Genomic DNA, 53940 nt, shown 5'->3' with positions numbered 1-53940 from the left:
CGCGCACAGGGTGCGCTCCTACAGAGGGCATCGCGCAATTGGGGTGTTGCCTGCATTTGTAGGCGCCCACCCAGTGGGCGACCGCGGTGCATCGGTGTCGCCGCTTCGTTGGCTTGTCGCGCACTGGGTGCGCTCCTACAGACGACATCGCGCAATTGGGGCGCTGCCTGCATTTGTAGGCGCCCACCCAGTGGGCGACCGCGGCGCATCAGCGTCACCGCTTCGTTGGCTTGTCGCGCACTGGGTGCGCTCCTACAGAGGGATATCGCCTAGATGGGGCGATGCCTGCATTTGTAGGAGCCCACCCAGTGGGCGACCGCGGCGCATCGGCGTCACCGCTTCGTTGGCTTGTCGCGCACTGGGTGCGCTCCTACAAAGAGACATCGCGCCAATGGGGCGTTGCGTGTATTTGTGCGCCCGGGGCCTCGGGGCCATGAGGCGAGGCGAGGGTGAACAACCCACGCATCCTTCCGTCGTTTATGCTTTCGCCGTCCCATCGCCTGCAGGCCGTGCATGATCTCCAGCCATCTCTCGGTAGTCTCGTTGCGCGACCTGATGCTGGTTCAGGCCGTGCATCGGCACGGCAGTTTCAACAGCGCGGCGCGGGCGATGCACATCAGTCCGTCGGGACTCTCGCATCAGGTGCAGAAGGTGGAGCAGGCGCTGGGAGCGCCGCTGTTCGAGCGCGGTGGCCGTCGCGTGGTGCCGACGGCGGGCGGCCAGCGATTGCTGGAGCAGATCGACGCCGTGCTCGCCGCCGCTGAACACCTGCAGCAGGTAGCGCGTGCCGGCGAAGTCGCCTTCGGCGGCGAACTGCGCCTCGGCGTGCCCGCATCGCTGGGTCCCTATCTGCTGCCGCACCTGATTGGTCCGTTTCCCCAGCATTTTCCGGGTACGCGCCTGAGCCTCTCCGAAGGCAAGCCGCGCGGCCTGCTGCGTCGCCTCAACGAGGGCGAACTCGACGCCGTGCTTGCACCTCGCGTGACGCCGGTGAGCGGCGTGGCGACGCGGCCGCTGTTCTTCGAGCCGTGGGAAGTGATGTTCCGCGCCGACCATGCGCTCGCGGGCAAGCGCAGCGTGTCGCTGGACCAGTTGGAAGCAGGCGACGCCACCTTGATGACCGAAAGCCACTGCGAGGACATCCTCGGCGGCGGCCACGTGCAGGACGTCAGCCTGGAAAGCCTCGCTGCACTGGTGGAACTGCGTGGCGGCTATGCACTGGTCCCCGCGCTCGCACACGACCGTTTGGCGTCGATGCCCAATGTGGTGCTGGCCAAGCTCAAGGGCGAGCAGCCGGGGCGCGAGATCGCCTTGTACTGGCGCGAAGCTTCACCCTGGCATGCGGACCTGCAGAACTTCGCCTTGCTGCTGCGGAAGCTCGCCAGGCAGCGTCCCGGACTCAAGCTGGCTGACGAGGCCGCCTAGCCCGGCTCTTCAGCCCCTCTCGCGCCGGGAGAGGGGTTGGGGAGAGGGTGCGGGGCTCGCGCAAGCTTTCATCATCCGCTCCACCCGAACCCTCACCCCCCGAGGTGCCTGGTCCGATTGCCGCCATCTTCTCCCAAGAGAGATGGGCGCACGATGATGCTTGCGATGGCCTCTTAAAAATCCAGCTCCTGCGACGCACACAGGTAATCGATCATCGGCGCCACCCGCTTGTATGTCTCCACGAGCCACGGCAGCAGTTCCGACGAACACGCCAGCTTCTCGTCGAAGCCTTCGCCGCAGGCGAAATCCTTGCGCTTGATATCGTCGATCAGCTCATGGTTCGCATCGAAGCCGCGCGGCGGCCGGCTCAGCGACTCGCCCCAGAACTCGAAGTGATCCCGGAACGCCTTGCTTCGCGTCGCGCGCTTCCAGGCTTCCGGATTGTCGGCAAGGAAGTCGCGGATGCGCTTGAGCGCATCGGACTGCGGATGCCACATGCCACCGCCGGCGAAGCTGTCGCCCGGTTGCAGGTGCATGTAGAACGACGGCGCGTGCACTTCGTTGCGCCGCTCGTGGAAAAAGCGCGCGCCCTGCCATGGCTTGTAGGGCTGCTTGTCGTTGGAGAAACGCGTATCGCGATAGATGCGGAACAACGAGCCGCCGTTCTTGCGCGGATCGGCGCGGTAATGCGGGCTGATCTTCTTCAGTGGCGCCTGCAGGTCGGTGATGAGCGCAAGGAACGGCTCGCGCACATCGCGCTCGTAGTTGTCCTTGTGGGCCTGGAACCATTCGCGGTTGTTGTTGCGATCGAGCGAGCGCAGGAAGCGGAACGTGGCGGGCGTGAAATAGGCAGTCGGCATGGTGGTGGTCAGGCGGGAAGGATGGCAATGTCGCCGGCGAGCTGCTCTCCCCAAAGCTGCAACTGGTCGAGCAAGGGGAGCTTGGCTTGGCGGGTCGGATCGGCTCGCAAGGCTTCGATGCGCGCGAAGTATTCGTCGAGGGTGAGGTTGGTCAACGGCGTGGGCTTGAGCAGGCGATCGCGACGGAACGCCAGCCAGCGTGCCTGCTCGTCGTCGCTCAGGGTGTCGGGCCAGTTGCGCGCACGGTAGCGGAACAGCAGCTCGGCGTAACGCGGGTCGCGGAAGGGAAACGCGCGCTGCCCCAGTTCCGCAGGCGGGGTGCCGCGCACCTCGGCCAGCAGGCGCTTGTCCGCATCGGGCAGGAAGCCGCCGTACAAGGCGAGCTCCGGATCGCCGGGCGGCGGCAGGTCGGCAGCCCGTTGGAACACGCGGCGCAATTTCGCCGCCAGTCCATCGGCGCTGGCCAGCCTGTCGCGATGGGCCTCAATCTGCGCCAGGTCGAGCTGCAGGCGATCCAGATCCACGCCCTGGAGCACGGATAGCGGCGCCAGCGCGGGTGCGCGATTGGCGCGCACGGTGCGCAGCGGAATGCGCGTGACGCCCTCGGGAAGGTCCGCACGCGCGGTGAACACGCGGTCGGCGATGTCCTCTTCATCCAGCGCAAGCCATTCGGACGGATCACAGGTCAGGTCGTACACGATGATCTCGGCCGGCCGGGTGGGATGCGCCGCCAGCGGCACGACCACCGTCAGGCAGTGCCTGCTCGATGGGTAACGCGAGGACACGTGCACCACGGGCGTCATCGTGGCGAAGTCCAGCAGCTCGAACACGCGCTGCTTGCGGCGCAGCCCGAAATACCAATCCCACAGGCGTGGCTGACGCACGCGGATCAGGCGGGCGAGGTCGATCAAGGCGTGCACGTCCGAGAGCGCGTCGTGGGCGCGCTCCTGCTGCAGATGGTTCGCCGCGGCGAGATGTTCCAGCTTGAAACTGGGCGTGCCGTCCTCGCGCGTCGGCCACACGATGCCTTCGGGGCGCAGCGCCTGGCACATGCGCACCAGGTCGATCAGGTCCCAGCGTGAGTTGCCGTTTTCCCACTCGCGGCCATAGGGCTCGTACATGTTGCGGTACAGCAGCTGGCGGGTGACTTCATCGTCGAAGCGCAGCGAGTTGTAGCCCACGCCGCAGGTGCCGGGCTGGGCCAGCTGCTCGTGCACGCGGGCGGCGAACTCCGCCTCGATCACACCTTCGCGCTCGGCCTGCTGGGGCGTGATGCCCGTGATCAGGCAGGCCTCCGGGTGCGGCGGCATTTCGCGGGGAGGCTTGCCGAAGAACATCACCGGCTCGTCGACGATCTCCAGGTCGAGGTTGGTGCGAATGCCAGCGAACTGCACCGGACGATCGCGCCAGGGATCGGCGCCGAAGGTCTCGTAGTCGTGCCAGAAGAAGGTCTGCATTTGCCGATCATCGCACAGGGCCTCGCGGCGGTTGCCCAAAAAAGGGGCCGGACCGCAGGCCTGCTGCTAGACTTCGCCGCCAGGAGGGCGCATGAGCCAAGCGAACGACGACAATCTGATCTGGATCGATCTGGAAATGACCGGGCTCGATACGGACAACGACTCCATCCTGGAGATCGCCACCATCGTCACCGACAAGGACCTTCGCATACTGGCCGAGGGGCCGGTGTTTGCGATCCATCATCCGCTGGACCGCCTCGAAGGCATGGATGCATGGAACCGCAACCAGCATCGCCGTTCCGGCCTGTGGGAACAGGTGGTCGCGTCCGCCGACGATCATGCCGCGGCCGAACAGGCCACGCTCCAGTTCCTGAAGGACTGGGTGCCGCCCGGCAAGTCACCGATGTGCGGCAACTCCATTTGCCAGGACCGCCGCTTCCTGCATCGCCAGATGCCGCGGCTGGAGCGCTACTTCCATTACCGCAACCTCGACGTGTCCACCCTCAAGGAACTGGCGCGCCGTTGGGCCCCGGCGATCGGCAAGGGCTTCTCCAAGGAATCCGCGCATACGGCGCTATCGGACATCCGCGATTCCATCGACGAATTGCGCTATTACCGCCAGTTCATGGGGCCGCTGGGCGGCGAATCCTGATCCGCTTCACCCACGGGAGTCATCATGTCCCTTGATCTGTTCGCTCCCGTGCTCGATTGCGCCGGTCGCCCGCTCAAGCTCGACCGGCCGCGCGTGGTCGGCATCCTCAACGTCACCCCCGATTCCTTCTCCGACGGCGGCAGCCACGGCAGCGTCGACGAGGCCGTCGCGCATGGCCTGCGCATGGTGGAAGAGGGCGCCGACATGCTGGATATCGGGGGCGAGTCCACCCGCCCCGGCGCTGGCGACGTGTCGGTGGAGGAAGAACTGTCCCGCGTGGTGCCGGTCCTGCAGCAGCTGGCGGCGAAGACCACCGTGCCGCTGGCCATCGATACCTCCAAGCCGGAGGTGATGCGTGCCGCCGTGGCAGCCGGCGCCGGCATGATCAACGACGTCTACGCGTTGCGGCGCGAAGGCGCCCTCGATGCCGTCGCCGAGCTGGGCGTGCCGGTGTGCCTGATGCACATGCTGGGCGAGCCGCGCGGCATGCAGGACGATCCCCAGTACGACGACGTGGTGGGAGACGTCCACCGTTTCTTGACGGATCGTCTGTTTGCCTGCGAGCTGGCGGGCATCGATCGCCGCAAGGTGATGGTCGATCCGGGCTTTGGCTTCGGCAAGACGCTGGAACACAACCTCGCGCTGCTGCGCGCGCTGGAGCGGTTCGCCAATCTCGGCAGCGGTGTGTACGTGGGTCTATCGCGCAAGTCGATGATCGGCGCGATCACCGGACGCCAAGTGCCCGCTGAACGGGCGGCCGGTTCGGTGGCCGCGGCGCTTGTCGCGGTTCAGCGTGGCGCGCGCATGGTTCGCGTTCATGACGTGGCGGCCACCGTCGACGCGCTGGCCGTGTGGCATGCAGTACAGGCTGGGGATACCCCGGCACGCCGGGATACCAAGCCGTCCGCGCCGCGTTGGCCGGACGACGAATGATTCGACTGGATAAAGGCAAGGAACGCGCGGCGACTGCGCGAGCCTTTGGAGTGCAGCCATGACGCAACGCAAGTATTTTGGAACCGACGGTATTCGCGGCCTGGTCGGCGAATGGCCGATCAGCGCGGACTTCATGCTGAAGCTGGGACGTGCCGTCGGCGTGGTGCTTTCACGCCAGGGCCATCCGCGGCCAAAGGTGCTGATCGGCAAGGACACCCGGGTGTCGGGCTACATGTTCGAAGCCGCGTTGGAAGCCGGCCTGGTTGCCGCGGGAACCGACGTGGGCCTGCTCGGCCCGATGCCGACGCCGGCCGTGGCCTTCCTGACGCGTTCGCTGCGCGCGGATGCGGGCATCGTCATCAGCGCCTCGCACAATCCGCACCACGACAACGGCATCAAGTTCTTTTCCGCCGACGGCGAGAAGCTCTCCGACGAGATCGAGCTCGCCATCGAGGCGGAGTTGGAGCTGGAGTTCACCACCGTAGCCTCCGAGCGACTGGGCAAGGCCATCCGCGTGGCCGACGCGGTGACGCGCTATGCCGAGTTCTGCAAGTCCACCGTCGCCGAGGACTTCAGCCTGCGCGGCATGAAGATCGCGCTCGATTGCGCCAACGGAGCGACCTACCAGGTTGCGCCCAAGGTGTTCACCGAACTGGGCGCGCAGGTGGCCACGATCGGCGACAAGCCGGACGGCTTCAACATCAACCGCGACGTTGGCTCCACCCATCCGCAGGCGCTGCAGCTCGCGGTGCTGGAGCAGGGCGCGGATATCGGCATCGCCTTCGATGGCGACGGCGATCGCGTGCAACTGGTGGATCGCAACGGCGAGCTGGCGGACGGCGACGACATCCTCTACGTGCTGGCCAACGCCTGGCATGCCAGCGGCCAGCTCGAAGGCCCGGTGGTCGGCACCCTGATGAGCAACTACGGCCTGCAACTGGCGCTGAGCAAGCTGGACGTACCGCTGATCCGCGCGAACGTGGGCGACCGCTACGTGCTGCAACAGCTCAAGCAGAACAATGGCAACCTCGGCGGCGAGACCTCCGGCCACATCCTGTGCCTGGACCGCGCCACCACGGGCGACGGCATCGTGGCCGCACTGGCCGTGCTGGAAGCGCTGAAGCAGACCGGCCAGAGCCTCACCGAGGCCCGCCAGGGCATGCAGAAGATGCCCCAGACCATGATCAACGTGCGCGCCGACGGCGCCCGCGAAGCACTGGACGGCAACGCCGTGCGCGAGGCGCTGGCCGAGATCGAGCTGGCCCTGGCCGGGCGTGGCCGCGTGGTGCTGCGTGCCTCCGGCACCGAACCGGTGGTGCGCGTTACCGTGGAGGCCGCCGACGAGGGCGAGGTTCGACAGTTGGCCGAAAGGCTGGCCGATGTCGTAAAATCCGCCGCTGAACGCTCGTGAGCCTGTAAGAGCCTGAGCTCTACACCCAGGTCGCCAGGGATTGGCCCGACGTGCCCCGCCCCTGCGGTGGCGGATTAGCGAGTCTGTCGACATCTCCATGCAGCCCGCGCCGGGAAGGTTGGCCCCGGGGGCTACATGGAGATGTCGAGCAGCCTCCAAGTGGACCGCACGCACTCCCTGTGGACAAGCCATGAAGAAAGTTCCAACCCTCGACATCCGTCGATATGACACCGACCGCGCTGCTTTCGTCGCCGAGCTGGGCCATGCCTATCGCGAATTCGGCTTCTGCTGCATCAGTGGCCACGGCATCCCGCGCGAACTGATCGACGGTGCCTACGACGCGTTCCAGCGCTTCTTCGCGCTGCCTACCGAAACCAAGATGAAGTACCACGTGGCCGGCTCCGGCGGCGCGCGCGGCTACACGCCTTACAAGGTGGAGACGGCGAAGGACAGCAAGCACGCCGACCTCAAGGAGTTCTGGCACATCGGTCGCGAGATCCCGCGTGATTCGAAGTTCGCGGAGGTCATGCCGCCCAACATCTGGCCGGAAGAAATCTCCAACTTCAAGCAGAACGGCTACGGCCTGTTCGAGGCGCTGGACCAGCTCGGCTCGCGCGTGCTGCGCGCGCTCGCGCTGCACATCGAGCTGCCCGAGCATTTCTTCGACGACAAGATCGACCAGGGCAACTCCATCCTGCGCCCGATCCATTATCCGCCGATCACCGAGGACAACATTCCCAACGTCCGCGCCGGCGCGCATGAAGACATCAACTTCATCACGCTGCTGGTCGGCGCCAGCGCCGAAGGCCTGGAAGTGCTGACGCGTGAAGGCAAGTGGCTGCCCATCACCACCGAAGGCGACGCCATCGTGGTGAACATCGGCGACATGCTGCAGCGCTTGACCAACCACGTGTATCCCTCCACCTCGCATCGCGTGGTGAACCCGCAGAACGAGAACGCCCGCAAGCCGCGCTACTCGGTACCGTACTTCCTGCATCCGAACCCGGACGTGGTGCTAGACCCGCTGCCGCAGACCGTCACGGCCGACAACCCGAGCCGCTACGACACCAGCATCACCTCGCACGAGTACCTGCTACAGCGCCTGCGCGAGATCAAGCTGATCTGATAGCCGCTTCATTCCTCTCCCCGACCGGGGAGAGGAATGGCGTGCCGTACACTTTTTCTGCTGGCGGATACCGCAGTTTTGGTTGCCGGTAGAAGCGCCGATGCTCCCCTCCTGTAGGAGCGCACCCTGTGCGCGACAGCCTTTCGCCCGAGCCTCCAATTCCCGTCATCCCGGCGCAGGCCGGACAAGCACGCAGCGCGCAGAACGCCCGTAGGGCGGCCCCGAAGGGCGAGCGTAGCGAGTCATCCAGCAGCGTCAGCCTTCACTCGTCGCCATGCCGGCAGCTCGTTTATTCCTCCCGCCATAGAGGAATGGTCTGTTAGGGTCGAATCGCCTCTTGTTCGGCGTCACCGCAGTTTTCGGTTGTTGCAAAAAGCACCGATGCTCTCCCTGTAGGAGCGCACCCTGTGCGCGACAGCCTTTCGCGGTGGGCTACATAGTTCTCTTTCTTGAGAGCGGCTATTGCCTTCGGTTGCCATGTTGCCGTCAGGTTGCCGCTTACGCAGCGGGCGTTTCGACGTCCTGCCGGCGACGCGAAGCTAGTCCCGTGGGACCGCCGAGTCACTTTTCTTTTGCTGGCCCACGCACGCGCAGGAGCGCGTGCGAACGGCGAAGCCGGCCCGTAGGGCGGAGGGCAGGATGCCCGGAGTCAAAGAAAAGTAACCCAAAGAAAATGGCCTTCAAAGCCAAGGCTCTTAGCGATATGCGGGATAGAAGCGTCGGACGAGCGAGGCCAGCCGTGATGCGCTCGTTACTACCTCGAACGGAGCCGCCACACCGCAACGCGCCGATGCGAAGAGGACTTAAAGCCACTTCGCTAAGCCGTGATGAAGCCCATGGGGCGCGGCACCCTTTCTCCCTCTCCCCTCCGGGGCACGCGGGGAGCGGCCATGGATGGCCGCGGCTTTGAGGAGCGAGGAGAGGGCTGGGGTGAGGGGACAATCTAGCGAAAAGCGCACACCAGCTGGATCGGCCGCTTGCTACGTCAAACGTGGCGGCTAGCCCGCAATGCGCGGATGCCAAGAGGATTAAAGCAGTTCCATCAGGCGATGGTTGAGGCTTCCCTCCGTTCCCGCCAGCTCCCCATGACTTGTGGTCGATCCGCCGGGTGGCGAGCGGCACTACGCTCCGCTTTCCGCCAAGGAGAGCCCGCCATGCGCCTCAAGCCTTTCCTGTATGCCCTGGTCGTTCTGTCCAGCAGCGCCTACGCGTCGACCACCGACTCGCTGCGCGACTTCACCGACCTGCAAGGCGAGTGGACGTGCCATGGCGTGTTTCCCGCGAGCGGCAAGACGATCGATTCCACCGTGCGCTTCGCGTTCGACCTCGACGGCAAGGCGCTCGTCAAACATCACGACGACACGTCGTCACCGGCGCTCTATCACGCACTCGAGGCCTGGGGCTTCGACGCCAGAAACCAGCGCTACAACGCGACCATCCTCGACAGTTTCGGCGGCGCGCGCCTGTTTTCGTCCGCGGGCTGGAAGGATGATCGACTGGTCTGGGCCTCGGCACCGGATGTAAAGCCAGCCCAGCGCTTCACCTATGTGCGCGAAGGCCACGAGGGCCTTCGCATCGACTGGGAAGTGGCACGCGACGGAGCCTTCGCGATCGGCGATACGCTGCACTGCTCCCGCCGCGGCACGGCTCAGTGAGTGGCCTCCAGCGCGCGATATCGCTTTGATTCGCGCGCCGACAGCCAAAGCGCCAATCGGTCGGGCAGCAGCTTGGTCAGCGCCTTGATGAAGCGATTGACGCCGCCGGTCACGTGCACAATATCGCCGTGTTCAACCGCGTCGTAACCTTCGCGCACCACATCCTCAGCGGTCTGCCACATGAACTTCGGCAGCTTGTTCATCAGCTCGCGCGTGCCGGTCACGTCATGGAACTCCGACCAGGTGAAACCGGGGCACAGCGCGCAGACGTGCACGCCCAGGTGTCGGTTCTCCAGCGCAAGCGACTGCGAGAACTTGATCAGGTAGGCCTTGCTCGCCGCGTATAGCGTGTGCCCGGCAGACCCGGGCACGTGGCCGGCGAGTGAAGCCACGTTGATGATGCGACCGTAGCCGCGCTGGCGCATGCCGGGCAGCAGGCGCCACGCCAGTTCGGCCGGCGCAGTCATCAGTACGCGGATAAAGGCCTCGTGCGTGGCCCATTCGTTCGCCTCAAACGTCCCCGGCACGCCGTAGCCGGCATTGTTGACCAGCCAGTCCACCGCCAGACCACGTTGCGCGATCGCGTCGCATAGCGCGTGCACGGCCTGCGGGTCGGCCAGGTCGGCCGGGAGCACCGTCACCGTGCAGCCGTGCCGTGCCCGCAGTTCCCCGGCCAGTGATTCCAGGCGTTCGGCGCGCCGGGCTGTCAGTATGAGATCGTGCCCGCGCGCCGCGAGATCGCGGGCGAAGGCGGCGCCGATACCGGCGGATGCGCCCGTGACGAGGGTGAGTGGGCGGGCTGGCGGCATCAACTGGTCTCCTTGTGGTTTGGTGGATTTTTGCCCGTCAGGCAATGGGTTGTCGATGCTGGCATTGCCGGCGGCAGGGCCGCTCGCTATGCTTTCGGGTTTACACGCAACGGAATAGCGATATGCGCAAGAAGCTCGTCGCGGGCAACTGGAAGATGCATGGTAGCCGCAGCATGGCCATGGCCCTGGTCGGCGACATCGTTGCCGCGCTGCCTTCCGCCATCGACGTGGCCGTGTTCCCGCCATTCCCCTACCTGGGCGAACTGGCGGTCCAGCACGCGGGTTCCGGCCTGGGCTTTGGCGCGCAGGACGTGAGCGAGCATGACGGGCAGGGCGCTTATACCGGTGACGTCTCGGCCGCGATGCTGGCCGATGTGGGCGCGCAGTGGGTGATCGTCGGCCATTCCGAGCGCCGCCAGTACCACCATGAGACCGACCGGATCGTCGCGCACAAGTTCGCCGCGGCCCGTGCTGGCGGGCTCACGCCCATCCTGTGCGTGGGCGAGACGCTGGCCGAGCGCGAGGCGAATCTCACCGAAGCGGTCGTGGCCCGCCAGCTCAAGGCCGTGATCGAGCACAACGGCATCGGCAGTTTCGACACCGCCGTGATCGCCTACGAGCCGATCTGGGCCATTGGCACCGGCCTCACGGCCACGCCGGAGCAGGCACAGCACGTGCATGCATTCATCCGTAGCCAACTCGAAAAAGAAGATGCTATGATTGCCCGTCTGACCCGGCTGCTTTACGGTGGCAGCGTCAAAGCGGCGAATGCTGCGGACTTGTTCGCGCAGTCGGACGTGGATGGAGGATTGATCGGGGGCGCCTCATTGGCATCGGCCGATTTCCTGGGAATCTGCGCTGCGGCGCACTAAGCGCTACGGACTCTTTAGAGAACCATGTTCGTCATCTTCAGCGTCTTCTACATCTTGATCGCCGCGGCGATGATCGTGCTGATCCTCATGCAGCGCGGTGCCGGCGCGGACGCGGGCTCCGGTTTCGGCGGCGGTGCTTCCGCCACCGTGTTCGGTGCGCGCGGCTCGTCCAGCTTCCTCACCCGCACCACGGGTGTGCTCGCCGCGCTGTTCTTTGCGCTCAGCCTTGGCATGGGTATCTACCTGGGCCATCACGGTGCACCGCAGGGCTCCAACGGCAGCGATCTCGGCGTAATGTCCGGTCTTGCCAACAAGCCGGCCGCAACGCAGAATGCGCAGCCCGCCGCTCCGGCCAACGCGGAAATCCCGCAGGCCACGAAGCCGGCAAGCCAGGGTGACGTCCCGGCAGCCACCGCTCCGGCCAAGGCCACCAGCGATGTGCCGCCCGCGACGGAACCGAAGAAAAATTAAGTAAGACACCTGCCCAGGTGGCGGAATTGGTAGACGCACTACCTTGAGGTGGTAGCGCCGAGAGGCGTGGGGGTTCGAGTCCCCCCTTGGGCACCATTAACATAAATTTAACGTTCAATCCTGCATAGGGTGGAATGTTGAGTTTGAAGAAACAACGACTTAGGCCATCCGAAAGGGTGGCCTAAGTCGTTTCTGGCGCCGCAAAATTGCGCATGTGCACCAAGCTGCACCCCTCGACACCAGAATGACACCGGACTGTGCCTAGGTGGTCGGCATGCAGGTAGCTCACGATAGGGGCGGCGAGACCGGCATCAGTGGCCGATGCGACAGGGATGCCGTTGAGGTACACGTATTCGCGATAGTCCGCCGCGAAGTATTCCCCATAAAGGTTGCCCGTTCCGGCGGGGTCATAGACCGCCGCCATCTGCCCGCCGCTAGGGTAGGTGATAGTTCGCCAGACCCGGTTACCCAGCCCGTCATACTGATAACTGGCAATGGTCGAACTGCCGTTGGTGACGGCGGTCAACAAGTTGCGGTCGTCATAGCCGAGTCCGACCAGTAGGCCATTGGGTGCGGTTAATGCCGTCGTGTTGCCATTGGCATCCAGCGGTCGCGAGAGGCCGCCGACCGCGCTGAGTCGATGCGAGTTCGTTTGATACGTGTAGCCGATAGCAGGCGATGTGCCGATGGTTGCACTGAGTCGGTCGCCTGTACGGTTATACGTAAAGGACTGCTCGGCGGCGCCACTGCCATCGTCCAGTTCTTTGAGGCGACTGAGCGGATCGTATTGATAACTTTCGGTCGCTGGATTGGCTCCGGGTAAAACACCAGCCGCAGCAATGTTGCCCGCATTGTCGCGACGAAAGTGCAGGTTTAACGCCCCGCTGGTGACGTCAGTGACTTGGCCATTGGCGTCCATCGCGCGGGCGACCGACTGGCCGCCCGACGCCCAGGTATAGCCCGATACTTGCCCAAACGGGAAGTACGACACACCGGTGATCAGTGGCGTGATGGTGTTGTTCGTGTAGCTGCCATATGGTCCGGGTTGCTGCAGATAGCCGATGGAGTTGACGCGGCCGGCGGCATCAAAGCCATAGAGGAGTTCAAACCCAGACGGGTATTGCAGGTACTTGAGGCGACGACCGGCCGTGTAGGCGTAACCGTGCAAGTAAGTGACACCGTTGATGGTCTGTTTGACCTCGCGGATATCGCCCTGATTGGTGTAGCACCACGAGGTCGTGCCCGAGGCATCGGTCATCGTCGTGAGGTGACCCACGTTGAAGTTGCCAGGGCATCCGGCGATGGGGGCCGATTGGTCGTACGTGTACGTAACGTTGAGATTCGGGTGCGCGGGATAAATGATCTGCTTCCGACGATTGAGCGCGTCGTAGGTGTATTGAGTCACCACGCTGCGCGCATCCGTATGCTGCGTAAGATTGCCTGCCGAGTCGTATTGGTTGGTCACACTGCCCGTATCCGGACTTTGCACCGATGTGGCATTGCCCAGGCCGTCGTAGCCATACGCCGTGCTTAGACTGTCCGGATCGCTGAACCCTTGAAGTCGATCCAGCGCATCATAGGCGAAGGTGCTCTGCGTGTTCTGGGTTGCCTGGTCTGTGCCGTTGTAGTTATCGATAGTGGTCTGCAGTCGGTTGAGGCCGTCATAACTTTGCTTGCGCTGAATGCCCAACGCATCAACGCTATGCACCAGGTTGCCGTTCCCATCGTAGCTATCGGTGTAGGCAGCGGTGAACACCGCGTTGGTCAGGCCATCGGTAACCTGCGTGAGCTGGCCAAGTGTGTTGTACGTGCGCGACAAGGTTCGACGCACCGTGCCGCTGGGGTCGAAGGTCTCTTCCTTAGTCTTATTGCCCGCGGCATCGAGCGTGTAATGGATTCGATCACCTAAAGCGTCGGTGATATCCGTTAGGCGATGGGCGGCGTCGTATGTGTAAGTCACCTTGACACCGTCGGGATCGGTAATCGACTCGACCGATCCGTAGGCTTTGTAGGTGATGGTGGCCACCGCATCGCTAGCCGAAGACGAACCATCGGCATTGGCACGCACAGTGCGGATCAGCAGCCAACCACGCGGGTGATAGGTGAAGTCGGTGATGACACCATTGGAATTGGACTGCCGTGCGATCTGACCATTCTTGGTGTAAGCCATGATCGTGACGACCTGACCCATGGCGTTCGTCGCTTGGTAAAGGTCGCCAGCTCTATGGCAAGCCCCACCCAAGGTGCCGCACCCTGATTCGTCGGTAGACATGTAATAGCTGTAGTGGGTGACGTCCGCTACGTCTGTACGCGGGCCGTCCACTGTCAGCAAGATACCCGCCAATGGGCACTGGATGCCGTCCACAGCATTGCAGTAAGTGTAGGTCCATTGGCGTACGCCCGCGGGTGCATTTGTACCGGACCCGCAGGAATAACTGGTGGCGCCAGCAACATTCGGGTTGGCGTCGCATCGACCAATGGTTTGGCCCGTGCCGTTATAGGCCCATGATGTCTTCGCGACCACAGTGTTCGTACCGCCGGACACAGTGCGCGTCAGGGGTACGCGAAGCGTGGCATTCCAAGTGAAGTTCGTGGTTCGCTGGCTGCTTTGGCCGAAGGCTTCAATCTGCTGATTAAGCAACCCGCTGGCATCGTAGGTTGTCTTGGTAGTGTTACCGTTAAAGTCGCTGGCCGACGAAAGATAACCGTTGATGTCGTAGCTGTACTGTTTGGACACCGTATTGCAGCCTGCACAAGTTTGGCTGACATTTAGTGGGTGCACGGTACCCAAGAGATATTCCGTGCTGGTTGTTTGTGCCTTGCCAAGTGGGTCAGTAACCGTATACGTAGGTGTTGCAGTGCTGCTGTTATAGGCATAACCAAAGCTAGTCTTCCCAATCCCATTGGGACCGGACGTGGATGTCGCCCGATCCGATGAGTCGTATTGCGTGGTATCGATACGATTGCTGCTTTCGTCGATCACTCCCGTCAGGTCATTGGCGCCAGCTCCATTCTCTCCATACACGAGAGTGAGAACGCTTGAATCGGAGTATGTGATGGTTTTGAGGTTGTTGTTCGAATCGTACGAAAAGCCATAGGCCAGCCCGCCTGGGTCTTGCATGGCGCTGATACGACCGTTGGCATCGTACGAAAAGGCAAGTATGCGCCCCTCCGGGTCGGTGACCGATGCTAACGTGCCGGTAGCGTTATACAATAGCGTCTGAGTGAGGTCGCCCTTGGCTGTTAGGGCGATCAGCTGCCCGGTGCTGTTGTACAGCTCCTGATCACCATTTCCAGTTGTGTACATCCATCCGCTAATGGATCCATCAGTGGCGTAGATGGCAGTCAGCGTGTCACCGACATCGGCATCGGCGATCCAACTCGTGCCACTCTGATTAAATCCAAGGACTTTGCCGTCGGGGCGTAGCGCATAAGCTGTGGCGCTGACAGTATTGCTATACAGTCGAATTATTCGAAGATAGTTGTGCACACGGCGTGCGCCCACGACAAGGTCGTTTGGCGCCTGAATGCTGCTGTTGCCGTGTTGACTGTTATATGAAATAGAGAACGACAGCGGAAAAGCACCGGAGCCGCGATAGATCTCCACAGACTCAAACTTGTTGCCCGTGGAAGGGTTGACCGGGTCACCCTCCACTTTACATGGGCATGTGGGCACGCCACGACTTTTATCGGGATCGACGGCAGGCTTTGGACACATGCTGTTCGGAAATTGGTCCGCCGAATACCCGTACTGATCTGCCGAGTTTCCCCACACATCGGTACCAGCACAGTAGGCGTACCTTCGGGCCGTGGCGCCATCTGGATACGGCCCGCTGTCTATGATGCAAGTAAATTCGTTCTTGTGATAGTAATACGCATTGTAAAAGGTGCCGTCTTCGTATCCTGATACATGCTCTGCATACATTCCGGCAAAGGCCCAACCAGGCTCGCCGTCAAGGCATTTCCATTGGTTTGCGTCCCATGGCACCACAATGGCTTCGAGCGGTGTCGCATACCTGACGTGCAGATAATCGGACGTCCAATTAGGCACGTTGTAGAAAATGACCGGCGCGTGCTGCGCTTGCGCGATACCCGTTGCGAGGCCGATAGCCACAAATAGGGGAAGTAATAGTCGTAGCCGAGAAAGAGGAGAAGTTGCCAGCCGTGCGCCGGAGGAAGAGGTTGAGTCATCAAGGGGCGATTGACACGCGAGGCACTCTCTCGACTTTACCCTCAACTTCAAGCTCAGACGTTTAAGCGTTCCGTGCACAAAGCTTATGACGGTACGAAAGGGAAGCATCCCTGCGATACCCATGGTGCTCATTATTTGTCCCCGGTTTTATGCGATTACGCAACTAAGGAGTCGCCGCTTTTGGGTGGTGCTTATCGTTGATTGGTACCAACGTGCATGACCTATCACGGACGGACAATCCCGAAAAACGTCATAGCTCGCACGGCTAGGTACGAGTCATCGAAAGCGCGACATGGGTCACGGCGGCGATGCTGCCGTCTGTACTCGTTACAACCTTTCGCGAAACGCCCGACTCAGGCCAATCGCTAGTCGGTGGTTCTCCCCGGGCCAGGTCTGATGGCCTGTGCGTCCGCGTGGATCTTCGACGCCCCAATCGGGAATGGCCCGCTTCAGGTGGCTCCTGAAAAAGAATGGGTTGAGTCCGGCGGCTATGAGGAGGGTGGTTACTTGTACGGAAATATGCGTTGAGTCTGTGCGCGGATGAAGCCATGCCCCATGCACGGGGGCAGGGGTGGTGGCGTGCGTTGTCCAAAAAAAGCCCGGATAGCTCCGGGCTTCTTTAGGCGGTGCATCGAATGATTGCTTTAAAGCTGTACCGCGAAAAGCTGCACTGCGATTCCCTGGGTGACCTGGGGCGGAAAGAGATCGATGTCACCGAATTCCTGGCTCAGGTGCGAGGCGTCGCCGCTTGCCGCTGCAGCCGTCAAGGCTTGGGACGCCTTGGCGCCTTCAAGAGCGGCAGCCAGCGCCTGCGGGGATGCACGTCGCAGGGAGGCGTTGCGGCCGATTGCTTCCAGCAGTTCTATGGTGTCAGCCATGTGACGTTCCTTTCGTTGGTTGTCGATGGATTTTGCGCGCCAAGCCATCTGTCAACAGCCGGCGCTTCGCTTACATATCACAGGCGGGGTTTGGCTTCCTGTGCCCCCGGCTTCGCTAGGCCGTGCCGCGTTTTGCTTGCAGTTCGTGCAGCGCCTCCATTCTGCGGATGAATTCTTCATCCCGCTGGAGTGCTTCTGCCGGAGGCACAACGACCGTTTCCTCCGCAGTCATCGGCATCGTGGCGAGATCGCTTAGCGGCACCCTGCGGATGCGTGGCCTTTCGATGGGCAAGGTGGCGGCGCGATAGACGATGACTTCGTGGTCGAGTGGATAGTCGCGGCTGAGGCGATCGACGAGCAGCTCCCTGTAGGCTGCCGAGGCATCTGTCTTGGAGATGGATTCGTTGGCGATCATGGCAACCTGCCAAAGCACCAGGTAGGCCGTCGGGTCCAGCCGTCGCTTGAAAAAAACCAGCTGGTTCACTTCGAAGTGTTGGCACCCGTGGCTTCCCGGGTCGACGCCGAGATCGGCATACAGGCAGTCTTCGGCGGAGATGCCGGGCTCCATATGCGCGTCATAGCCTTCCGCACGCGCCACTTCGATGACCTTGTGCGGCGACCAGGCGAAAATGCCCGGGTGTCCATAAAAGGCGCCGCAAACCTTCTTGCCTGCGCGTACCTCCGTCATCATGAGATCGACCCATTCGCGATAGGTCTCGGAGCGCGGCTTTCCCTCGCCGTAGTAGGGTTGCAGGCTGCGAACGTCCTTGTGCATGCGTTGCAGCCATTGCTCGACAATGCTGTTGGACACCCCCATGAATACGACGTCGGCCTGTTCGATATGGCTGCGCGCAAGCGGGGTGAGATGCGAACCCAGTGTCATGCCCAGGCCGATGCAAGTGATGCTGCCTCGCCCCTGGTCGTCTGTTGGAATCGTTAGGCTCGTGCTCATTGTCTTCCTTTGACCTGGCTGTCGGCAGAGGATGCCGGTTCAATCGCGGCCGTGACAAGTCATGCGCATTCCTGCCGTTGATGCGGTCGACCCTTCGGTATGACCGCCAAAACCCAGGCCAGACCGCACTTTCCTGAGTGATCATTCCGACGCCACTGGGATGACCTGAAAAAGTGAAATCTGACCCTGGTGATGTTTTCCTGGATGGCAGGCTTCGCGGGCCAGGGCTTGCTTTCGCTTACTTGCTGGACAGCGTGTCCGACTGTGTCGATGAGGTGGATGACGCGGCCTGGACGAACAGGCCGGTCTGGTCGAATGTGAGGGACTCGGTCACCGTGTTGGCATCGGCATGGCCTCGGAACACGCCGACGAAGGGGATCCAGCTGCCGCTGCCTTGCTTATGCGTGTAGGCGTAGACGATCTGGATGCTGCCGTCGGGCAATCGGGTGGAAACATTCGGTTTGCCAAGCTGGGCCTCCACCTGGGCGATGGTCGTTATGCCGGGCTGGAACGTGCTGACGACACGGGGATCCACTTTCGTGCCCGAGCTGGCGCAGCCGGCGAGCAGGGCAGAGGTGAGTATGGCGAACTTCTTGTACGTCACAGAGTTTCCTTATGAGACTTGGCGGTAGGTATCGGGTCATGCCATCGGGCCATCGCCTTGAGCGGCTGGCCGATGGGAGGGAATGAAGGTTCTCCTGATAGCACATTTTCTCTTTATCGTTCGCGCTGCGCTGTTGCCGGGCGCCCACATCTAGCGATTGAGTGTGGCGTCGCGGTGCGCCTCACGTGCCAGGTCGTAGCGCGCCTGCAGCACGAGCCAATAGAGCGGGGACGTGCCCAGCACAAGGGCAAGCCGTTTGGCATGGCGGGAAGTCATGGGCCGGGCGTCGGTGAGGAAGTCTCTGAGATGTGGTGCCCGGATACCCGTACGGCGGGCAAGTTGCGAGGTATTCATCGTTGCCGGGAGCATGTAGTCGAGCAGCAGCACGTCGCCGGGGGAGCGCAGGCGTAGTAAGGGGTCCACATCCATGCGCGGTGAAAGTTGGATCAGTTCCATGGGTTGTCTTCCCTGTCGGGCACGGCCGCGCAGCGGATAGGCGCTTACAGCGCTCCGTGTCAGTGAATGCCTAGTGGCTTTGTGGGTGATCGCCGGAGAGCGGCGCATCGCCATGCCGGCCGATGCGCCGCGAGGGCGATCATCGGACGTGTGGTGGGTTCACTCGGGGCTCGTGGCCGAGCAGGCTGGCGTACTGCCGGAGGCAGTGGATGGCCGTGCCGAGGCTGGTCGTTTCCGCCTTGGAAAGCGGCCACGGCAGCGGCCTGCCGGGAAAACCGCGGGCCTGTGCGATGCGACAGCACTCGCTGTCGATACGCAGGCGGGTCAGGGCAAGCAGCGCCAGGGCGATGTCACCGCGCGTGCCGTGACGCAGGGTTTCGGGCCATGCCACGGATGTGGATGGCGAGTCGCCAGGGGGAGGAGTGAGGATGCCGTCAGCGGGAACGGACGGGCGAATGCGTACCGTATGATCGTGGGTAGCCATGATCAACTGCCTCGAAGTTGGTGATGGTTAGCGGGTCGTGGGTGTTTCCGGCACTCGCGGCCCGCGCCTCATGACATCGTGGTCATGGTCATTCGCGAAGCCCTGCAGAAAGACGGCGCGAGTGACCGCCAGACCCTAACAAGCAGGGTTGGCATCGTCTGTCAGGGTTGGGCGAGATGGCTGTCCGCCTGGGTGAGGGCGCGTCTGACGGCGGTGGGCTGGTGAGATGTCAGGGTCTTCCGGCGCAAAGCCGGGGGATCGGTGTGGTCTTTCCAGGCAGTGCATTACGTGTGCCGCTTCGAAATTTGTTACTCGGTGGGAGGTGTCTATTCGCGACAGGCGGATGGTGAGGGAAGGGTGATGGGCTGCGGTCGCCCACTGGGTGGGCTCCTACAAAGGGACGTGAGGGGCGTTGCATGGGTGGGGTGTTTGCGCGTGTTTCCGGTGACTGCCGGTGGTTCGGTCGCGTTGATCGATGATGATCGCTGCCTATCACCCATCGCTCACCGCTCATTGCTCATCGCTCATCGCTCATCGCTCATTGCTCATTGCGCATTGCGCATTGCTCATTGCTCATTGCTCATCGCTCATCGCTCACCGCTCACCGCTCACCGCTCACCGCTCACCGCTCACCGCTCACCGCTCACCGCTCACCGCTCACCGCTCACCGCTCACCGCTCACCGCCCATCGCCCATCGCCCATCGCCCATCGCCCATCGCTCATTGCTCACCGCTCATCACCCATCACCCATCACCCATCACATGCGCCATGGTGACCTTACGTTCATCTAACGGTGAAGAGAATCCAAGGATTCGCCGTTCAAAAGATGCAGGGTGATGGCCTGTACGAAGGAACTGAGATTCGAATGGATGGATGCGTTGCGCGGGGCGGCGGCGATCCTTGTCCTTATCCGGCACTACTTCAGGATTGCGGCGCTTGGGCCGCTGGCGACTCATATCGACCCTGGAACGATGGGTGTCGTCGCCTTCTTCTGCATCAGCGGATACATCATCCCCTGGTCGGTGCTGCACTCGCCGACCACCGTGCTGCAGTTTGCGACCGCCCGGGCATTTCGCCTGTACCCGGCGTACTGGGTTTCGTTGATCCTCGCCGTCGTTGCCGCCCCTGTTGCACTGCCTGTCTTGCTCGCGAACATGACGATGGCCCAGCGGTTCATGGGCGTGCACGACATCGTGGGCGTGTACTGGACGCTGCAGATCGAGATCATCTTTTACGCGGTCATGGCCGTCCTGATGCTGGCCGGCAAGGTCGCCGACCCGCGCGCGAGCCTGTGGTGCCTGCTGGGGGCGTGTGTACTGTCGTTGCTGCTGGCGATCCCGCGCGCGGTGCTGCTGGTGAAGACGCCGGTCGCGCCGGCATTCAGCCTGGTCGTGATGTTCGCCAGCTTTGTGTTCTATCACCACCGGCATGCGGGATTCTTGTCGAGCACGCGGCTGCGGTGCATCCTGTCAGGCGTCGGTGCGGTGATGGTGGGCTGCTTTCTTCTCGCGTATCACCGGGATTGGGGGTTCGGCGAAACCCCGCTGCGGTTCGTGCTGGGATACGCCGTCGGTGTCGGGCTCTTCATGGCGTTCATGCGCCTGGACATCCGGATGCCGGCCCTCTGCTGGCTCGGCAGCATCAGTTATCCGCTCTACCTGATTCATGTGCCCGTGCGGGAAATCATCGTGGGGCTGATGCCCTCGCTTGGCGAGATCCCGTCGGCCCTGCTGGGCATACCTGCCACCGTCGCGCTGGCGGCCGTGATACACCATGGCGTGGAGCTTCCCTTCAACCGGCTGGGAAAGCGATGGGTCGCGCGATATCGGGTCCAGCGACTGAAGGGAGCACCAGACGCTGTTCCCCTCGATTGAATGAACGGGTTCACCCTCGCTGACGCAGGCCCGTGGAAGAACCGAACAAAACAAGGGTCCGAGCGAGATGGCCGAGTTTTGATTGGGAGTATATGGTCCGTGTTTATGCGGCACCCAAGGTATTGCCGGGTGTAGATGGTTGGGTGGGAGCTTGGGCCAAGAGCCTGATGCGGAACCGGTCCGTATTGGGGTGTCGATCTAGAGGAAGGCGAGGCTATCGCCGTGGAATGGCTAGGGCCGTTGCAGATCAGTGGTGAGCACGCTGTGAAACGAGTCGGAGGTGCTGGGCAACAGAAGCCCGGCACGCGGTGGACTCCCGCCAGCGCGTCAGGCGCCAAGGCTTTTGTTCGATGGGACAAGGTCTTATAGGGCGTGCTGAAAACGCCGCACCCGTCGCTTTCCCACCGAAAGTTGACTGAGATCAAATCCTGGTTCTTCGCCAATGTCAGAGTCCCTGCTGACTTTCCGTGGGCCATGCGATGTCGATCAAGATCGCCGTACTGAGAGAGAGGGGAGCGGACGAGCGCCGCGTCGCGATCACACCCTCGATGTTGCCTCGGCTAACTAAACTTGGGGCGTCGGTTACGCTCCAGACCGGAGCGGGCCTCGGCGCACACTATGCCGATACCGACTACACCGGTGCAGCGGTAGAAAACGACCCGTCGGCCATGGTGGCTGACGCGGATGTCGTGCTTGCCATCCAGGCGCCGTCGGCCGACGTCGTTGCTGCCATGCGCCCCGGCGCCGTATTGATCAGCTTCATTTACGCGAATAAAGAGCCCGCCTTGGTGGCGCAGTTGCTTGATCGCAAGATCAGCAGCTTGGCCATGGAGACCGTGCCGAGGATAAGCCGCGCGCAAGCCGTGGATGCGCTGTCCAGCCAGGCCGCACTCGCTGGTTACTACGCGCCGCTCCTTGGCGCGGTGCACTTGCCGCGCATCTTGCCGATGATGACCACTGCGGTGGGTTCATTGCGCGCGGCACGCGTGTTGGTGATGGGCTTGGGCGTCGCGGGTCTGCAGGCGTTGGCCACGGCGCACCGTCTTGGTGCGATCACGGAAGGCTACGACGTGCGTCCGGAGACCAAGGAACAGGCGCAGTCTGTCGGCGCCAAGTTTGTCGACACCGGGGTGGACGCGCGTGGCGAGGGTGGCTACGCGCGAGCCTTGACGCCTGAAGAGCAGGCCAGGGCGCGCGAGGTCTTGACCCGCCACGTCCAGCAGGCTGACCTCATCGTTACCACCGCCAATGTTCCCGGCCGGTCGGCGCCGCGCTTGATCGATCGTGAGCAAATCAGCGGGATGAAACCCGGTTCGGTGATCGTCGACCTGGCGGCGGACAGCGGTTGCAACTGCGAAGGCGCGGTACCCGGGCAGACGGTGACGGTCGGGCCGGTGACCATCCTGGCACCTTTCAACGTGCCTTCGCTGCTCGCCCAGCATGCCAGCGAACTGTACGCAAAGAATCTCTTCAATCTACTCGAGCTGATCGTCAAGGACGGGGCAGTGTCGCTGGACCTGGACGACGCGGTTATAGACGGCACCTTGTTGACCCATGCCGGCGAGATCCGCCATGCCGACGTCAAGCGTGGCGCCGACGTGTCATCTCACTCCACTACCGCTAGGGAGGTGCAGTCGTGAGCATCGATCTGTCGATGAGCTGGCTGATTGGCCTATACGTGTTCATGCTGGCCGCGTTCACCGGTTACGAGGTGATCAGTCGAGTGCCATCGATCCTGCATACGCCGCTGATGTCGGGATCGAATTTCGTTCACGGCATTGTCGTGGTGGGTGCGCTGCACGCGCTTTTCAACGCCCAGACCGTGGCCGGTCAAGCGATTGGGTTTATCGGTGTGCTGCTCGGTGCCGGCAACGCGGCCGGCGGTTATGTCGTGACAGATCGCATGCTGGCGATGTTCAAACCCACGGCTGGCACGGCAACAAAGAAGGAGTAGGGCGTGTTGTCGATACTGGTCGAACTGAGCGGCTTCGCGGCCGCTTTGTTGTTCATTCTGGGTCTGAAGCGCATGTCGTCTCCGGCGACCGCGCTGCGGGGCATCGTATTGGCTGGCATCGGCATGCTGGTAGCCGTGCTGGCCAGCTTCGGCTACCTGGCTGATGTCGATGAGGCGGCTCGACCGCATCGTCTGGAGAACCTGGGCCTGGCCCTGTTGGCGCTCGCTATTGGCATAGGTTGGGCTTGGCGAAGTGGCAAGAACGTCGCGATGACCGCCATGCCGCAGATGGTGGCGCTGTACAACGGCATGGGCGGCGGTGCCGCCGCCGCGGTCGCCGCGGTTGAATTGACGGGGCCGCATGGCACCGATGGTTTGCAACTGGGAGTGACCTCCCTGGGCGCACTGATCGGCTCGGTCTCGTTGGCCGGTTCGCTGGTGGCCTGGGCCAAGCTGGACGGGCGCATGCGGAGCGCCTGGCGGTTCAAGGGCCAGAGCGCGCTCAATGCGCTGGTCCTGCTGTTTACGCTGGGGTTGGCCAGTGCCGTGGTCGCGGGTGTCGCCACGCCTTGGTACCTGGGGCTGTTCTTTGCCGGTGCGTTGGCGCTGGGTGTCTTGATGACCCTGCCCATCGGCGGCGCTGATATGCCCGTGGTGATTTCGCTATACAACGCATTTACCGGCCTTGCCGTGGGTCTGGAAGGTTATGCCTTGCACAACCCCGCCCTCATGATTGCCGGCATGGTGGTCGGTTCGGCGGGTACCTTGCTGACGCTGCTGATGGCCAAGGCGATGAACCGGTCACTGGCCAACGTGTTGTTCAGCCGGTTCGGTGAGAGCGAGAGCTCGGGCGGGGGTGAGGTGCATGGGCAGATGAAGGCGGCCGACGCCGCGGATGCCGCCGTCACCATGCGCTATGCGGGCAGCGTCATCATCGTGCCTGGCTATGGCTTGGCAGTCGCGCAGGCCCAGGCCAAGTTGTATGAGTTCGTGAAGGTGTTGCAGGCAGCGGATGTGGATGTGAAGTTCGCCATCCATCCGGTGGCTGGGCGCATGCCAGGGCATATGAACGTGTTGCTGGCCGAAGCTGGTGTGCCTTACGACCTGATCTTCGATATGGAAGATATCAACGACAGTTTCGCCAGCACCGACGTGGCGCTGGTTATCGGTGCCAACGACGTAGTGAACCCGGTCGCACGCACTGACAAGAGTTCTCCCATCTATGGCATGCCCATTCTCAACGTAGACCAGGCGCACCAGGTCTACGTCATCAAGCGAGGGCAGGGCAAGGGCTACGCCGGTGTGGAGAACCTGCTGTTCTACGGTGACAACTGCAGCATGGTGTACGGCGACGCACTGGCCGTACTCACGGCGATGGTGCAGGCCATCAAGGACTTGCCCGCCCATTGAAACAAAGCCTGGGGCACTCCCCATTTCCCCCATTCCCCCATGCCCGCTGATCGGGTTACCGAAGGCGCGGGCGCCGCACCCAAGAGGCCATCCATGTCTTACTCAACCATCAATCCGTACACCGGCGAAACAGTAAAGACCTTCGCCAATGCCACCGACGCGGACGTCGCGCAGGCTCTCGACCGGGCACAAGCGATGTTCCATACATGGAAAGATGTCCCCGTCGCCGAGCGCGTGAAGGTCCTGCAAAAGGCCGCTGACCTTCTGCGCAAGAGTCATACGGACTACGCGAAGATCCTTACGCTGGAAATGGGCAAGGTGATCGGCGAAGCGGAAGGCGAGGTCGAATTGTGCGCGCAGATCCTGGAGTACTACGTCGAGCATGCCGAGTCCTTGCTGGCGCCAGAGAAGTTGTCGAGCAAGCACGCGTCCTACACGGAGTCGTGGGTCGAGCATGTGCCTCAGGGCATCTTGTTGGCCGTCGAGCCATGGAACTTCCCGTATTACCAGATCGTTCGCATCGCGGCACCGCAGCTGGCCGCCGGCAATGTGCTGATCCTCAAGCACGCTTCCAATGTGCCGCAATGCGCGGCCGCGTTCGAAAGGCTGTTCCGTGAAGCCGGGCTGCCGCAGGGTGGCTTCACCAACCTCTACGCTACCCGCGACCAGCTCAAGGCCATCATCGAGGACCCGCGCGTGCAAGGCGTGGCGCTGACGGGGTCGGAGGGTGCGGGCGCAGTCGTGGCCGCTCAAGCAGGCAACGCCCTGAAGAAGTCCACGATGGAACTGGGCGGTGCGGACGCGTTCGTGGTGCTGGCCGACGCCGACCTCGACAAGACCGTGCAGTGGGCCGTTACCGGCCGCCATTGGAACGCCGGCCAGGTGTGCTGTTCGTCCAAGCGCATCATCGTGGTGGATGAGATCTATGACGCCTTCCTGGAGAAGTACAAGGCCGGCGTAGCCAAGCTCAAGGCGGGCGACCCGATGGCGGCGTCGACAACCTTGGCGCCACTGTCGTCCCAGGGGGCTGTGGACGATCTGAAAAAGCAGCTCGAACAGGCCGTCGCGCACGGTGCCAAGGTCGAGGTCATCGGTGCGGAAGTGCCATCAAAGGGTGCGTTCTTCCGCCCAGTGCTTCTTAGCAATGTCAGCGATGACAACCCGGCGCGTTACTGGGAATTCTTCGGGCCGGTTTCACAGGTGATTCGCGCCAAGGATGAAGCTGACGCCATCCGCATCGCCAACGATTCACCCTTTGGGCTGGGTGGCTCGGTGTTCACCACCAACATCAAGCACGGTATCGAAGTAGCAAAGAAGATCTCTACCGGCATGGTCTACATCAACCATCCCACTGGCGTAGCGGCGGATCTTCCTTTCGGTGGTGTGCGTCGCTCCGGCTACGGGCGCGAACTCACGGGTCTCGGTATCAAGGAATTCGTGAATCACAAGCTGATCGCCGTGACGGATATCGACGGCGCGTTCTGACGTCCAGGGCTTGAGCGCTGATCACGCCAGGCGCTCCTGCGCCTGGCGCATCGCACTCCGCGGCTTCATGCAAATCGTGCAACTGTCGGTGCCAGGACAAGGTCTGGTACTCGCGGAGGAGCTTCTCCCGAAACCTTGGCCCGGCAGTGATGCCGCGAGCGGCACGCACAATCGCTTCATAGAGACGATGAGTGAATTATCGGTGGCCATCCCAGATGGACCTTGTCGACGTCGGCAATTTGCCTGGTCTCTGCAAGTTGGCAAACGCCTCACGGATCACCATTTCATGGACATCCTGTGGAGCATCATCACCTCGGTGAAACAGGGCGTCGACGCGAACGGCTCCCTCACGTGAAACGCGAAGACGCTGGCACCGGGTCGACTCGCCAGTTCGATGCCAGTGTCGACAGAGCGACGAGACAGCTCTGGTCCGTCTTAAAAAAACGCGTGAAACATGATCGCCCGGTAGAGGTAAAGCATGCCCCGATGCGACGAGCCATGAGGGCATGGTGTAGACGCCGGCCATGGCTTGGTTTCGTACGGGGAAATCTCTTCAACCGTGTTTTCTTCGGTCCATCGTGTTGGCGGTAGTCAACTTTTCCAACGACGGTGGAGTGGGACACGCTTGTCTTGAGTTGGTCATATAAAGGGGCCCGCTGCGTCTGGTTTGGGTGTCCGTGCTAGCATGCCATGGCACATCCAGACCTCAAGGGATGGGCTATATGCCGCCTGTCGCCGATTTACCTGATATCAGCCAGCTACGACGTAGTTGCGCCAGTTGTGGCCTGCAGGAGCTATGTCTTCCCGCAGGCATCAACGGTGATGATCTTGCTCGCCTTGACGCAGCTGTCAGGGATAAGCGCGTTCTTGAACGCGGACGGGCGCTCTATCGGGCCGGAGATACGTTCCACTCGCTTTTTGTAGTGCGATCCGGCGCGTTGAAGACGTTCGTTCTGGACGGAGCGATGGGGCAACAGGTCATTGGGTTTCACCTGCCGGGAGAGATCGTGGGCATCGATGCGCTTGCGTCGGGGCACCATGCGAGCCAGGCCCAGGCATTGGAGCGAACCAGCATTTGCGAGCTGCCGTTCTCGGAGTTGGAGCGGATTACCAGCCAGATTCCCGCGCTGCATCGTCAACTGCTTCGCGTCATCAGCCGAGAGGTGATCAAGGAGCATCAGCACCTGGTGACGATGGGCCAACAGCAGGCCCAGGTGCGCCTGGCCATCTTCTTGAAGAGCTTGGCCGACCGGTATAAAGCCCTGCGTCGCAACAGCAACCATCTCATGCTGTCGATGTCCCGAAACGATATTGCCAGCTACCTCGGTCTGGCCGTGGAAACGGTAAGCCGATTGTTCACCCGGTTCGAGGACATGGGTGCTCTGGCTGTCCAGGGAAAGTCCGTGGGAGTACTTCGACCGGACTTGCTCCAGCAGCTTTGCGAACTGGTAGATGGCGGGCTGGCATCCAGGAAGGTGTCGTAAGCGGTCTACCTGGAATCCGCCGGCGCGATTTGCTTCGCCCGCATCGATAATTTTCGGTTGGCATAAGCCACACAGCGCTTTGGCCTGTGCGCCTGAGCCGTGCGGCTGTCGCGCTATCGGCAGCTTGTCGGCCGGCGGCATGACGGGGGAACGTGGCTAGCTTCACGTCAATGCGACCATCGTCGGCCTCCGGTCTCCATGGCGTCGCCCAGAGAGGTGTTCCGCGGCCTCGCTATCCATGGGCTTTCAGCGGCCCAATTGACTCAGGTCAATAGTATCCATCAGGCCACGAGATCAGACTACGAAAAGCGACGGCGACGGCAGGCTGCCTGGTAAAGGCGCGTCGGCAGGCTGGTGGTTTCAGCTTCTTGGTCTGGGCCGATCCGTGTGCACGCAAACCGTCTGCCAGCCCCCACATTCGGTTCGGCCAAAAGGAGTTTCCATGGCACAGACAATGAAGGCAATGGTGTATCGCGGCGAAAACGACATCCGTGTCGAGGATCGCGAGGTTCCCAGGATATTGGAGCCCACGGACGCCATTATTCGAATGACCAAGACAACGATCTGCGGCACGGATTTGGGTATCTGGAAAGGGAAGAACCCGGAAATCGCCGAAGTCGCCCAGCGGAAAATGGGCCGCTTCGATGGTCGCATTCTCGGTCACGAGGGCATCGGCATCGTTGAAGAGACGGGCCCGGCGGTCAAGCATTTCAAGAAGGGCGACAAAGTCATCATCTCGTGCATCAGTCGCTGCGGCACCTGCGAGAACTGCCAGAAACAGCTCTACGCGCATTGCCGTAACAATGGCGGCTGGATCATGGGCTACATGATTGATGGCACGCAGGCTGAGTTTGTTCGCACGCCCTTCGCGGACACTTCGTTGTATCTCTTGCCATCGGAGTTAAACGAGGATGTGGCCGTGCTGCTCTCCGATGCGCTGCCCACTGCGCACGAAATCGGCGTCCAGAACGGCAACATCAAGCCCGGAGACACGGTCGCGATCATTGGCGCCGGTCCGGTGGGCATGAGCTGTGTTCTCACGGCCCAGCTCTATTCCCCAAGCCAGATCATCGTCGTAGACATGGATCCCCATCGCCTGGCCATGGCCAAAGAAGTGGGGGCGACCGATCTGGTCAACTCGGCCAACGAAGATGCCATCGCGCGGATACTGGCGCTGACGAACGGTCGGGGCGTTGATTGCGCGATCGAGGCCGTGGGTGTCGAGCCGACTTGGAACATTTGCCAGCATGTAGTGAAAGAGGGTGGGCACCTGGCCAACGTCGGCGTTCATGGCAAGCCCGTCACCTTTGCGCTGGAGAAGCTGTGGATCAAGAACTTGACCATTACGACCGGCCTGGTCAACGCGAATACCACCGGCATGCTGATGAAGACCTGTTGTTCTGGACATCTGCCGATGGACAAGTTGGCGACGCATCACTTCAGGTTCTCCGAGATCGAGAAGGCCTACAACGTCTTCAAGCATGCCGCTGACGAGAAGGCGATGAAAGTGATTGTCGACTTCGGCGCTTAAGTCGTCATCAGCGGATAGACGATAGGGGCTCTGCTGGCAAGAGCCCCGAATTGGGGGGGGGCGAGTGTCACTATCGGCCGCCGGCCGACGCCAGCCATTGCCTCGCATAGGCCTCCTGCGCGGAGACGGAGACATGCGCGGTGTCGGTGGCGTCATCGAAGATCTCCACTTCCTCGGTGGCGAACTGGCCGGGTTTGCATACATAAGCCAGCAGGCCGGAGTTCTTCCGTCGCGACTTGGGCGAAGGCCACACGTCCTCCCTCGATCCGTTGCATAGCACCTGGACATCTCGGGCTTCGAGGATGAGGCGAATCGCCCTGAGCGCGTCGAAGAAGTCCCTGGCGGCGCATATGTAGCAGCGGCCGCTGTCGGTGACGGCAAGGCTGCAGATGCCCGCGGGCGAGCGGTCCCCTTCGACATGAATGAACGTTCCCGGGTGCCCCGAGCGCAGCACCGGGAGATTCATGGAGAAGGGCGGGGACATGAACACTTTCCTTTCCGTTTCGCAAAAGGAGCTACGGCCGTCTCGGCAGGTTGCACCAGCCCGGTGGCTGATGGCTGCTTCCGGCTTGGGCCTTGCCCCTTGTGCGGTTTAGGCAGGAAGTGCTGGTGGAAGACGAGTTCTTGAGTGGGCGACGGTGATGCGCGGTGTACTCCGTGACCGGTCGCCGTCCCTGGCGACCGGCAGGTCGGGTGGATCAACCCTGCTTGACGGTGTTGGCGGGCACGAAGGTGTAGCCCATGGATTGCAGTCCCTGCACGATCTGCTTGAGGTAGCTGATGTTGAGGTAGGGGTGGAAGAAGAAGCTCATCACGCTGTCCTTGATCACCGTATTGTTCTGGGCGCTCAACAGGATGTCGGCAGGGAGGCGCGGCGGATTATTGTTGAACGCCACCAGTTCGACGTTGCCTAGCTGTTCGGGTATGACCACCGTGCCGTAGATGTCGCGCACGAGGTACGGGAAGAACTGGCCGTAGATCTGCGTGTAATTCGGCGTTCCCGTGCCGCAGACGCCGTTGGGGCACCATCCCGTGGCATACAGGCCGCGGTCGTAGCGTGCGGTAAACGAGGCGTTGAACACCTGGTAGTCGATGGCCGATGCGGCGTAATGCGGCGGCTCGAAGATCGTCGGCGCCTGGAGGCCAGCGTTGGCGAACTCCTGCAGGCCCTTCTGGATGCGCCCTTGTGTCCATGACATGGTGTCTTCGGTGACGGGGCCGTCATAGAGCACGTAGTTGTCCGGGCTGATGTGCGAGCGATAGAACTCGAAGTCATCGGCGCTGACGCCGCTGTACGGGTTGGCGACATTGGAATACTGGTGCGTGTAGCCATGCATGATCAGCGTTCCACCCTTGGATTGCATGTACTTCAGGGCGCTGACGACGCCGGATACCTGGCGCAGGTGCAGTGACACGGGTACGCCATTGTTGTAGTAGCCGTTCGGGTCGACGTAGAACGGAATCACCGCGACGGTGAATGGCACGTTCTTGCTGAAGAGGTAGTCCGCGATCGCCCGCAGCTGCGCGGGGCTGTCGTCGGCGCTCACATCCTCGATGCGCACCAGCGCCCGCTTGCGTGCCGGCATAGCGGGATTGGACACGGTTCCGAGCAGGTCGATGGCTGCAAGGTAGCGATCGTTGGGGCCGGTGTAGCTGAAAGGAACCTCGCCGATGTAGGTGAGGTTGGCACCCTTGGTGGCCCAGTTCACCGTGCCGCCGACGTCATTGGTGGCTGCGGCCAGCACCTGCGCCTTGGTGGAATCGTTGATGACCGTCTGCAGCAGCCCCGACGCCACGGCCAGCGAATTGCGCTGCAGTGCCACGCCCTTGTACGTCACCGTCAGCGTATTGGTGAAGTCGAAGAACATCGGCGTAAAGCCGTACTGCGTGGCGAAATTCGCCGCGCGCGCGGAAAGCTGCCAGATGTTGTCGCCCATCCACAGCACGGGCTTGGTCGTTGCCAGGACGTCATCAAGCAGCGCCGTGGGAAGCGGCTCGTCGTAGGTCGAGCCGATGTAGACAAGCCCGGTATAACCATTGATCTCGCCGGCGACGTAGTTGACCGCCGCGTGCACGGTGAACTTGCTGCCGTGGCTGACGAGATTGGCGGCCATGATGCCGTAGTCCTCGCCAAGCCAGCCCCATTGACCGGTGCTGTCGTATAGAACCAGCGTGTTCTGGTTTGCATTGGAGCCCGGCGCGCCTGCGAATGCATTCGTTGGTGTCACCGTCGCCGGCGCAAGGGCCTTGGCGGGTGCGACGCTCAGGTTTGCCGATGCGGACGTCCGGGTTATCAACGAAGCCGCGGTCGCCTTCTTGGTGGGCAATGCGGCGCTTGGCGGCGGTGGTGGTGCGGGCAACTGTGTGGCGTCGGCCGTCCGCCGCGCCGGGGGCGTTGCGTTGGCTGTGGATGTCGGGTCTGAAATCGCGGCAAATGCCAGCATGGCGCTGACCACGAGGGACCCGAGTGCGCGCGGCGCAAAAGGCGCGAACCTGGTCATGGCGAATCCTCGCTGTGAGACGGAATCGATGCGCGGTCGTTGGGTACACACGCGCATGGCCGAGAACGCGATTCACATCCCGATTGCCCAGGCCCCTGATCCCGCAGTGGGGAAGCCTCGCTTTCCGTCGGTGAGCTTACGCTCGCGCCACTCCTGGGCGGAATTCCGCTTCTCGAAATATGCCTTCTAGTCAAGTGCGGATTGGCACAATCTGTGTCATTAATTTCCCTAAACTTAACGTCAATGTCTCGTAACTGAACATTCGAACGAGAGTTTCACTCCTGATGCTTGATCGACCGCGGGCGCTGCCAGGGTGGGCGCCGGCGACCAGGGTCTTGTCTTGCCTTGGGATAGGGATGGGATGCCCGGGTAGCAGAGCCGTCGCGACCATGCGGGGAAGCTCATGTTGGACATCCTGATCATCTGCGGCACGCGCCCGGAAATCATCAAGCTGGCGCCCCTTTACCATTCCCTCAACGCCTGCGGCTGGGCGCACCCAAGCTGGCTACATACCGGGCAGCACGGGGACATGGCGCGCCAGATGCTCGACTGTTTCGACATCACGCCCGACATCGTGCTCGATCGCGGCGGCGATGGCCTGGCCGAGTTCAGCGTGCGCTGCCGCTCGCTGCTCGACGGCGTGATGACCGATGCGTCCTGGTCGCTGGTGGTCGTGCAGGGCGACACGGAAAGCACCTTCCTTGGCGCGCTGACCGGGTTCTACCATCGCGTTCCGGTAGCGCATGTGGAAGCGGGGCTGCGCACGTACGACCTCGACCGGCCATTTCCCGAGGAAGGCTTGCGGCAGATGGTGAGCCGCATCACGCGCTTCCATCTGGCACCCACGAGCCGCGCGGCGTCCGCACTCAATGTGGAAGCCATTCCGGAGGATCGGATATTCGTCACGGGCAATACCGTGATCGACGCACAGCATTGGACCACGCGACGCCACCACATCACGCGCCGCACCGAAGGCAAGGGCCATCTCTTGGTGACGTCGCACCGGCGCGAGAACTGGGGCGCTGACCTGCGTGAGATCTGCTACGCGGTCGCCGATATCGCCACCCGCCATCCGGAGTTGCAGGTGCTTTTTCCCGTGCATCTCAACCCGGTGGTGAGCAAGCCGGTGCATGCGATTCTCGGTGGGCTGGGCAACGTGCGCCTGACGCCTCCCTTCGACTACCTGGAGATGCAACAGGCCTTGATGGATGCATGGCTGGTGCTCACCGACTCCGGCGGGCTGCAGGAAGAGGCGCCTACCTTCGGCGTGCCCCTGCTGGTACTGCGCACGGAAACCGAGCGGCCCGAGGCCATCGAGGCGGGTTGCGCACGGCTGGCGGGCACGCGGCGCGCGTCGATCGTCAACCAGGTGGAGCGCCTATGGGACGACCCGGCGGCGTACGAGGCGATGGCACATGCCGGCAACCCGTTCGGTGACGGGCATGCCTGCGATCGCATCGTCGACTTTCTCCATGACGCGTTGATGGGCGACGAACGCCAGCGCGAAGCGGTCTGATCGGTGGAGCCTGTATGTGGCTGCTGGATGCATTCTCGGTTTACCTCTACGGACTGAGCGTCGTCGTCAGCGTGATCGCCGTGTTGATGCTCATCAGCGGCCTGGACGACTTCTTCATCGATACCGTCTTCTGGATCCGCCGGCTGTGGAAGTCGCTCTTCATCTACAGCAAGCAGCGGCGCGCCTGCTACTACGACCTGTATCGGCCGGCCGAACGGCCGTTGGCGATCATGGTGCCGGCGTGGCATGAGACCGGCGTCATCGGCCATATGGCGGAGCTGGCGGCGACCACGCTGGACTACGAGAACTACCACATCTTCGTCGGCACCTATCCGAACGATCCGGATACGCAGAGCGACGTCGACGAAGTGTGCGCGCGCTTTCCCAACGTGCATAAGGTGGTATGCGCGCGCCCCGGGCCCACCAGCAAGGCGGACTGCCTCAACAACGTGCTCGACGCCATCCTGCAGTTCGAGCGCCGCGCGCGCGTGACGTTCGAGGGCTTCATCCTGCATGACGCCGAGGACGTGGTGTGCGAACTCGAACTGCGCCTGTACAACTTCCTGGTCGAGCGCAAGGATTTGATCCAGATTCCCGTATACCCGTTCGAGCGGCAGTGGAACAACTTCACCAGCCTGCATTACCTGGACGAGTTCGCCGAGCTGCATGGCAAGGACATCCCCGTGCGCGAAGCGCTGGCGGGGCAGGTGCCGAGCGCGGGCGTGGGCACGTGTTTCAGCCGCCGCGCCATCCTGGCCTTGATCGATGCGGGAAACGGCGTGGCCTTCGACGTGCAGAGCCTCACCGAGGACTACGACATCGGCCTGCGCCTCAAGCAATGGGGCATGGCCGAGATCTTCGTGCGCTTTCCGGTGCTGCGCTACCAGCGCCATCACCCGCAGACCAGCCACCTCGGGCAGAACGCAAGGGACTGCAACGTCATCTGCGTGCGTGAGTATTTCCCCGACCGACTGGAAACGGCGGTGCGGCAGAAGTCGCGCTGGATCATCGGCATCGTTTACCAGGGATACCGGACCCACGGCTGGACGCGTGGGCCGGTGCTCAATTATTTCCTCTGGCGCGATCGCAAGGGTGCGATCAACAACTTCGTCAGCTTCGCCGCCATGCTCATCCTGCTGCAGTTGATGGCCACCTGGGCCATCCAGCAGGTGTGGACGGAGGCGCCGCGCTTCGTTTCGATTTTCGAAGGTCGCCCGTGGTTCAACTTCGTCCTGACGGCGAACATCCTGCTCATGTGCAACCGGGTGTTGCAGCGCATCGTCTTCGTGTCGGGGTATTACGGCGTGAAGCAGGGCCTGCTGTCCGTGCCGAGGCTGTTGTGGGGCAACCTGGTCAATTTCCTCGCCAATTGGCGCGCGATCCGGCAGATCATCAAGACGGGCGATCCACGCCGGGTGGCATGGGACAAGACCACGCACGACTTCCCCAGCATCGGCGGCGAAAACCGGGTGAAGCGTTCACTGGACGAGATACTCATCGCCAACGGCGTGGTTTCCGCGGCGCAGATGAGCGAAGCCAGGCAGCATCGCATCGAAGGCCTGCAGATCGGCAGCTCGCTGATCCATGAGGGGAGGGTCACGGCCGAGCAGCTCGCGCAGCCCATGGCGGAACAGATCGGGGTGCCTTGCGAGTCGGTCAATATCGCCGGGATATCGCAAGAGCTGCTCGATTCGGTGCCGGCAAACATCGCCCTGCATTACGCCGTGCTCCCGCTTCGCACGGAAGGCGGCACGCTGGTCCTCGCCAGCGAGTCGTACATCGACCCGGTGTCGCTGGCAGCCATCGCGCGCCAATTGCAGCGACGGGTGAGGTACGTGCTCGCGCACAAGGGACAGGTCATCGTGGGCCTGCGTTGCTGCTATGCCCATCTGCGGGGCAGTGAGGCCCAAAGACACCTGCTGCTCGAAGTGGCTTCGCGTTGCATGCGCCCGGGCAGCGACCGCTGGTCCAGGCTCTGGTCCAGCTATGTGTCGCGCCAGGTGATGCTCGGCGAGATCCTGGTGGCGCAAGGCCATCTCGACGAGGTTGCCTTCCGGGCCCTGCTGCTGAGTCATTCGCGCAGCGGGCAGCCCCTGGGGGAGTTTCTCGTCGGGCAGGGCGTGATCACGCATGAAACGCTGGAGCGCGCGCTTGCCTTGCAGGTTTCGCTGCAGCCGAACGTGTTGAGCCTGCTGGCAACGGATGTCGGGGCGTCGATATCCCAGGACGCGCCCGAGGAGAGGGCCGCATGAAAAGGCGTTGGCCCGCCGGCTGTGCGGTGGCGCTGTTCGTGATGGCGCCGACATGGTGGACGTGCGCGCTTGGGCAGACGTCCAGCGCCGAGGCGAGCCGCTATCAACAGTTCGTGGTGTATCCGCATCAGCAGGCCGGCTATGCCGCCTTGGCGGCGGCCAAGGAAGCGGCCAAGGCGGGCGACAAGGCCAAGGCCGCGGCCGAGGAAGCGAAGGCGGTGGCGGCGTTCGAGCGCGCCCGCGAGCTGGCGCCGCAAAACGTCCGCACGGCGCTCGATCTTGCCGAGGCCTACCGGCGTTCGGGGCAGGAGGCCCGCGCAAGACAGGTGGTGGAAACGCAGCGACGTTACACGCCGAATGATGCGGATGTGCGCGCATGGGAGGCGAGCACGTCCGCGCCTGCCGTGGACTGCCGGCATGACCCGGGGCCGGTCTGCCGATCGCAGCGCGGCTTTGACGCCCTCAAGCAGGGTGATCTTGCCAAGGCCGAAGCGGAACTCGCCGCCGCCGATTTCGCGCGCACGACGGAAGGGCGGGCGCTGCGCCATGCCTTGGTCCAGCGTGCGATCTACCTGGGCGATGACCGTCGTGCCGAAACACAGCTGGGCATACTGGATCGCGAGGACAAGCTCAGCGCGGACGAGCGCGGGCAGTGGTTCCAGTTGCTGCTGAAGCTCGGCAAGTGGGACGAGGCGCGCCAGCTGCAGTCGCGTGGCGGGCTCGATGGACCCGCGCAGGACCTCGCCTTTGCCCAGGCGATCGCCAACAGCGGCGATCGGGCGCAACTCGCCGGCTACCTCGCTTCGCGTCGTCCGGCGTTCGACAAGGAGGCGGACGAACGGCAGTGGATCTATCTGATGTCGCAGACCGGGCGCGTGCAGCCGGCGCTGTTGGCCGGCTATGCGCCGCGCTATCCCGCCAACCTGATGTTCCAGGCGCGGCTGGTGGTGCCGCAATCGATGGCGCGCGGTGATCATGCAACGGCGCAACGCATGCTCGCGCGGGTTCCCGCGGACAGCTTCCGCGAAGAGCGCTTCACGCTGGCGCTCGAGCAAGGCCGCTATGCGGACGCCAGGCAACAGGCCGAGGCGTTGATTGCGCAGCCGGAAGGCTATCGCCTGCTCGATCCGCTCAGCTACCGCCTGATGGAGGCGGGTTCTCCGCAGGATGCCAAGGACCTGCTGATGGCGTCTTATCCGTTCGCCGGAAATCCCGGCTCCGCCTCCATGTTCGCAAGGCTGGCCGTACTTGCCGGTGAGCAACCGGCTTTGTTCGCATCGGCCGATGATCGTGATCGCCTTCGCCGCCCGCTGGAGAGCGTGCCATTGAGGATGGCGCAGGTACGCGTTCTTGGCGCGCTGCATGATTGCGATGGCATTCGCGCGGTGATGTCGGATTTCTCGTCCGAGTATCCAGCCGACATGTGGCGGCAGCTCGGCGACTGCTACAGCGGTGATCGTCCGGGGCTGGCCGAATACGCGTATGCCGAAGCCAGCCGCCGCCAACCGGACAGCGACGTGACGCGCGCGCTGGCCTACCAGGCCTATAGCGCGAAGGATTACGCCACGGCCTTGCAGGCATGGCAGCAAGTGCCGGCGGCCCACATGAAACCGGTGGACCTCATGGCCGCCGCCAATACGGCGATCATCGCCGATGAGCCGGCGATCGCGCGGTCCTGGCTGGACACCTACGCCGCCCAGGGCGGGCCCAAGGACCACAACTATTGGTGGTTGCTCGCGCAGGCGGATGAGCCTCGCGATCCGGCGCTGGCACGCGCCGATCTGGAAAACGCCATCGCCCTGCATCCCGATCCGCGCTATTACCAGCGGTTGGCGGCACTGCAGACCCAGGCAGGGGAATCGCAGGCGGCGTTGGTCTCCCTGCAGCGCGCGAGCGTGCTGTCGCCCGACGATGCGGCGCTTGCGGCGTCGCTGGGGTACGCCTACCTGCAGGCTGGCGAACCGGCCAAGGCGCAAACGCAGTTCGAGCGCGCGAGCCGCGCCAATCCCGACGACCCAGCGCTTACCAGGCAGTTGCTGTACGTGCACCAGCAGCTGGGCGACAACGCGCAGGCCCAGGCCTATGCGGCGAGGGCGATCGACCAGCTTGGCCCGGCGACCGATGGCAACACGGCGGGCCGTGGAGCGCAGGAAGACGACGACGCGCAGCTCTACAACCTGCGTCGCCTGCATGAGGACCTCGGCCGCAAATGGCGCTTCAATGCGGACATGTCATTGGGTGACTCGGTGTCATCGGCCGCCAATGCGGCGGCGCCCGGCGTGTCGTATCGCAGCTACCTGCAGCTGGAGGGGCAGTACCGGTTCGATCCCGCCTTGACCGGCGGCGACATCAATACCCTGGCGGCCTATGCGCGCGTGTTCGCCGGAAGCGGCGCCAACGGCGGTTTCTGGCCGGTGAATGCGCCCATGCTGGGCGTCGGCCTGCATTGGAAGCCGTTGCGCTCGCAGAACATCGTGCTGACCGCGGAACAGCAGACGCCGTTGAGCAACAATCGCGATACGCACAACGACACCATGCTGCGCGCGAGCGGGTCGTGGGCGTTCGGCACGCAGTTCAGCGATGACTGGCATGCGCCCGGGCGAAGCTGGATCACGCAGAACTTCTATGTCGATCTCGCCTACTACCTTCGCGCAGAGGAAACCGTGGCCACCCTGGATTACACGCTGGGCTGGGAGCACAAGCTGGTCGAGGGCCAGGCGCTCGAACCCTACGTGCACCTCCAGTACACGGGCATCGATCGCGCGCATGGCCTGGGGTACGAAAAGGATGGCCGCATGGGCATCGGCCTGCAGTGGAACCTGTGGTTCGGTGAAACCCGCTACGACGCCTACCCGCATCGGCTTAGCCTGGCGCTGGAAGGCCAGCACGCCTTTACGAGCTACCTGAGGGAAACCAACGTGGTGTTCCTGATCGTGAGGACGCAATGGTGAGGCCATCGCTGCGCTGGCTTGCCGCCGTGCTGCTCGTCGTCGTCCCGCTGTGGGCCTCGGCAACGACCGCGATCATCTACCAGCCGCAGCGTCGCGACCGCGACGTCGCGCAGGACCAATGGCCCAAGCTGTTCGCCGAGGTGCGCCAGCAGGGCTTCGACACGCTGGTCGTGCAATGGACGCAGTACGGCGATGCGTTCGCGGCGCCCGATGAACATGCGTGGTTGTTGCAGCGCGTGCGTGATGCGCATGCCGCCGGGCTGCATATCGTGCTGGGGCTGGGCAGCGATCCGGCTTTCTTCACCCTGCAGGACCAGAAGAAAGGCCAGGACATGGCCGACTACCTGCGCACGTTGTCGCGGCGAAACGCCGAGGTCGCCCATCGATGGGCCGGCGATCTCGGGGGAGCGGCGATCGCAGGCTGGTATCTGCCGATGGAGATCGATGACGTCCGCTGGAACGATCCCAAGGCCCGCGCGCAGCTGCGCGATTATCTGGTCGAAGAACAGCGGCAGCTCGATGGCATCGTATCGAGGCCCATCTATGTGACGTCCTTCTTCGCGGGGCATATGACGCCGGACCGTTACGCCGACCTGGTGGAAGACGTGCAGCGCAGCGGCGTGCGTACATGGGTGCAGGACGGCGCGGGCACGCAGCGGCTGGAGCAGGGCGCAAGGCAGCTTTACATGGCGGCGGCCGGGCGGTGTGCGCAATCGCATGCCCAGGGCTTCGTCTATGAGCTGTTCCGCCAGACCGGCAGCGACAAGGCTTTCACCGCGACGGCGCTGTCTCCTGCGGACGCCGGTGAAGTACTCGCGCAGCGTGCGCCATGCCAGGGCGACAGCGTCTTCTTCGAATTGCGCTATCTCCCTGCCGCTGGCGGGATCCTGCAACGCTAGAAGAGACGGTTGCCATGGCCGAAAAGAAGAAACGCCCCTTGCGGGGCGTTTCGATGGCGGTGCAAGGGCCTTGTCGCCTGGCGGCGGCGACAGCGGGTTTCGCACCACCTTCCGGCGGAAACCCGATCCGCGTTACTGCGGAGCCTTCAGCGGAGCAATGGTGTTCTTCAGGGTGGTGAAGTACGACTTGGTGTACGGAACCATCTGCTCGGCGTAGTTCCACCAGAACACGCCACCGATGAACTTGGGATCCTTCATCGTGTTGACCATCGGGTAGTACGTGGTGATCAGGTTGTTCTGCACCGACACCGGCGCATTGATGCTGGACGTGCCGATCTCGCCGAAGCCGACCTTGGCATTGGGGAACATGGCCTCGAGGGCGGCGAAGTCCGTCGTCCAGTTGGGCGTCAGGCCCGGGCAGTCCTGGTACGGGTAATAGCTGAACAACGCGTAGTCGGTGTTCTGCAGCACGTTGCTGGGCAGGAAGGTCGTGGGCCAGGTGCGCCAGTTGTCGACGGTCTTCTCCCAGCAGTTGTTGCCCTTGGGATCCTGGTTGTAATACAGCGTGACGGCGGTCTTGCCACCCGCGGCCTTCACGATCGAGTGCGCAGCGGCGACCATCTGGCCAATGGCGGTTTCCTGCGCGTTGACCGTGGTGTTGCTGCCATTCGGATTCGCGCGCAGCCACTCGCCGTTGATCTCGTTGGCGATCTCCCACACGTCAACCGTGCCGTTCAGGCCGTTCACCAGCTCCTTGGTGCGGGCGGTGTACGTGTTGATGTCCGTCGGGAAGTAGTACGAGTCCATGATCTCGCCCATCACGTAGGCGACGGTGTGCAGCTTGACGAGGGCAGGGTAGTACTCGGCGGCCGTCGTGCCCGGATCGAACACGACGCGCACGGTGGGCTTGTACGGCAGCTTGGTGAGCGAGGTGACGATCGCGTTGATGTTGGACACATCGTCCAGGGTGACACCGTAGATCGGTGCCTTGATCGTGGCGGCCGCCTGCGCGTTGGCGCTCAGCGACAGGGGAGCCGACGCGGCATAAAGCGCTGCCGAGACGGCGACGGGTACAAGGAACTTCTTTGCGGCAATGGCGAATTTCTTCATTGATTAAGTTTTTTCGCGTACGTGGGCGATCCCTACCCGGAATTGGAATGAGTGGCGCGCATGCAGGTGTTGGCGCCACGACATGACGGCGACGCCACGTAGAAAGTCGGTGGCATCGGGTTGTGTCGTGCTCCTCCGAGCACTGGTGAAGATCGTCCGTAGCACGGCCTCCCCTTCCCCTGTGCACGAGGCAAGAGGTGGAGAGCGGAGAACCGTTTGGGTAGCCAGCGACGATGACGTACCACGCGGATGGTCGGCGCGGGCCCGGCGGAAAAAGCAGCCGGTTCCGGTCGATACCGCCTTCCAGGGCGGGGGTGGATCGCGCGCTCCCGGTAATGACGCACGGGGCGATCGCTGGCGGGGAGTGAGTCTAGCGAATCGATCTAAGCGTTGATCAAATTTTGGTTATATCTGTCGATTTTTTGTGATCGAACCGTGTTTGCAGACGCGACCGTAGGCCTGACGCAAGAAAAAACCGGGGGTTTCCGTACGCTCGCGCACTCTGCGACCCCGCTGGCATTCGACGAGAATCGGCGGCGATGAGCTCTGGGATACGTGCTCGCATGTCGCTTCTGACAAGGTCATGGCGTGAAGCCTGGCTTCACCCGCGTGAAGGAGCTCAAGCGTTGGCAGGCGCCTGAACGCCATCGCCTAGACTGGTGTGGAGCGAGCCGTGTCTCGCAGCCGATGCGATAGATGGAAGGATGAAAGCGATGCGCAACGAAGAACCGCGTCCGTTGGCCGGGCAGTGCCTGTGCGGCGCCGTGCGTTACCTGGTGCTGGATGCGTTTGTCTACGCGGCCAACTGCCATTGCTCGCAGTGTCGCCGTGCGACCGGTTCCGCCTTCAAGCCCTTTGCGGGCATCGAGCGCGACAAGCTATCGCTGGCGCATGGCGAGGATGACGTCATGCGCTTCGGAGACCATCAGGCGCACGACGTGCATTGCGGCCGTTGCGGCTCGCTGTTGTATTCGGTGGTTCGAAACGGCGAGTACGTGCACGTCACGCTGGGCACGCTGGACAGCGCGCCATCCATACGGCCGGACAAGCACATCTTCGTCGGCTCGAAGGCGGCATGGTTCACCATCACCGACGATCTGCCGCAGTTCTTGGAGCACGCGGATTAGGCGCGCAAAGAAAACCCCGCTCGAAGCGGGGTTTTGGAAATCAGGATGGCGTGGCCTGGGAAGACTGCAGGCGATGGCGGTAGGCCGCTTCGGTTTCGCGATAAAGGCCGGACCACGGGTCCAGCACATAGCCCTCAACCGGCTCGGCGGAGGTGCGCTGGGCCTGCGCAACCTGCTCCTCGCTTGCGAACGGCGTATCCAGGGTCGTGGGATCCATAGGCGCTCCTCGATGCTGTCGTTGGAAGATCAGCCTATAGGGCTGCTTGTTCGGGACCGGTTAAGTTTTTTGCGCGCCGGAAGCAACGCAAAACTTATGGAAGAGCCGGTCGATGTCGGCCTGGTCATGCACGCGATGCAAGGTTGCCCCGATCCGTCGTCGAGTCTGTGCGTTATCGGTTTCCGTCATGCGACAATGCCGGCCCCCCATCGCCATCATGCGCTGCGATGACTATCAGCAAAGACGCTTATCGTCAGTTCCAGGAAGAGCTGGCCGCACTCGACAAGGCACAGGAACAGCGTCGCCAACATGCGAAGGAATCGCCCATGGACAGCGCCAGGCGCGAGTTCCTGGCGTTGCGTGATCGCTACGCGCTAAGCGTGGCGGACGTCATTGCCTTCTTTCCCGAGGAAGAAGGCGTGGCCTATCTGCAGGGTCTTATCGCCGCGGCGGAAGCGGCGCCTTCCGGCGTTCGCAAGCGCCGCGCGAAGCGCAAGGCCGAAGAGGGCGAGGGCTGAGGCGAAGTGCGCGATCCCGCGCATGGCCGGGCATCCGTGACGCCTCCGTAACGGTTGTTTTGAGATACAGCTTGCGACTGCTGTCAGGAGGCCGGACATGATCGAGCAGATCAGTGGATTGCCGCCCGGTGCGCTTGGTTTTCGCGCAAGCGGGCAGGTGACGGCACAAGACTACGAGCGTGTGCTGGTGCCCGACGTGGAGGCAGCGTTTGCGCTCAATCGCAAGCTTCGGCTGCTTTATCACGTAGGCCCGGACTTCACCGGTTTCGATCCGGGCGCGATGTGGGAAGACGCCATGCTGGGCTTCCGGCACTTCAGCGGCTGGGAGCGCGTGGCGCTGGTGAGCGATGTGCAATGGCTTCGCGTCGCCGCCCTGGCCATGGGCTTTGCCGTCCCGGCCCAGTTCAAGCTTTTCCGCAACATCGAGTTCGACGATGCAGTGGCCTGGATCAGCGAAGCGCGCCCGGCGGACGAGGAAGGAAACAAATGAAACCTTTTCTACCGCTTGCCACGGCGCGCGGCCTGTGGTGAAGTCGTTGGCATGAGTTCCGTTCACGCCCGCATGATTGCCATGGCCGCTGCCTCCGCGCTGGCGAACGAGCAGCTGCGCGCGCTGAACAACCGTAACGCCAATAACAATACCCGCATCGACGGGTGGGCCGGCGTGTAAGCAGCAAAGCTCGACATACACACGCAAAAAGGCCCGCTCACCGCGGGCCTTTTTGTTTTTCCGCTCCGCGAAAGACAACAAGGAACCTCTCACCCATGTGTTCGATCTTCGGCATGTTCGACCTCCAGCCTGGCGATGATCTCGCCGCCCTGCGGCAGCAGGCGCTGGAGCTTTCCCAGCGCCAGCGCCATCGTGGTCCGGACTGGAGCGGTGTCTTCGTCGACGCCGGTGTCATCCTCGTGCACGAGCGCCTGGCCATCGTCGACCCGGCCAGTGGCGCGCAGCCGCTGCGTTCGCGGGACGGCGGCCTGGCGCTGGCCGTGAACGGCGAGATCTACAACCATCGCCAGTTGCGTGCCGCCAGCGCTTACGACTTCACCACCGGCTCGGACTGCGAGGTGATCAATGCGCTGTATCGCGAAGTGGCGTCGCCGGTGGAATGGGTGGGGCGGCTCAACGGCATCTTCGCTTTCGCTTTGTGGGACAGCGAAAGCGCGCGCTACATCATCGCGCGTGATCCGATCGGCGTCTGTCCGCTGTATTGGGGGCATGACAGCGAGGGCCGCTTGTGCGTCGCTTCCGAGATGAAGGCGCTGGTGGGCATCTGCAACGACGTCGCGCCGTTTCCTCCGGGCCAGGTCTATGACAGCGCCGATGGCGAGTTGCGGCGGTACTACCGAAAGGATTGGCGGGACTACGCGCAGACCCAGGGCCACGACGTGGCGCCGGAGGCGTTGCGCGAAGCGTTCGAGCAGGCGGTACATCGACAGCTGATGACCGACGTGCCGTATGGCGTGTTGCTGTCGGGTGGCCTCGATTCGTCGCTGGTGGCCGCGTGCGCTGCACGATTCGCGCGTCGGCGCGTGGAGGACAATGACCAGGCCGAGGCCTGGTGGCCCCGGCTGCATTCCTTCGCGATCGGCCTGGAAGGCTCGCCCGATCTCGCCGCCGCGCAGGTGGCGGCGGATGCGCTGGGCACGGTGCACCATGGCTTTGTCTATACCTTCTGGGAAGGCCTGGATGCGCTGCCGGAAGTGATCCGCCACATCGAGACCTACGACGTCACCACCATCCGTGCCTCCACGCCGATGTACCTGCTCGCACGCCGCATCAAGGCCATGGGCGTCAAGATGGTGCTGTCCGGCGAGGGCTCGGACGAGATCTTTGGCGGCTACCTGTATTTCCACAAGGCGCCTTCGGCCGAGGCCTTCCATGAGGAAACCGTGCGCAAGCTGGATGCGCTGCACAGCTACGATTGCCTGCGTGCGAACAAGTCGATGATGGCGTGGGGCGTGGAAGCACGCGTGCCATTCCTCGATCTCGAATTCCTCGACGTCGCCATGGGCATGGATGCGCGGCACAAGATGGCCGGGCAGGGGCGCATCGAGAAAGCCGTGTTGCGCGAGGCGTTCCAGGGTGCGCTTCCCGACGAGATCCTGTGGCGGCAGAAGGAACAGTTCAGCGACGGCGTGGGCTATGGCTGGATCGATGGGCTGAAGGCGCATGCGGAACAGGCGGTGAGCGATCGCGAGTTTGCGGCGGCGGCCACGCGCTACCCGCACAATACGCCGGCCACCAAGGAGGCGTACCTGTATCGCCGCATCTTCGAGAAGTTCTATCCGGGGCAGGCCTGCGCGGAAACAGTGCCGGGCGGCAAATCCATCGCGTGTTCCTCACCGGCGGCGTTGGCGTGGGACCCGGCCTTTGCATCGGCGGCTGATCCGTCGGGTCGCGCGGTACGAGGGGTGCACCAGCAGGCATTGGCCTGAAGAACGACCTGCGTGCTTTCCCTGTGGGAGCGCACCCTGTGCGCGACAGGACGAAGCGAAGGTGTAGGCCGTTGCGTGGTCACGTATCCCATCGATGGCACGGCTCTTTTGTAGAAGCGCACCCAGTGCGCGATTGGCGCAAAGCGAACCTTTCGCCCCCGCCATCGCGCACTGGGGGCGCTCCTACAAGCTAAAACCGGCCGGACGGCGGCGTCAGCGCAGGTTGTCGTGCAACAGCATGCAGGCGTGGCGCTGGTCGAAGTCGAAGAAGTAATCCATGTCGCCAAGCGAGCCGCTGCCCAGGACATAGCTCCACTGGAGGTCCGCGTCGGGCAGCACGCCGAAGGTCATCTGGATGGGTTGGCCGGAAACGATCACTTCAGCGGTGGCCTGGCTGACGCGCGCGAGGCGAGTGGCGCCCACGTCGCGTATGCGCATGCGGCGGTTGTAGGCCACCTTGACTTCGTCCATCGCGGCCTGGCTGCCGGTGAGGTAGTAAGCACTGCCGCTGTCGAGCAGGGTCGTACACGGCGTGCCGTCAATGGAGAGGTTGGTGACCACGCGCACGCTGCTGCCCCACACGTTGGTCGACACCAGCAAGGGCTCGTTGCAGGTTGGCCGCTGGGCATCCTTGCCGTAGACGAGCAGTTCGCGCCCGGTCAAGCGGAACGCGCCCAGCCATCGCAGGATGTCCATGCCGATCAGGTGCCGTGACGCCGGCACGATTTCCACCGGCACGTTCTCCAGCGTGATGTCGCCGATGCGCGCCTTTTCGAGAAAGCCGTGCCCGGTGGGAATATTCTTGGACAATATGCCGTTTGTGTGCCCGTGGATGTCGACGGCACGCACACCCAGTCGCTCGGCCGTGTCCTGGTCCATGACCATCGCGCCGGCGCCCGTGTCGAGCGTCATGCGGGCCGATTCGCCGTTGGCCGCTTCCAGCGTCACCGCGCCGCGTTGGTCGTATGAGGCTTTCAGCAGCGGCAAGGAGACATTGCCGTCGGGCTTGGTCAGGCGAAATGGCGGGATATCGCGACGCGCGTCGACAAAGGCCGTCATATCGTTCAATACGGATGCGGGCGCGTGCCCGGCAAATCGCTTGACGATGTCCAGCTCATCGGCTTCCCCCGCCTTGTCGCCCTGGGCAAGGCGCACGGCGCCGTTGGCCAGGCGGGCGCAGTACATGGCAATGCCTGGCCGCTGGCTGATCAGCTCCTTTTCGCAGAGCCGGGCGTCTTCCACGGCCTTGTCGAGGTTGAACCGCACGCGCTCCAGCGCCACGGCAGCCAGCACGTGCGCGATGGGGTCGGGGTTGTGCTGATAGATCTCCAGCAGCAGCGGCAGATCGACTTTGACCAGCGCCCGGTTGATGGCGTCGGCCGCCTGCAGGGCGGTCATCCGGGCGGGCGGCACGTCGACCGATGGCGCCATGGGCGCCGCCTGCCCGGCCACTGCGCTCGAAGTCGCCAGCGCCATGATCAGGCCGAATCCCGCGGTCCATCGTGCCATCCCGTCGCTTCCCTGCGTTTTTGAGGAGCGTGGAGTATAGGCAGCCGGGCATGTCGTTTTCTTGCGGGCGCTTCGCGGCTCCTTGCGCCGCGAGGCCGCGCGGGCCTCCTTGCCGAGCCGCGCTCTGCTACCATGGAGGGCCGTTTTCCCATGATTTCCCATCCATGATCGAAACCAATCCGATCCTTGCGCAGATCGCGGACCTGAAGGGCCGCGTCGAGTCGCTTAGGGGGTATCTTTGACTACGCCACCAAGCGTGAGCGTCTCGAAGAAGTAAGCCGCGAACTGGAGAGCCCCACCGTGTGGGACGACCCGCCGCGCGCGCAGGAACTGGGTCGCGAGCGCGCCCGCCTGGACACCATCGTCAGCGGCATCGACTCGCTGACCGCCGGTCTCAACGACGCCGGTGAACTGCTGGACATGGCCGCCGCCGACGGCGACGAGGACACCGTCAACTCCGTGGTGGCCGACCTGGCCGGCCTCGAGGCCAAGGTGGCCAAGCTGGAATTCCAGCGCATGTTCTCCGGCAAGATGGACGCCAACAACGCCTTCGTGGACATCCAGGCCGGCGCCGGCGGCACCGAGGCGCAGGACTGGGCGGAAATCCTCCTGCGCATGTACCTGCGCTGGGCCGAGTCGCGCGGCTGGAAGACCGAACTGCTGGAAGTGTCCGGCGGCGAAGTGGCCGGCATCAAGTCCGCCACCTTCCGCGTGGAAGGCGACTACGCCTACGGCTGGCTGAAGACCGAGATCGGCGTGCACCGCCTGGTGCGCAAGAGCCCGTTCGACTCGGACAACCGTCGCCACACCAGCTTCACTTCGGTGTTCGTGTCGCCCGAAGTCGATGACGACATCGACATCGACATCAACCCGGCCGACCTGAAGACCGACGTGTACCGCTCGTCCGGCGCCGGTGGCCAGCACGTGAACAAGACCGAATCGGCCGTGCGTATCACGCACATCCCGAGCGGCGTGGTGGTGGCCTGCCAGACCGAACGCAGCCAGCACGCCAACCGCGACCGCGCCATGAAGATGCTGGCCGCCAAGCTGTACGAACTGGAGATCCAGAAGCGCAACGCCGAGAAGGATGCGCTGGAAGCTTCCAAGTCCGACATCGGCTGGGGCAGCCAGATCCGCAACTACGTGCTGGACCAGAGCCGCATCAAGGATCTGCGCACCGGCATCGAGCGTTCGGACACGCAGAAGGTGCTCGACGGCGACCTGGACGAATTCGTCGAGGCCAGCCTGAAGTCGGGCCTGGACGCGGGCGCCAAGCGCGTGGACGCGTAAGCGCCAGGTCGGCGCAACCACCTGATCACCGACGAGGTGCCCGCATGAACCGCAGCAAGATCTCCCGGATACTGGTCGCCTGTGCGGTGCTGGTGGCTGGCATTGGCTTGGCCAGCGCGCAGGACGGCGCCGGCCAGGGCATCAAGCAGGACGCCAAGGCGGCCGGCCATGCGGTCGGCGACGCCGGACGCGACGTCGGCCATGCCACCAGGGACACGGCCGTCAAGGTCGGCCATGGCGCACGGGGATGCCGGCGTGGAAGTGGGGCATGGCGCGCGCGATGCCGGCGTGGAGATCGGCCACGGCGCGAAGGACGTCGGCCTGAAGATCGGCCATGGCGCGCGCGATGGCTGGAACGCCACCAAGAACGCGGTGAAGCACGCGGTCGGCAAGGACGATTGACGGTCGGCGCGGCGGCAAAGCACGGTCCCGCCCGACCGATGATCGCAAGACAAATACACAGATGCGTCCGCCGAACGGCGCGGGCGCCGGAAGCTACGGAAACCCCATGACTGAACCGAACGATATCCAGCCCGTCGACGAGAACAAGCTGATCGCCGAGCGCCGCGAGAAACTCAAGGCGTTGCGCGGGCAGGGCGTGGCGTTTCCGAACGACTTCAAGATGGATGCGTTTGCGGGCGACCTGCAAGCCGAATTCGCCGATGCGGAGAAGTGGACCGCCGAGGCCATCGAGGCCCTGGGCCGCCGCGTGAAGGTGGCCGGCCGCATCATCCTCAAGCGCGACCAGGGCAAGGTCGCCTTCGTGCAGATGCAGGACTTCAACGGACGCATCCAGCTGTTCATCCACCAGGGCACGGTGGGCGAAGACACCTACAAGGCGTTCAAGGGCTGGGACATGGGCGACATCGTCGGCGCCGAGGGCATGCTGATGCGCACGCGCACCGGCGAGCTGTCGGTGAAGGTGGAATCGCTGCGCCTGCTGACCAAGAGCCTGCGCCCGCTGCCGGACAAGCACCACGGCATGGCCGACGTGGAGCAGCGCTATCGCCAGCGCTACGTCGACCTGATCGTCACCGAAGAGGCACGCCGCACCTTCGCGCTGCGCTCGAAGATCATCGGCCACATCCGCAAGTGGCTGGAAGCCGAGCCGCGCCGCTTCATGGAAGTGGAAACGCCGATGATGCACGTGATCCCGGGCGGCGCCACGGCGCGTCCGTTCGTCACGCACCACAACGCGCTGGACATGGACCTCTACCTGCGCGTGGCGCCGGAGCTGTACCTCAAGCGCCTGGTGGTCGGCGGCTTCGACCGCGTGTACGAGATCAACCGCAACTTCCGCAACGAAGGCGTGTCCACGCGCCACAACCCCGAATTCACCATGCTCGAGCTGTACCAGGCCTACGCCACGTACACCGAGATCATGGACCTCACCGAGGAAGTGATCCGCGACACCGCCAAGCACGTCATCGGCACCACCAGGCTCCACTGGGAAGGCAACGAGATCGACGTCGGCCCGGCGTTCCGCCGCTGGAGCATGGAAGACGCCGTGCTCGAGCTGAACCCGGAGATCCGCCGCGAGGAACTGCGCGACCGCGAGGCGATGGCTGCCCATGCCAAGCGCCTGGGTTGCCAGGTGAAGAAGGAATTCGGCTGGGGCCGCCTGCTGCTGGAGATCTTCGAGAAGACGGTGGAGCACACGCTGATCCAGCCGACCTTCATCACCGATCATCCGGTGGAGGTCTCGCCGCTGGCGCGCGAGAGCGACACCAACCCGGGCATCACCGACCGCTTCGAGCTGTTCATCAACGCCAAGGAACTCGCCAACGGCTTCTCCGAGTTGAACGACCCGGAAGACCAGGCCGCGCGCTTCATGGCGCAGGTGGAAGCCAAGGCTTCCGGTGACGACGAGGCCATGCACTTCGACGCGGACTACATCCGCGCGCTGGAAGTGGGCCTGCCGCCGACGGGTGGCCTGGGCATCGGCATCGACCGGCTGGTGATGCTGCTGACCGGCTCGGTGTCGATTCGCGACGTGCTGCTGTTCCCCTATATGCGCCCGGAGGCCTGATCATGTGGTTCGCCATCATTGGCACGGATGTGCCCGATTCGCTCGAGAGGCGTAAGTCCGTGCGTCCCGCGCACATCGAGCGCCTGCAGAAGTTGCTCGATGAAGGCCGGTTGTTCGTCGCGGGCGCATTCCCGGCCATCGAATCGGAAGACCCGGGCCCGGCCGGTTTCACCGGCAGCATGATCCTCGCCCAGTTTGCTTCGCAGGCCGAAGCCGAGGCCTGGGCCCAGGCCGACCCGTACGTGGCGGCCGGCGTCTATGCCAGCGTGGCCATCCAGCCGTTCCGCAAGGCGCTGCCGTAAGCCATGGGCATGCCCGTCGCCGAACAGATCCGCGAGCGCCTGCAGCAGGCGCTCGATCCCGTGGCCCTCGAGGTGCTGGACGAAGGCTACAAGCACGCCGGGCATGCCAACGAAGGGAAGGGGCATTTCCACGTGCGCATCGTCAGCGCGGCGTTCGCCGGCCAGCTGTCGATCAAGCGTCACCGGCTGGTGTACGCGGCCCTGCAGGGCCTGATGGACAACGGCATCCACGCGCTCTCCATCGACGCCAGGGCGCCGGGCGAGTAAGCCCGCGCCTTCGCTCCCCGCCCGGGCCGGGCGGCCGGTGGCGCCGGTGATTTGTTCGCCACTCGGGCCACCCCCGCCGCCGCGCTCGCGCCCGTCCGCGAATCCGTGAGACGGCTTCGCCATATAAATTCTTTTACAACATCGACTTACGTTTCGGTGTTAAAGTGAAACATCGAGCCAAAACGCATTGCGGCTGGGGCCTGCGTTTGGCACAGTGACCCATCGCCCGACCGCATCGGGCTTCACCTATTTGGCTGCCGACGCCCGCATGCGCCTGACCACGATCAAACTCGCCGGTTTCAAGTCCTTCGTGGACCCGACCACCCTGCATCTGCCGACCAACATGACCGGCGTGGTGGGGCCCAACGGCTGCGGCAAGTCCAACATCATCGATGCCATTCGCTGGGTGATGGGCGAAAGCGCGGCCAGCCGCCTGCGCGGCGACTCGCTCACCGACGTGATCTTCTCCGGCTCCAACGCGCGCAAGCCGGTGGGCCAGGCCACGGTCGAGCTGATCTTCGACAACGGCGACGGCACCATCCAGGGCGAGTACGGCCAATACGCCGAGATTTCGGTGAAGCGCCAGGTGACGCGCGACGGGCAGTCGGCCTATTTCCTCAACGGCGCGCGCTGCCGTCGTCGTGACATCACCGACTTGTTCCTGGGCACGGGCCTGGGGCCGCGCAGCTACTCGATCATCGAGCAGGGCATGATCAGCCAGATCGTCGAGGCCGCGCCCGACGAGCTGCGCACGCACCTGGAAGAGGCCGCCGGCATCTCCAAGTACAAGGAGCGCCGCAAGGAAACCGAGAGCCGCATCAAGTCCACCCGCGAAAACCTCGACCGCGTGCGCGACGTGCGCGACGAAGTGGACAAGCAGCTGGAGCACCTGAACCGCCAGGCCCGCGCCGCCGAGCGCTGGAAGGCACTGAAGGAAGAGCAGGTGCGCAAGGAAGCCGAATTGCGCGCGCTCGAATACCGCGGCCTCAAGAGCCAGCACGACAACGAAGGTTCCGGCCTCAACGCGGCCGAAGTCGAGATCGAGAAGTTCGTCGCCATGCAGCGCCATCAAGAGGCGCAGATGGAAACGGTGCGCGAGCGCCACACCGAGGCCACCGAGCACCTGAACACGGTGCAGGCCGAGGTGTACAAGGTCGGCGCCGAGATCGCCCGCGTGGAGCAGCAGGTGCGTTTCAACCGCGAGACGGCCGACCGCCTGCAGCGCGCGCAGGGCGAGGCCGAGCGCGAACACGCCGAGCTGGCCGAACACATCGCCAACGACCGCACGCAGGTGGAAACGCTGCGCATGGCGCTGGCCGAAGGCGAGCCCAGGCTGGAGTCGCTGCAGCAGATGCAGGACGACACCGCCGAATCGCTGCGCGAAACCGAAACCAAGCTCGCCGACTGGCAGCAGCGCTGGGACGTTCACACGCGCACCGCGGGCGAGTCCAGCCGTGCCGCCGAAGTGGAGCGCACCAAGCTCAACTACCTCGACCGCCAGGGCATCGACCTGTCGCGCCGCCGCGAAGTGCTGGAAGCCGAGCAGAAGGCCACCGACATCGCCTCGCTCGACGCCGCCGCCGAGCAGTTGAACGAGGAACACGACACGCAGCGCGAGCGCGTGGAGTCGCTGGGCCAGTTGCTCGACCAGCACAAGCTGGCCCATGAGAAGGTCATCGACGAAGAACGCCAGGTGCAGTCCTCGCTCAACGAGGCGCGCCAGCAACTGCAGACCGCCCGCGGCCGCCAGGCCTCGCTGGAAGCCTTGCAGCACGCCGCGCTGGGCCAGGAAGAAAGCGCCGCCAGTGGCTGGCTCAGCCGCCTGGGCCTGGACAAGTCGCGCCGCCTCGGCGAATCGCTGCAGGTGGAAGCCGGCTGGGAAACCGCCGTGGAAACCGTGCTCGCAGGCTATCTCGATGCCGTGCTGGTGGATGACGCCCATCGCCTCGCGGGCGAATTCGCCTCGCTGGAGAACGCCGACGTCGCGCTGGTCGACGGCGTCGAAGGCGGCGCCAACACGGCCGGCACGCTGGCCGCGCACGTGCGCGGCCCGGCGGCGGCCATGTCGATACTCAGCCACGTGCTCACGGCCGAAACGATCGAGCACGCGCATCAGGTCGTGGCCGGCCTGTCCGCGCTGGCGCCTTACCAGTCGGTGATGACGCGCAACGGCGAATGGATCGGCCCGGGCTGGGCCCGCGTGCGTCGCGCGCAGGGCAACCAGGTGGGCGTGCTCGCGCGCGAACGCGAGATGCGCACGCTGGCCGAGCAGATCCTCGCGCTGGAAGAACGCATCGAGGAAGCCACGAATACGCTGGACGACCTGCGCACGCGCAAGTTCGAAGCCGAGCGCGCGCGCGACGACGCGCAGCGCGAGCTGTACAACGCGCATCGCCGCCAGTCCGAGCTGGCCGGCCAGCTGCAGAGCCATCGCGGCAAGATGGAAACCGCGCGTGCGCGTGCCGAGAAGGTCGCGGGTGAAATCAGCGAACTGGTCACCCAGCTGGACGAACTGCAGACGCAGACGCGCGACGCGCGCGCGCGCCTGGACGAATCCGTCGGCCACATGGGCGACCTGGAAGACGAGCGCCGCGAACTGGAGAACGAACGCCGCGCCCTGCTGGAGGCGCGCGAAGAGGCGCGCATGAACGCGCGCGAGGCCGCGGACCAGGCGCATGCGCTGGCGCTGTCGATGGAGTCGAAGCGTTCCTCGCTCACCTCGCTGGAACAGGCGCTGGCGCGCATGGAAACCCAGTTGCGCCAGATCGAGGCGCGCCGCAGCGAAATCGCCGAGCAACTCGCCGCCGGTTCCGACCCCATCGCCGAACTCGAAGCCGAGCGCCAGACCTATCTCGACCAGCGCCTGCTGGTGGACAAGCAACTCGTCGATGCGCGTCGCGCGCTGGAAGATTGCGACAGCGAATTCCGTCGCCTGGAGCAGGAACGCCAGCGCATCGAGCAGGTGCTCGGCGGCCTGCGCGAAAACCTTTCGCAGAAGCGCCTCGCCGCGCAGGCGCTGCAGCTGCGCGCCGAGCAGCTGGCCGAGGCCATCACGGCGTCCGGTCTCGAACTCGAACCGCTGCTGGCCGAACTAGCGGAAGACGCCGACGCCAGCCAATGGCGCACGCAGCTCACCGAGATCGGCCAGAAGATCACCCGCCTGGAGCCGGTGAACCTCGCCGCGATCCAGGAGCACGCCGAGCAGAGCGAGCGCAAGACCTATCTCGACAACCAGCTCACCGACCTGACCAGCGCGATGGAAACGCTGGAGGCGGCGATCAAGAAGATCGACCGCGAGACGCGCCAGCGCTTCAAGGAAACCTTCGACCGCGTGAATGCCGGCGTGCAGGAGCTGTTCCCGCGCCTGTTCGGTGGTGGCCACGCGTATCTCGAACTGACCGGCGACGACCTGCTCGACACCGGCGTGGCCATCATGGCGCGCCCGCCCGGCAAGCGCGTATCCAACATCACGCTGCTTTCCGGCGGCGAGAAGGCGCTCACCGCGGTGTCGCTGGTGTTCGCCATCTTCGGCTTGAATCCCGCGCCGTTCTGCCTGCTGGACGAGGTGGACGCGCCGCTCGACGAGGCCAACGTGGGCCGCTTCTCCAACATGGTGAAGGAGATGAGCGAGAAGGTGCAGTTCATCTTCGTCAGCCACAACAAGGCCACGATGGAAGCCGCCTCGCAGCTGTGCGGAGTGACCATGCGCGAAGCCGGCGTGTCGCGACTGGTGCAGGTGGACCTGGCAGAAGCCGCTAAACTCGCGGGCGCAGCCTGAGGAATTCGACATGACCCCACAACCCGTGCTCGCCTTCGCCTGGAATCCCGCCGTGGGCATTCCGTTGCTGATCGTCGGCCTGATCGTGCTCGCGCTGATCTGGTTGTTCGGCCAGCCGAAGAAGGAGCAGGGCAGGCGGCGTATCGTGCCCGGCGCATCGGGCGAGCGCCGCGAGCCGACCTTCGGCGACGAAGGCGACGCCGTGGACGAGCCGTCGTTCAGCGCCCGCGATGATTTCCCGTTGGACTCCCGCGATCAC

46 protein-coding genes, 1 tRNA gene and 1 pseudogene are annotated in these 53940 nt (G+C 63.7%); 34 read left to right on the top strand and 14 right to left on the bottom strand.

Features of this window, described 5'->3' with window-relative positions:
• Positions 1–513: 513 nt before the first annotated feature.
• Positions 514–1425, top strand: a complete 912-nt coding sequence (locus tag JMF82_RS11560; protein ID WP_201314724.1) for a LysR family transcriptional regulator — start codon at positions 514–516, stop codon at positions 1423–1425.
• Positions 1426–1598: 173 nt separating this feature from the next.
• Here JMF82_RS11560 and JMF82_RS11555 read toward each other — a convergent pair whose 3' ends face one another.
• Positions 1599–2285, bottom strand: a complete 687-nt coding sequence (locus JMF82_RS11555) for a DUF2461 domain-containing protein (protein ID WP_201314723.1) — start codon at positions 2283–2285, stop codon at positions 1599–1601.
• 8 nt (positions 2286–2293) lie between these two features.
• Complete coding sequence (gene sbcB / locus JMF82_RS11550; RefSeq protein WP_201314722.1) at positions 2294–3742, bottom strand: exodeoxyribonuclease I; 1449 nt, start codon at positions 3740–3742, stop codon at positions 2294–2296.
• A gap of 91 nt (positions 3743–3833) precedes the next feature.
• Here sbcB and orn point away from each other — a divergent pair, with 91 nt between their 5' ends.
• From orn to JMF82_RS11525, 5 genes are all read left to right on the top strand, one after another.
• Positions 3834–4394, top strand: coding sequence for an oligoribonuclease (gene orn, locus JMF82_RS11545; protein ID WP_201314721.1), 561 nt, complete (start codon positions 3834–3836; stop codon positions 4392–4394).
• Positions 4395–4418: 24 nt separating this feature from the next.
• Positions 4419–5327: a dihydropteroate synthase gene (gene folP, locus JMF82_RS11540; protein ID WP_201314720.1), complete on the top strand. Its 909-nt coding sequence runs from the start codon at positions 4419–4421 to the stop codon at positions 5325–5327.
• A 58-nt stretch (positions 5328–5385) separates the two neighbouring features.
• Positions 5386–6738, top strand: coding sequence for a phosphoglucosamine mutase (glmM, locus tag JMF82_RS11535; RefSeq protein ID WP_201314719.1), 1353 nt, complete (start codon positions 5386–5388; stop codon positions 6736–6738).
• Positions 6739–6928: 190 nt separating this feature from the next.
• On the top strand, positions 6929–7864 hold the full coding sequence (locus tag JMF82_RS11530; protein ID WP_201314718.1) for an isopenicillin N synthase family oxygenase: 936 nt from the start codon (positions 6929–6931) through the stop codon (positions 7862–7864).
• Positions 7865–9018: 1154 nt separating this feature from the next.
• Positions 9019–9519 carry a hypothetical protein gene (locus JMF82_RS11525; RefSeq protein ID WP_201314717.1) on the top strand — a complete coding sequence of 167 codons (501 nt, stop codon included), beginning with the start codon at positions 9019–9021 and terminating at the stop codon, positions 9517–9519.
• On the opposite strand, the gene JMF82_RS11520 is transcribed toward JMF82_RS11525, so the two are convergent.
• Positions 9513–10328, bottom strand: coding sequence for an SDR family oxidoreductase (locus JMF82_RS11520; protein ID WP_201314731.1), 816 nt, complete (start codon positions 10326–10328; stop codon positions 9513–9515). The genes JMF82_RS11525 and JMF82_RS11520 overlap by 7 nt on opposite strands.
• A 122-nt stretch (positions 10329–10450) precedes the next feature.
• On the opposite strand from JMF82_RS11520, the gene tpiA reads away from it, so the two are divergent.
• The 3 genes from tpiA to JMF82_RS11505 all read left to right on the top strand — a co-directional run bounded on the left by tpiA (position 10451) and on the right by JMF82_RS11505 (position 11767).
• A complete protein-coding gene (tpiA, locus tag JMF82_RS11515; RefSeq protein WP_201314716.1) occupies positions 10451–11200 on the top strand; it encodes a triose-phosphate isomerase in 750 nt (249 codons plus the stop codon).
• Between the two features lie 24 nt (positions 11201–11224).
• Positions 11225–11671, top strand: coding sequence for a preprotein translocase subunit SecG (gene secG, locus JMF82_RS11510; RefSeq protein ID WP_201314715.1), 447 nt, complete (start codon positions 11225–11227; stop codon positions 11669–11671).
• An 11-nt stretch (positions 11672–11682) separates the two neighbouring features.
• A tRNA-Leu gene (locus JMF82_RS11505) sits at positions 11683–11767 on the top strand.
• Positions 11768–11852: 85 nt separating this feature from the next.
• On the opposite strand, the gene JMF82_RS11500 is transcribed toward JMF82_RS11505, so the two are convergent.
• The 6 genes from JMF82_RS11500 to JMF82_RS11475 all read right to left on the bottom strand — a co-directional run bounded on the left by JMF82_RS11500 (position 11853) and on the right by JMF82_RS11475 (position 19237).
• Positions 11853–15995: a DUF6531 domain-containing protein gene (locus JMF82_RS11500; protein ID WP_201314714.1), complete on the bottom strand. Its 4143-nt coding sequence runs from the start codon at positions 15993–15995 to the stop codon at positions 11853–11855.
• Positions 15996–16507: 512 nt separating this feature from the next.
• A complete protein-coding gene (locus JMF82_RS11495; RefSeq protein WP_201314713.1) occupies positions 16508–16741 on the bottom strand; it encodes a hypothetical protein in 234 nt (77 codons plus the stop codon).
• A gap of 115 nt (positions 16742–16856) precedes the next feature.
• A complete protein-coding gene (locus JMF82_RS11490; RefSeq protein WP_201314712.1) occupies positions 16857–17693 on the bottom strand; it encodes an SAM-dependent methyltransferase in 837 nt (278 codons plus the stop codon).
• A 238-nt stretch (positions 17694–17931) separates the two neighbouring features.
• Positions 17932–18297: a hypothetical protein gene (locus JMF82_RS11485; protein WP_201314711.1), complete on the bottom strand. Its 366-nt coding sequence runs from the start codon at positions 18295–18297 to the stop codon at positions 17932–17934.
• A 150-nt stretch (positions 18298–18447) separates the two neighbouring features.
• A complete protein-coding gene (locus JMF82_RS11480) occupies positions 18448–18753 on the bottom strand; it encodes a HigA family addiction module antitoxin (protein ID WP_201314710.1) in 306 nt (101 codons plus the stop codon).
• A gap of 139 nt (positions 18754–18892) precedes the next feature.
• Positions 18893–19237, bottom strand: coding sequence for a hypothetical protein (locus JMF82_RS11475; RefSeq protein WP_201314709.1), 345 nt, complete (start codon positions 19235–19237; stop codon positions 18893–18895).
• Between the two features lie 837 nt (positions 19238–20074).
• Between JMF82_RS11475 and JMF82_RS11470 the strand changes: the two genes are divergently transcribed.
• From JMF82_RS11470 to JMF82_RS11435, 8 genes are all read left to right on the top strand, one after another.
• Positions 20075–21112 (top strand): acyltransferase, encoded by a 1038-nt coding sequence (locus tag JMF82_RS11470; RefSeq protein WP_201314708.1) that lies wholly within the window; start codon positions 20075–20077, stop codon positions 21110–21112.
• A 479-nt stretch (positions 21113–21591) separates the two neighbouring features.
• Positions 21592–22752, top strand: coding sequence for an NAD(P) transhydrogenase subunit alpha (locus JMF82_RS11465; RefSeq protein WP_201314707.1), 1161 nt, complete (start codon positions 21592–21594; stop codon positions 22750–22752).
• Between the two features lie 14 nt (positions 22753–22766).
• Positions 22767–23066: an NAD(P) transhydrogenase subunit alpha gene (locus JMF82_RS11460; RefSeq protein WP_201314730.1), complete on the top strand. Its 300-nt coding sequence runs from the start codon at positions 22767–22769 to the stop codon at positions 23064–23066.
• Positions 23067–23069: 3 nt separating this feature from the next.
• On the top strand, positions 23070–24476 hold the full coding sequence (locus JMF82_RS11455) for an NAD(P)(+) transhydrogenase (Re/Si-specific) subunit beta (RefSeq protein ID WP_201314706.1): 1407 nt from the start codon (positions 23070–23072) through the stop codon (positions 24474–24476).
• Positions 24477–24515: 39 nt separating this feature from the next.
• Positions 24516–25961 carry an NAD-dependent succinate-semialdehyde dehydrogenase gene (locus JMF82_RS11450; RefSeq protein WP_236585427.1) on the top strand — a complete coding sequence of 482 codons (1446 nt, stop codon included), beginning with the start codon at positions 24516–24518 and terminating at the stop codon, positions 25959–25961.
• A 67-nt stretch (positions 25962–26028) separates the two neighbouring features.
• Positions 26029–26316: a hypothetical protein gene (locus JMF82_RS11445; RefSeq protein WP_201314705.1), complete on the top strand. Its 288-nt coding sequence runs from the start codon at positions 26029–26031 to the stop codon at positions 26314–26316.
• 367 nt (positions 26317–26683) lie between these two features.
• Positions 26684–27445 (top strand): cyclic nucleotide-binding domain-containing protein, encoded by a 762-nt coding sequence (locus JMF82_RS11440; RefSeq protein ID WP_201314704.1) that lies wholly within the window; start codon positions 26684–26686, stop codon positions 27443–27445.
• A gap of 442 nt (positions 27446–27887) precedes the next feature.
• A complete protein-coding gene (locus tag JMF82_RS11435; RefSeq protein ID WP_236585426.1) occupies positions 27888–28976 on the top strand; it encodes a zinc-dependent alcohol dehydrogenase family protein in 1089 nt (362 codons plus the stop codon).
• 70 nt (positions 28977–29046) lie between these two features.
• Here JMF82_RS11435 and JMF82_RS11430 read toward each other — a convergent pair whose 3' ends face one another.
• The gene (locus tag JMF82_RS11430) at positions 29047–29460 is read right to left on the bottom strand and encodes a hypothetical protein (protein ID WP_201314703.1); all 414 of its coding nucleotides are present in this window, start codon (positions 29458–29460) and stop codon (positions 29047–29049) included.
• A gap of 214 nt (positions 29461–29674) precedes the next feature.
• Positions 29675–31090 carry a polysaccharide deacetylase family protein gene (locus JMF82_RS11425; RefSeq protein WP_201314702.1) on the bottom strand — a complete coding sequence of 472 codons (1416 nt, stop codon included), beginning with the start codon at positions 31088–31090 and terminating at the stop codon, positions 29675–29677.
• A 58-nt stretch (positions 31091–31148) separates the two neighbouring features.
• Between JMF82_RS11425 and JMF82_RS11420 the strand changes: the two genes are divergently transcribed.
• The 5 genes from JMF82_RS11420 (at position 31149) to JMF82_RS11400 (ending at position 39095) form a co-directional block, all read left to right on the top strand.
• Positions 31149–31667 (top strand): hypothetical protein, encoded by a 519-nt coding sequence (locus JMF82_RS11420; RefSeq protein ID WP_201314701.1) that lies wholly within the window; start codon positions 31149–31151, stop codon positions 31665–31667.
• A 213-nt stretch (positions 31668–31880) separates the two neighbouring features.
• Complete coding sequence (gene wecB, locus JMF82_RS11415) at positions 31881–32993, top strand: UDP-N-acetylglucosamine 2-epimerase (non-hydrolyzing) (RefSeq protein ID WP_236585425.1); 1113 nt, start codon at positions 31881–31883, stop codon at positions 32991–32993.
• A 14-nt stretch (positions 32994–33007) separates the two neighbouring features.
• On the top strand, positions 33008–35245 hold the full coding sequence (locus JMF82_RS11410; protein WP_201314700.1) for a glycosyl transferase family protein: 2238 nt from the start codon (positions 33008–33010) through the stop codon (positions 35243–35245).
• On the top strand, positions 35242–38196 hold the full coding sequence (locus tag JMF82_RS11405; RefSeq protein WP_201314699.1) for a tetratricopeptide repeat protein: 2955 nt from the start codon (positions 35242–35244) through the stop codon (positions 38194–38196). Before JMF82_RS11410 ends, JMF82_RS11405 begins: the two co-directional genes overlap by 4 nt.
• Positions 38190–39095, top strand: coding sequence for a DUF4434 domain-containing protein (locus JMF82_RS11400; RefSeq protein WP_201314698.1), 906 nt, complete (start codon positions 38190–38192; stop codon positions 39093–39095). The genes JMF82_RS11405 and JMF82_RS11400 overlap by 7 nt, the downstream gene beginning before the upstream one ends.
• 132 nt (positions 39096–39227) lie before the next feature.
• Here the strand turns inward: JMF82_RS11400 and JMF82_RS11395 are convergent, their stop codons facing one another.
• Positions 39228–40205, bottom strand: a complete 978-nt coding sequence (locus JMF82_RS11395) for a hypothetical protein (RefSeq protein ID WP_201314697.1) — start codon at positions 40203–40205, stop codon at positions 39228–39230.
• A gap of 713 nt (positions 40206–40918) precedes the next feature.
• Between JMF82_RS11395 and JMF82_RS11390 the strand changes: the two genes are divergently transcribed.
• Positions 40919–41332 (top strand): GFA family protein, encoded by a 414-nt coding sequence (locus JMF82_RS11390; RefSeq protein ID WP_201314696.1) that lies wholly within the window; start codon positions 40919–40921, stop codon positions 41330–41332.
• A 40-nt stretch (positions 41333–41372) separates the two neighbouring features.
• Here JMF82_RS11390 and JMF82_RS11385 read toward each other — a convergent pair whose 3' ends face one another.
• Positions 41373–41549, bottom strand: coding sequence for a hypothetical protein (locus JMF82_RS11385; RefSeq protein WP_201314695.1), 177 nt, complete (start codon positions 41547–41549; stop codon positions 41373–41375).
• A gap of 227 nt (positions 41550–41776) precedes the next feature.
• On the opposite strand from JMF82_RS11385, the gene JMF82_RS11380 reads away from it, so the two are divergent.
• The 4 genes from JMF82_RS11380 (at position 41777) to asnB (ending at position 44506) form a co-directional block, all read left to right on the top strand.
• Positions 41777–42067 (top strand): 2-hydroxyacyl-CoA dehydratase, encoded by a 291-nt coding sequence (locus JMF82_RS11380; RefSeq protein ID WP_201314694.1) that lies wholly within the window; start codon positions 41777–41779, stop codon positions 42065–42067.
• Positions 42068–42164: 97 nt separating this feature from the next.
• On the top strand, positions 42165–42557 hold the full coding sequence (locus tag JMF82_RS11375; RefSeq protein WP_201314693.1) for an STAS/SEC14 domain-containing protein: 393 nt from the start codon (positions 42165–42167) through the stop codon (positions 42555–42557).
• A 51-nt stretch (positions 42558–42608) separates the two neighbouring features.
• Positions 42609–42737, top strand: coding sequence for a hypothetical protein (locus JMF82_RS22170; protein WP_255560025.1), 129 nt, complete (start codon positions 42609–42611; stop codon positions 42735–42737).
• Positions 42738–42832: 95 nt separating this feature from the next.
• Positions 42833–44506 carry an asparagine synthase B gene (gene asnB / locus JMF82_RS11370; protein WP_201314692.1) on the top strand — a complete coding sequence of 558 codons (1674 nt, stop codon included), beginning with the start codon at positions 42833–42835 and terminating at the stop codon, positions 44504–44506.
• A 213-nt stretch (positions 44507–44719) separates the two neighbouring features.
• Here the strand turns inward: asnB and JMF82_RS11365 are convergent, their stop codons facing one another.
• Positions 44720–46015, bottom strand: coding sequence for a retropepsin-like aspartic protease (locus tag JMF82_RS11365; RefSeq protein WP_236585424.1), 1296 nt, complete (start codon positions 46013–46015; stop codon positions 44720–44722).
• Positions 46016–46179: 164 nt separating this feature from the next.
• Here JMF82_RS11365 and prfB point away from each other — a divergent pair.
• The 7 genes and pseudogenes from prfB to JMF82_RS11330 form a co-directional block, all read left to right on the top strand.
• Positions 46180–47305 (top strand): peptide chain release factor 2 gene (prfB, locus tag JMF82_RS11360; protein WP_111983364.1). Its coding sequence is split into 2 segments (ribosomal slippage): positions 46180–46254 and positions 46256–47305, totalling 1125 coding nucleotides; the frame shifts between segments, so codons are not numbered across the junction.
• Between the two features lie 234 nt (positions 47306–47539).
• Positions 47540–47707, top strand: coding sequence for a hypothetical protein (locus tag JMF82_RS22010; RefSeq protein ID WP_236585423.1), 168 nt, complete (start codon positions 47540–47542; stop codon positions 47705–47707).
• Between the two features lie 106 nt (positions 47708–47813).
• On the top strand, positions 47814–49334 hold the full coding sequence (lysS, locus tag JMF82_RS11350; RefSeq protein WP_201314691.1) for a lysine--tRNA ligase: 1521 nt from the start codon (positions 47814–47816) through the stop codon (positions 49332–49334).
• A 2-nt stretch (positions 49335–49336) separates the two neighbouring features.
• The gene (locus JMF82_RS11345; RefSeq protein WP_201314690.1) at positions 49337–49636 is read left to right on the top strand and encodes a YciI family protein; all 300 of its coding nucleotides are present in this window, start codon (positions 49337–49339) and stop codon (positions 49634–49636) included.
• A 9-nt stretch (positions 49637–49645) separates the two neighbouring features.
• Positions 49646–49903 carry a BolA family protein gene (locus JMF82_RS11340; protein WP_201314725.1) on the top strand — a complete coding sequence of 86 codons (258 nt, stop codon included), beginning with the start codon at positions 49646–49648 and terminating at the stop codon, positions 49901–49903.
• A 268-nt stretch (positions 49904–50171) separates the two neighbouring features.
• A complete protein-coding gene (smc, locus tag JMF82_RS11335) occupies positions 50172–53681 on the top strand; it encodes a chromosome segregation protein SMC (RefSeq protein ID WP_201314689.1) in 3510 nt (1169 codons plus the stop codon).
• A gap of 10 nt (positions 53682–53691) precedes the next feature.
• A pseudogene (locus JMF82_RS11330) lies at positions 53692–53940 on the top strand (cell division protein ZipA); the annotation flags it as partial.

The sequence above is a fragment of the Dyella sp. EPa41 genome (assembly GCF_016586165.1).
In the GTDB taxonomy this organism is placed as follows: Bacteria; Pseudomonadota; Gammaproteobacteria; order Xanthomonadales; family Rhodanobacteraceae; genus Dyella.
The sequence above is the reverse complement of the archived record's forward strand: the minus strand, read 5'-3'. Positions and strand labels throughout refer to the sequence as shown.

Coding starts and splice junctions, on each gene's coding strand:
- smc (WP_201314689.1), top strand. CDS start 50,172: ATGCGCCTGACCACGATCAAACTCGCCGGTTTCAAGTCCTTCGTGGAC.
- JMF82_RS11460 (WP_201314730.1), top strand. CDS start 22,767: ATGAGCTGGCTGATTGGCCTATACGTGTTCATGCTGGCCGCGTTCACC.
- glmM (WP_201314719.1), top strand. CDS start 5,386: ATGACGCAACGCAAGTATTTTGGAACCGACGGTATTCGCGGCCTGGTC.
- JMF82_RS11480 (WP_201314710.1), bottom strand. CDS start 18,753: ATGGAACTGATCCAACTTTCACCGCGCATGGATGTGGACCCCTTACTA.
- JMF82_RS11525 (WP_201314717.1), top strand. CDS start 9,019: ATGCGCCTCAAGCCTTTCCTGTATGCCCTGGTCGTTCTGTCCAGCAGC.
- secG (WP_201314715.1), top strand. CDS start 11,225: ATGTTCGTCATCTTCAGCGTCTTCTACATCTTGATCGCCGCGGCGATG.
- JMF82_RS11435 (WP_236585426.1), top strand. CDS start 27,888: ATGGCACAGACAATGAAGGCAATGGTGTATCGCGGCGAAAACGACATC.
- JMF82_RS11475 (WP_201314709.1), bottom strand. CDS start 19,237: ATGGCTACCCACGATCATACGGTACGCATTCGCCCGTCCGTTCCCGCT.
- JMF82_RS11500 (WP_201314714.1), bottom strand. CDS start 15,995: ATGAGCACCATGGGTATCGCAGGGATGCTTCCCTTTCGTACCGTCATA.
- JMF82_RS11495 (WP_201314713.1), bottom strand. CDS start 16,741: ATGGCTGACACCATAGAACTGCTGGAAGCAATCGGCCGCAACGCCTCC.
- JMF82_RS11530 (WP_201314718.1), top strand. CDS start 6,929: ATGAAGAAAGTTCCAACCCTCGACATCCGTCGATATGACACCGACCGC.
- JMF82_RS11340 (WP_201314725.1), top strand. CDS start 49,646: ATGCCCGTCGCCGAACAGATCCGCGAGCGCCTGCAGCAGGCGCTCGAT.
- asnB (WP_201314692.1), top strand. CDS start 42,833: ATGTGTTCGATCTTCGGCATGTTCGACCTCCAGCCTGGCGATGATCTC.
- JMF82_RS11490 (WP_201314712.1), bottom strand. CDS start 17,693: ATGAGCACGAGCCTAACGATTCCAACAGACGACCAGGGGCGAGGCAGC.
- JMF82_RS11465 (WP_201314707.1), top strand. CDS start 21,592: ATGTCGATCAAGATCGCCGTACTGAGAGAGAGGGGAGCGGACGAGCGC.
- folP (WP_201314720.1), top strand. CDS start 4,419: ATGTCCCTTGATCTGTTCGCTCCCGTGCTCGATTGCGCCGGTCGCCCG.
- JMF82_RS11365 (WP_236585424.1), bottom strand. CDS start 46,015: ATGGCACGATGGACCGCGGGATTCGGCCTGATCATGGCGCTGGCGACT.
- JMF82_RS11390 (WP_201314696.1), top strand. CDS start 40,919: ATGCGCAACGAAGAACCGCGTCCGTTGGCCGGGCAGTGCCTGTGCGGC.
- JMF82_RS11520 (WP_201314731.1), bottom strand. CDS start 10,328: ATGCCGCCAGCCCGCCCACTCACCCTCGTCACGGGCGCATCCGCCGGT.
- JMF82_RS11470 (WP_201314708.1), top strand. CDS start 20,075: ATGGCCTGTACGAAGGAACTGAGATTCGAATGGATGGATGCGTTGCGC.
- JMF82_RS11395 (WP_201314697.1), bottom strand. CDS start 40,205: ATGAAGAAATTCGCCATTGCCGCAAAGAAGTTCCTTGTACCCGTCGCC.
- JMF82_RS22170 (WP_255560025.1), top strand. CDS start 42,609: ATGAGTTCCGTTCACGCCCGCATGATTGCCATGGCCGCTGCCTCCGCG.
- JMF82_RS11400 (WP_201314698.1), top strand. CDS start 38,190: ATGGTGAGGCCATCGCTGCGCTGGCTTGCCGCCGTGCTGCTCGTCGTC.
- JMF82_RS11345 (WP_201314690.1), top strand. CDS start 49,337: ATGTGGTTCGCCATCATTGGCACGGATGTGCCCGATTCGCTCGAGAGG.
- wecB (WP_236585425.1), top strand. CDS start 31,881: ATGTTGGACATCCTGATCATCTGCGGCACGCGCCCGGAAATCATCAAG.
- JMF82_RS11445 (WP_201314705.1), top strand. CDS start 26,029: ATGCAAATCGTGCAACTGTCGGTGCCAGGACAAGGTCTGGTACTCGCG.
- JMF82_RS11410 (WP_201314700.1), top strand. CDS start 33,008: ATGTGGCTGCTGGATGCATTCTCGGTTTACCTCTACGGACTGAGCGTC.
- JMF82_RS11430 (WP_201314703.1), bottom strand. CDS start 29,460: ATGTCCCCGCCCTTCTCCATGAATCTCCCGGTGCTGCGCTCGGGGCAC.
- JMF82_RS11405 (WP_201314699.1), top strand. CDS start 35,242: ATGAAAAGGCGTTGGCCCGCCGGCTGTGCGGTGGCGCTGTTCGTGATG.
- JMF82_RS11385 (WP_201314695.1), bottom strand. CDS start 41,549: ATGGATCCCACGACCCTGGATACGCCGTTCGCAAGCGAGGAGCAGGTT.
- orn (WP_201314721.1), top strand. CDS start 3,834: ATGAGCCAAGCGAACGACGACAATCTGATCTGGATCGATCTGGAAATG.
- tpiA (WP_201314716.1), top strand. CDS start 10,451: ATGCGCAAGAAGCTCGTCGCGGGCAACTGGAAGATGCATGGTAGCCGC.
- JMF82_RS11560 (WP_201314724.1), top strand. CDS start 514: ATGATCTCCAGCCATCTCTCGGTAGTCTCGTTGCGCGACCTGATGCTG.
- JMF82_RS11425 (WP_201314702.1), bottom strand. CDS start 31,090: ATGGCCGCCAATCTCGTCAGCCACGGCAGCAAGTTCACCGTGCACGCG.
- JMF82_RS11375 (WP_201314693.1), top strand. CDS start 42,165: ATGATCGAGCAGATCAGTGGATTGCCGCCCGGTGCGCTTGGTTTTCGC.
- JMF82_RS11555 (WP_201314723.1), bottom strand. CDS start 2,285: ATGCCGACTGCCTATTTCACGCCCGCCACGTTCCGCTTCCTGCGCTCG.
- sbcB (WP_201314722.1), bottom strand. CDS start 3,742: ATGCAGACCTTCTTCTGGCACGACTACGAGACCTTCGGCGCCGATCCC.
- JMF82_RS11440 (WP_201314704.1), top strand. CDS start 26,684: ATGCCGCCTGTCGCCGATTTACCTGATATCAGCCAGCTACGACGTAGT.
- lysS (WP_201314691.1), top strand. CDS start 47,814: ATGACTGAACCGAACGATATCCAGCCCGTCGACGAGAACAAGCTGATC.
- JMF82_RS11380 (WP_201314694.1), top strand. CDS start 41,777: ATGACTATCAGCAAAGACGCTTATCGTCAGTTCCAGGAAGAGCTGGCC.
- JMF82_RS22010 (WP_236585423.1), top strand. CDS start 47,540: ATGGCGCACGGGGATGCCGGCGTGGAAGTGGGGCATGGCGCGCGCGAT.
- JMF82_RS11450 (WP_236585427.1), top strand. CDS start 24,516: ATGCCCGCTGATCGGGTTACCGAAGGCGCGGGCGCCGCACCCAAGAGG.